Origin of the sequence: Oceanobacillus alkalisoli (genome assembly GCF_021556485.1) — a bacterium.
In the GTDB taxonomy this organism is placed as follows: Bacteria; Bacillota; Bacilli; order Bacillales; family Amphibacillaceae; genus Oceanobacillus; species Oceanobacillus alkalisoli.
The window spans coordinates 57,672-104,955 of record NZ_JAKGBW010000015.1; the positions used below are offsets into that span (position 1 = coordinate 57,672).

General features: G+C 39.9%; 47 protein-coding genes, 1 pseudogene and 3 riboswitches (1 of these 51 running past the window's edge). Of the genes and pseudogenes, 32 read left to right on the forward strand and 16 right to left on the reverse strand.

The features are described 5' to 3' along the window. Positions 1-371 carry the final stretch of a glycerol dehydrogenase gene (locus LZD48_RS13940; RefSeq protein WP_235763334.1) on the forward strand. 721 nt of this gene lie to the left of the window's left edge, so 371 of the gene's 1,092 nt are visible here — the last part of the coding sequence; its start codon lies beyond the left edge, outside the window; it ends in the stop codon at positions 369-371. A 68-nt stretch (positions 372-439) separates the two neighbouring features. Here the strand turns inward: LZD48_RS13940 and LZD48_RS13945 are convergent, their stop codons facing one another. Beyond that, positions 440-1,603, reverse strand: a complete 1,164-nt coding sequence (locus tag LZD48_RS13945; protein ID WP_235763335.1) for a dicarboxylate/amino acid:cation symporter — start codon at positions 1,601-1,603, stop codon at positions 440-442. A gap of 212 nt (positions 1,604-1,815) precedes the next feature. Between LZD48_RS13945 and LZD48_RS13950 the strand changes: the two genes are divergently transcribed. From LZD48_RS13950 to LZD48_RS13960, 3 genes are all read left to right on the forward strand, one after another. Beyond that, positions 1,816-3,063, forward strand: a complete 1,248-nt coding sequence (locus tag LZD48_RS13950) for a hemolysin family protein (RefSeq protein ID WP_235763336.1) — start codon at positions 1,816-1,818, stop codon at positions 3,061-3,063. A gap of 68 nt (positions 3,064-3,131) precedes the next feature. Then, positions 3,132-3,241: riboswitch (TPP riboswitch) on the forward strand. 163 nt (positions 3,242-3,404) lie between these two features. Then, on the forward strand, positions 3,405-4,079 hold the full coding sequence (gene tenA / locus LZD48_RS13955) for a thiaminase II (protein WP_235763337.1): 675 nt from the start codon (positions 3,405-3,407) through the stop codon (positions 4,077-4,079). Between the two features lie 385 nt (positions 4,080-4,464). Further along, positions 4,465-4,641: riboswitch (cobalamin riboswitch) on the forward strand. A gap of 197 nt (positions 4,642-4,838) precedes the next feature. Beyond that, positions 4,839-5,321 (forward strand): acyl-CoA thioesterase, encoded by a 483-nt coding sequence (locus tag LZD48_RS13960; RefSeq protein ID WP_235763338.1) that lies wholly within the window; start codon positions 4,839-4,841, stop codon positions 5,319-5,321. Positions 5,322-5,351: 30 nt separating this feature from the next. On the opposite strand, the gene LZD48_RS13965 is transcribed toward LZD48_RS13960, so the two are convergent. Continuing rightward, positions 5,352-5,609, reverse strand: a complete 258-nt coding sequence (locus tag LZD48_RS13965; RefSeq protein ID WP_235763339.1) for a hypothetical protein — start codon at positions 5,607-5,609, stop codon at positions 5,352-5,354. A 379-nt stretch (positions 5,610-5,988) separates the two neighbouring features. On the opposite strand from LZD48_RS13965, the gene LZD48_RS13970 reads away from it, so the two are divergent. Beyond that, the gene (locus LZD48_RS13970; RefSeq protein WP_235763340.1) at positions 5,989-7,158 is read left to right on the forward strand and encodes a DUF4367 domain-containing protein; all 1,170 of its coding nucleotides are present in this window, start codon (positions 5,989-5,991) and stop codon (positions 7,156-7,158) included. Positions 7,159-7,227: 69 nt separating this feature from the next. On the opposite strand, the gene LZD48_RS13975 is transcribed toward LZD48_RS13970, so the two are convergent. After that, on the reverse strand, positions 7,228-7,563 hold the full coding sequence (locus tag LZD48_RS13975; protein WP_235763341.1) for an SCO family protein: 336 nt from the start codon (positions 7,561-7,563) through the stop codon (positions 7,228-7,230). Positions 7,564-7,903: 340 nt separating this feature from the next. Between LZD48_RS13975 and LZD48_RS13980 the strand changes: the two genes are divergently transcribed. Continuing rightward, positions 7,904-8,086, forward strand: a complete 183-nt coding sequence (locus LZD48_RS13980; RefSeq protein WP_235763342.1) for a hypothetical protein — start codon at positions 7,904-7,906, stop codon at positions 8,084-8,086. A 1-nt stretch (position 8,087) separates the two neighbouring features. Here the strand turns inward: LZD48_RS13980 and LZD48_RS13985 are convergent, their stop codons facing one another. Beyond that, positions 8,088-8,228, reverse strand: a complete 141-nt coding sequence (locus LZD48_RS13985) for a hypothetical protein (RefSeq protein WP_235763343.1) — start codon at positions 8,226-8,228, stop codon at positions 8,088-8,090. Positions 8,229-8,484: 256 nt separating this feature from the next. On the opposite strand from LZD48_RS13985, the gene LZD48_RS13990 reads away from it, so the two are divergent. From LZD48_RS13990 to LZD48_RS14035, 10 genes are all read left to right on the forward strand, one after another. Next, positions 8,485-8,841 (forward strand): hypothetical protein, encoded by a 357-nt coding sequence (locus tag LZD48_RS13990; RefSeq protein ID WP_235763344.1) that lies wholly within the window; start codon positions 8,485-8,487, stop codon positions 8,839-8,841. An 83-nt stretch (positions 8,842-8,924) separates the two neighbouring features. Further along, positions 8,925-9,026: riboswitch (TPP riboswitch) on the forward strand. Positions 9,027-9,126: 100 nt separating this feature from the next. Next, on the forward strand, positions 9,127-9,906 hold the full coding sequence (thiM, locus tag LZD48_RS13995; protein ID WP_235763345.1) for a hydroxyethylthiazole kinase: 780 nt from the start codon (positions 9,127-9,129) through the stop codon (positions 9,904-9,906). Between the two features lies 1 nt (position 9,907). Further along, positions 9,908-10,522, forward strand: a complete 615-nt coding sequence (locus tag LZD48_RS14000) for a cysteine hydrolase family protein (protein WP_235763346.1) — start codon at positions 9,908-9,910, stop codon at positions 10,520-10,522. After that, complete coding sequence (locus LZD48_RS14005; protein WP_235763347.1) at positions 10,523-10,882, forward strand: Lin0512 family protein; 360 nt, start codon at positions 10,523-10,525, stop codon at positions 10,880-10,882. It begins immediately after the preceding gene. Positions 10,883-11,102: 220 nt separating this feature from the next. After that, a complete protein-coding gene (gene larE, locus LZD48_RS14010; RefSeq protein WP_255771062.1) occupies positions 11,103-11,942 on the forward strand; it encodes an ATP-dependent sacrificial sulfur transferase LarE in 840 nt (279 codons plus the stop codon). A gap of 92 nt (positions 11,943-12,034) precedes the next feature. After that, positions 12,035-12,856 carry a nickel pincer cofactor biosynthesis protein LarC gene (larC, locus tag LZD48_RS14015; protein ID WP_235763348.1) on the forward strand — a complete coding sequence of 274 codons (822 nt, stop codon included), beginning with the start codon at positions 12,035-12,037 and terminating at the stop codon, positions 12,854-12,856. 21 nt (positions 12,857-12,877) lie between these two features. After that, entirely contained in the window at positions 12,878-13,657 is a 780-nt protein-coding gene (larB, locus tag LZD48_RS14020) for a nickel pincer cofactor biosynthesis protein LarB (RefSeq protein ID WP_235763349.1), read from the forward strand. Then, positions 13,626-14,102, forward strand: a complete 477-nt coding sequence (gene larC2 / locus LZD48_RS14025) for a nickel pincer cofactor biosynthesis protein LarC2 (RefSeq protein ID WP_235763350.1) — start codon at positions 13,626-13,628, stop codon at positions 14,100-14,102. The genes larB and larC2 overlap by 32 nt, the downstream gene beginning before the upstream one ends. Before the next feature lie 43 nt (positions 14,103-14,145). Further along, the gene (locus tag LZD48_RS14030; RefSeq protein ID WP_235763351.1) at positions 14,146-14,574 is read left to right on the forward strand and encodes a DMT family transporter; all 429 of its coding nucleotides are present in this window, start codon (positions 14,146-14,148) and stop codon (positions 14,572-14,574) included. A 13-nt stretch (positions 14,575-14,587) separates the two neighbouring features. Next, complete coding sequence (locus LZD48_RS14035) at positions 14,588-15,097, forward strand: DMT family transporter (RefSeq protein WP_235763352.1); 510 nt, start codon at positions 14,588-14,590, stop codon at positions 15,095-15,097. A gap of 128 nt (positions 15,098-15,225) precedes the next feature. Here the strand turns inward: LZD48_RS14035 and LZD48_RS14040 are convergent, their stop codons facing one another. The 4 genes from LZD48_RS14040 to LZD48_RS14055 form a co-directional block, all read right to left on the reverse strand. Further along, a complete protein-coding gene (locus LZD48_RS14040) occupies positions 15,226-15,552 on the reverse strand; it encodes a nucleoside triphosphate pyrophosphohydrolase (protein WP_235763353.1) in 327 nt (108 codons plus the stop codon). Between the two features lie 118 nt (positions 15,553-15,670). After that, positions 15,671-16,777: an o-succinylbenzoate synthase gene (menC, locus tag LZD48_RS14045; RefSeq protein WP_235763354.1), complete on the reverse strand. Its 1,107-nt coding sequence runs from the start codon at positions 16,775-16,777 to the stop codon at positions 15,671-15,673. A 99-nt stretch (positions 16,778-16,876) separates the two neighbouring features. After that, positions 16,877-17,659: a GNAT family N-acetyltransferase gene (locus LZD48_RS14050; protein WP_235763355.1), complete on the reverse strand. Its 783-nt coding sequence runs from the start codon at positions 17,657-17,659 to the stop codon at positions 16,877-16,879. 17 nt (positions 17,660-17,676) lie between these two features. Further along, positions 17,677-18,678 carry an aromatic acid exporter family protein gene (locus tag LZD48_RS14055; protein WP_235763356.1) on the reverse strand — a complete coding sequence of 334 codons (1,002 nt, stop codon included), beginning with the start codon at positions 18,676-18,678 and terminating at the stop codon, positions 17,677-17,679. A gap of 151 nt (positions 18,679-18,829) precedes the next feature. On the opposite strand from LZD48_RS14055, the gene LZD48_RS14060 reads away from it, so the two are divergent. Continuing rightward, on the forward strand, positions 18,830-19,672 hold the full coding sequence (locus LZD48_RS14060) for an aldo/keto reductase (RefSeq protein ID WP_235763357.1): 843 nt from the start codon (positions 18,830-18,832) through the stop codon (positions 19,670-19,672). A gap of 24 nt (positions 19,673-19,696) precedes the next feature. Continuing rightward, entirely contained in the window at positions 19,697-20,152 is a 456-nt protein-coding gene (locus LZD48_RS14065; protein WP_438822766.1) for an LURP-one-related/scramblase family protein, read from the forward strand. 91 nt (positions 20,153-20,243) lie between these two features. Here LZD48_RS14065 and LZD48_RS14070 read toward each other — a convergent pair whose 3' ends face one another. Further along, positions 20,244-21,440, reverse strand: coding sequence for a coenzyme F420-0:L-glutamate ligase (locus LZD48_RS14070; protein ID WP_235763358.1), 1,197 nt, complete (start codon positions 21,438-21,440; stop codon positions 20,244-20,246). Positions 21,441-21,625: 185 nt separating this feature from the next. Between LZD48_RS14070 and LZD48_RS14075 the strand changes: the two genes are divergently transcribed. Further along, positions 21,626-22,513, forward strand: a complete 888-nt coding sequence (locus tag LZD48_RS14075) for a LysR family transcriptional regulator (RefSeq protein ID WP_235763359.1) — start codon at positions 21,626-21,628, stop codon at positions 22,511-22,513. A gap of 36 nt (positions 22,514-22,549) precedes the next feature. Here LZD48_RS14075 and LZD48_RS14080 read toward each other — a convergent pair whose 3' ends face one another. Next, a complete protein-coding gene (locus LZD48_RS14080) occupies positions 22,550-23,128 on the reverse strand; it encodes a hypothetical protein (protein ID WP_235763360.1) in 579 nt (192 codons plus the stop codon). A gap of 8 nt (positions 23,129-23,136) precedes the next feature. Continuing rightward, positions 23,137-24,027: a TetR/AcrR family transcriptional regulator gene (locus tag LZD48_RS14085; RefSeq protein WP_235763361.1), complete on the reverse strand. Its 891-nt coding sequence runs from the start codon at positions 24,025-24,027 to the stop codon at positions 23,137-23,139. Between the two features lie 614 nt (positions 24,028-24,641). Here LZD48_RS14085 and LZD48_RS14090 point away from each other — a divergent pair. The 5 genes and pseudogenes from LZD48_RS14090 to nagE all read left to right on the forward strand — a co-directional run bounded on the left by LZD48_RS14090 (position 24,642) and on the right by nagE (position 33,176). Next, a complete protein-coding gene (locus LZD48_RS14090; RefSeq protein WP_235763362.1) occupies positions 24,642-27,803 on the forward strand; it encodes a lantibiotic dehydratase in 3,162 nt (1,053 codons plus the stop codon). After that, positions 27,796-29,625: an ABC transporter ATP-binding protein gene (locus tag LZD48_RS14095; RefSeq protein WP_235763363.1), complete on the forward strand. Its 1,830-nt coding sequence runs from the start codon at positions 27,796-27,798 to the stop codon at positions 29,623-29,625. The genes LZD48_RS14090 and LZD48_RS14095 overlap by 8 nt, the downstream gene beginning before the upstream one ends. 31 nt (positions 29,626-29,656) lie before the next feature. Next, positions 29,657-30,949: a lanthionine synthetase C family protein gene (locus LZD48_RS14100; protein ID WP_235763364.1), complete on the forward strand. Its 1,293-nt coding sequence runs from the start codon at positions 29,657-29,659 to the stop codon at positions 30,947-30,949. 271 nt (positions 30,950-31,220) lie between these two features. Next, a pseudogene (locus LZD48_RS14105) lies at positions 31,221-31,433 on the forward strand (hypothetical protein); the annotation flags it as partial. A gap of 291 nt (positions 31,434-31,724) precedes the next feature. Next, complete coding sequence (gene nagE / locus LZD48_RS14110; RefSeq protein WP_235763366.1) at positions 31,725-33,176, forward strand: N-acetylglucosamine-specific PTS transporter subunit IIBC; 1,452 nt, start codon at positions 31,725-31,727, stop codon at positions 33,174-33,176. Between the two features lie 26 nt (positions 33,177-33,202). Here the strand turns inward: nagE and LZD48_RS14115 are convergent, their stop codons facing one another. Continuing rightward, a complete protein-coding gene (locus tag LZD48_RS14115; protein ID WP_235763367.1) occupies positions 33,203-33,937 on the reverse strand; it encodes a GntR family transcriptional regulator in 735 nt (244 codons plus the stop codon). A 133-nt stretch (positions 33,938-34,070) separates the two neighbouring features. Here LZD48_RS14115 and nagA point away from each other — a divergent pair, with 133 nt between their 5' ends. The 8 genes from nagA to LZD48_RS14155 all read left to right on the forward strand — a co-directional run bounded on the left by nagA (position 34,071) and on the right by LZD48_RS14155 (position 42,649). Further along, positions 34,071-35,234, forward strand: a complete 1,164-nt coding sequence (gene nagA / locus LZD48_RS14120) for an N-acetylglucosamine-6-phosphate deacetylase (RefSeq protein ID WP_235763368.1) — start codon at positions 34,071-34,073, stop codon at positions 35,232-35,234. Between the two features lie 86 nt (positions 35,235-35,320). Next, the gene (gene dhaK / locus LZD48_RS14125) at positions 35,321-36,316 is read left to right on the forward strand and encodes a dihydroxyacetone kinase subunit DhaK (RefSeq protein ID WP_235763369.1); all 996 of its coding nucleotides are present in this window, start codon (positions 35,321-35,323) and stop codon (positions 36,314-36,316) included. Between the two features lie 15 nt (positions 36,317-36,331). Beyond that, the gene (dhaL, locus tag LZD48_RS14130) at positions 36,332-36,952 is read left to right on the forward strand and encodes a dihydroxyacetone kinase subunit DhaL (RefSeq protein ID WP_235763370.1); all 621 of its coding nucleotides are present in this window, start codon (positions 36,332-36,334) and stop codon (positions 36,950-36,952) included. A gap of 6 nt (positions 36,953-36,958) precedes the next feature. After that, positions 36,959-37,336, forward strand: coding sequence for a dihydroxyacetone kinase phosphoryl donor subunit DhaM (gene dhaM / locus LZD48_RS14135; protein ID WP_235763371.1), 378 nt, complete (start codon positions 36,959-36,961; stop codon positions 37,334-37,336). Between the two features lie 55 nt (positions 37,337-37,391). Further along, positions 37,392-37,937, forward strand: coding sequence for a glycerol-3-phosphate responsive antiterminator (locus LZD48_RS14140; RefSeq protein WP_156856177.1), 546 nt, complete (start codon positions 37,392-37,394; stop codon positions 37,935-37,937). Between the two features lie 260 nt (positions 37,938-38,197). Further along, the gene (locus LZD48_RS14145) at positions 38,198-39,025 is read left to right on the forward strand and encodes an MIP/aquaporin family protein (protein WP_235763372.1); all 828 of its coding nucleotides are present in this window, start codon (positions 38,198-38,200) and stop codon (positions 39,023-39,025) included. Between the two features lie 22 nt (positions 39,026-39,047). Further along, complete coding sequence (gene glpK, locus LZD48_RS14150; protein ID WP_235763373.1) at positions 39,048-40,541, forward strand: glycerol kinase GlpK; 1,494 nt, start codon at positions 39,048-39,050, stop codon at positions 40,539-40,541. Between the two features lie 458 nt (positions 40,542-40,999). Further along, entirely contained in the window at positions 41,000-42,649 is a 1,650-nt protein-coding gene (locus LZD48_RS14155; protein ID WP_235763374.1) for a glycerol-3-phosphate dehydrogenase/oxidase, read from the forward strand. 124 nt (positions 42,650-42,773) lie between these two features. Here LZD48_RS14155 and LZD48_RS14160 read toward each other — a convergent pair whose 3' ends face one another. From LZD48_RS14160 to LZD48_RS14175, 4 genes are all read right to left on the reverse strand, one after another. Further along, positions 42,774-44,120 (reverse strand): cyclic 2,3-diphosphoglycerate synthase, encoded by a 1,347-nt coding sequence (locus LZD48_RS14160; protein ID WP_235763375.1) that lies wholly within the window; start codon positions 44,118-44,120, stop codon positions 42,774-42,776. Positions 44,121-44,257: 137 nt separating this feature from the next. Next, positions 44,258-45,031: a helical backbone metal receptor gene (locus LZD48_RS14165; RefSeq protein WP_235763376.1), complete on the reverse strand. Its 774-nt coding sequence runs from the start codon at positions 45,029-45,031 to the stop codon at positions 44,258-44,260. 34 nt (positions 45,032-45,065) lie between these two features. Further along, positions 45,066-46,217: an RNA-guided endonuclease InsQ/TnpB family protein gene (locus tag LZD48_RS14170; RefSeq protein ID WP_235763377.1), complete on the reverse strand. Its 1,152-nt coding sequence runs from the start codon at positions 46,215-46,217 to the stop codon at positions 45,066-45,068. Positions 46,218-46,484: 267 nt separating this feature from the next. After that, positions 46,485-47,000: a DoxX family protein gene (locus tag LZD48_RS14175; RefSeq protein WP_235763378.1), complete on the reverse strand. Its 516-nt coding sequence runs from the start codon at positions 46,998-47,000 to the stop codon at positions 46,485-46,487. Positions 47,001-47,284: the final 284 nt, after the last annotated feature.

Below are 47,284 nucleotides of genomic sequence, written 5' to 3' on the forward strand. Positions count from 1 at the left end.
TATCTGGTTTAGGATTTGAGACTGGAGGGCTTGCAGCAGCGCATGCAATCCATAATGGATTTACTGTTCTTGAAGGTGATATTCATGATTTAACACATGGTGAAAAAGTTGCTTACGGGACGTTAGTTCAGTTAATGCTCGAATTGCATTCCGAAGCGGAATTAAGAAAATACATTCATTTCTACCAGGCGTTGAATTTACCAACTACTTTAAGGGAAATGCATTTGGATAAAGTATCCTTTGAAGATCTTGTAAGAATAGGTGAAGCAGCAACACAAGAAGGCGAAACAATGAAGAATCTATCGCCAGAAATTACTGCAGAAGACGTAGCAAACGCAATTCTTGCAGTTGACCAAATAAACCAGAACTAGGGAGTTTACCCTAAAATTTTGCATGGAAAAAAGGTGCTGGACAATAAATTGTCTGGCACCCTTATTATTTATGCAGCTGGATCTTCCGACTTAGCTCCGATAATCTTGTCAACCATCATTGCAATTGCTCCGTCACCGGTCACGTTTGTTGCGGTTCCGAAGCTATCCTGCGCCATGTATAATGCAATCATTAATCCAAGTGCTGTTTCATCAAATCCGAGCATTGTGCTAAGTAAGCCTAAGGCTGCCATAACGGCACCACCTGGAACACCAGGAGCAGCAATCATAATAATTCCTAACATTAAAATGAAGGGAATCATCATTCCGAAAGTTGGCAGTGACATTCCGTCAGAAAGCACCATAACTGCTACTGAACACATCACAAGTGTAATCGTACTTCCTGCCAAATGAATGGTTGCACACAATGGGACAGCCGAATCAGCTACACCATTACTTACCCCATTGTTTTTGGAAGAGCGAACCGTTATAGGAATTGTAGCAGCACTGGACATTGTTCCGAGTCCAGTAAAATAGGCCGGCAGCATTGTTTTTAACAAGGAAAATGGATTTTTCCCGGTAAGCGAACCCGCGACAATATAAAGGACGACGAGCCATACCCAGTGGATTGCAATTGCCATGACAAGTACGAGCCCGAATGCTTGTAGCGTGTCAAATACCGTTCCATCTGCAGCAAGTTCGGCAAAAATACTTGCAATGTAGAACGGTAAAATTGGAATGATGACTTTCCAGATGAGACGTTCAATAATTTCTTTCCCCTCATCAAAGAAAGATCTTAATGTAGGGCTTTCAACCCGTGTAATCCCAATCCCGAACACAAAAGCGAGAACTAAAGCTGTCATCACACCTGTAATCGGGTCAATCGTAAGTTCAAATATAGGATCAAAACCACTTGCTTCTTCTGCGGAGGCACCACCATTTCCAACGAGCATTGGAATAACAAAAAGAGCAACAATAAATGCTAACGTGCCCGCTAAAATAGTGGAAGCATAAGCAAGTCCACCGGTGACCCCAAGCATTTTCCCGGAATGCTTACCGAAACTCGCAATCCCACTGGCAATATAAAAAATAATGATAAGTGGAATCGTAAATCCGAGGAATTGTCCGAACAGGTCTTTGAATGTTACGACAATCTCCACGATGAATTCTGGGATAACTAATCCGATAAGAATACCGGCGACAATACCGACGAGTAATTTAACGATTAATTTCATTTCTTCACTCCTTCTCCAGTTTTAGATTTCCTTAAATATATCACTGCTCTGATCTTAATACAAGCGCGCTTTCAGGGCTTTCGTGGTGTCATACATGTTCTCAAATTTGTCGAAAAATGTTGTTTCCGAATCGATTAAGGGGATACTAAGAATGCTACTTTTCTAATTTTGTCGTATGATTTTAATAGATGTATTTTAAGTAGGGCAGGTGAATGATGGTGACAGTGTTAATTATCGGTATTATTATTCTTTTTATCGCATCAAGTTATTTTTCAGGCAGCGAAACGGCACTCACGGCAACGAATGAGATGAAGCTTCAGCTGAAAGCAGCAAGCGGGGATAAAAAAGCCGAGCGTTTACTCAAGCTCGTGAACAATCCGGATCTCTTTATTCCGGGTATTTTAATCGCGAATAATGTACCGAATATCGTGCTTCCTTCCCTTGTGACGATTGTCGCTTTAGAGTTTGGCTGGAATATAGGAATCACAACAGCGATACTTACCGTATTAATTATTATCTTTGCGGAAGTGATGCCGAAATCAGTTGCAGCAGCTTTTCCCGAACGGATTTCTTATATCGTCTATTATCCAACGATGCTCATCCTGTTAATCTTAAAGCCTTTTATTTGGCTGCTTAATCTCCTGACAAAAACAACAATCAGATTGCTTGGAAAAGGAGAAGGTGAGGAAATCACCATTTCAAAGGCGGAAATGCGGGCGATGGTCGATATTGCTCATACAGAAGGAACGTTTAAAAATGATGAAATGTATCGCTTGAAATCGATGATGGATTTCCAAACATTAAATGTTTCCGACGTATTGAAAACGCATCGAGTCGAGATGAAAGCCATCCCGACTGATATTGCCTTTGACGAGGCAAAAGAATTTTTGCTGGAAAATCATCATACGCGCTATCCGATATATGAAGGGGACAGCGATAATATTGTTGGTGTCTTCCATTCGAAGTTCATTTTATCCTGGTCGATCAATCCGGGAAAAGGAATTAAAGAATTCTCTGATATGAATCCTTTGTTTATTTACGAGTTCAATTCAATTGACTCGGTGTTTAAAAAGATGATGGACGCAAAAAAACATATCGCAATTGTGCTGGATGAATATGGTGGAACAGAAGGGTTAATTACTCATGAGGATCTAATCGAGACGATGATTGGTCAAGATATTGAAGATGAGATGGATGAAGATGATGCACTGATTCATGAGCAAACGGAAACAGTTATCATTTGTGATGGACGTTTGTCGTTACACCGTTTAAATACTGTCTTCCAGGTTGATCTTCCCGAAGAAGCTGATAATGTAGCAGGTTTTATTTTGAGCCAATACAGCTATTTGCCAGAAGAGGGAGAAATATTTTCGTATGGAAATTTGGAATTTAAGGTATTGGAAGTAAGTGAACGAAGAGTGCACTTAGTGGCAATCAGAAAGCTTCAGGACAATGACTAACATGATTGCTTGACCATTCTCCTTGCTAAAGGCTCATTATTATGCAATAGTAGAATTAATAGAATATTTCTCACCACTAGGGGTGCGTAATTTGCTGAGAGAGTCAGTTGGAAAGCTGTCTCAACCCTTCGAACTTGATCTAGTTGATACTAGCGAAAGAAAGCGGTGTTTGATAGCGATATTGTGCATGCTATATACAGACCGCCTTTTCCATTATATAAAGGAGCGGTCTTTTTTAATGGAATGGGTAAAGAAATAAACAATACTTGATTAAGCTATCAGCAAATCGAGTCGCCCCTTTGTGGTGTGGAGCATTCTTACCAAAAAGGGAGGAATAATTTATGAGTGAACAGTTTACAGATCGTCTATGGAGAAAAGTGCAGCCAATTTGGGAAGCTTACTTGGAGCATCCATTTGTGAAAGGAATCGGGGATGGGACGCTTGATAAGGAAAAGTTCAAGCATTATATGAAGCAGGACTATGTCTATTTAATCGAGTATTCAAGAATCTTTGCGATTGGAAGCTCAAAGTCACCAGATTTACATACGATGACGATGTTTGCGAACCTTTTGCACGGGACGTTGAATATGGAGATGGAATTACACCGGGAATATGCGGCTCGCTTCGGAATTACAAATGAAGAACTTGAGGAAACAGAACCTTCCGCAACGATGACTGCTTATACAAGCTATATGCTGAATGTTTCCCAGCTGGGTGGTGTGGAAAATGCGATTGCATCTGTGCTGGCCTGTGCGTGGAGCTATAACTACATTGGAAAAGAGTTAGCGAAGAATGCCGAGTCGTTAGAGCATGAGTTCTACGGTGATTGGATACAGATGTATTCGTCAGTTGAATTCACGGAGCTCGCTGAAAACTGCCAGAAGTTGATTAACGATTACACAGCAGGCAAGTCTGAAAAAGATTTGCAAGCGCTTGAAGATATTGTTGTAAAAACAAGTAAGTTTGAATATATGTTCTGGGAAATGGCTGAGAATATCGAAATGTGGCCGGTTTAAAGGAATAGAGGGGGGAGTGTTTGTCGCTCCCCAACTTTTTCAAGCTTTTTTTACTTTTTCCCTTATCCTGCGAACGAGGGAGATTCATTCAAGGTCGTTGGTCCCGCGATATGGGGACTGAGATTGTCATCTTTTGTTGAAAAGATGGATGGCGATTCATGAGAACAAGGAATGAGTATTAATCTTTCTGTATGAATTTCCATTTTCCAAATCACTCCAATTTTGATAATAGCTATAATGAATATTTTCAATTCACCTTCATTACGTGCCAAGTTTATTATATGTTTCACTTTTTATAATCTTTAACGAATATTGCGATTTCAATCAATCTATACTATGATGAATGATACAATATTTCGTTTTTTATTGGAATATAACTACATACGATAAGACCCGTAATCATGGTGTCTGTGAAGACTTAATAGGGAATCTGGTGCGAACCCAGAACTGTACCCGCAACTGTAAATGCTGACGAAATAAGTAAATCCACTGTCTTGGACGGGAAGGAATTAGAGTAGGATGAAGCATCAGTCAGGAGACCTGCCATTATTATGAACATTATCTTCTTCGGGAGCTGGGAAGGTATAATAAGGTTGACTCTGACTTTTAACGGTAATTAATTACTGTTTTATTGAAGATGCTATCTTTTTATACCCATCTGCTTTGATGGGTTTTTTCATTGTTTCATAAATTACTCAAAAGACTCTCCCGTAATTTATGTAAGTGAATTCCTATAGCGAACTAAGGAGAGGTTATGGAATGGAAGAAAAACTGCCTGCAACGTTATCAAGAACTATTCAGTCAAAACTTATTTTACCACCGGATACGAATCATATGGGAACGGTGTTTGGAGGAACAGTCTTAGCTTACATTGATGAAATAGCAGCAATTGCAGCCATGAAGCACAGCCGAAGTGTCGTTGTCACGGCTTCGATCGATACGGTGAATTTCCTCTCAACTGCTAAGGCGGGAGACATCTTAACGTTGGAAGCGGTCGTCGTTTCTACTGGGCGAACATCAATGGAGATATATGTGAAAGTAGAATGCCAGCATTTGGATACAGGTGACATAACAACAACTACTACTGCAATTCTGACAATGGTTGCGATTAATAGCGAAGGGATACCGACTCAAGTTAGTGGGGTGATTCCAGAAACCGAAGAAGAGAAGCGTCTTTTCCAAAGTGCGCAAGTAAGAAAAAATCGCCGGATGCAGATTCGGGAGTATTCAGGGGGCAGGTGAGAAAGAATCCTGCCCCTTTCTCAGCTTCATTTAATTATTTCCCTTCCTGCGCCCCGCAAACTTCAATAGAATAAAATAAGCAACAGAAGCAGCAAGCACTGCAGTAAGCAATGACAACCCAAGTGAATTACTGCCTGTAATAACGGTTTCCTGCGATAGATTAGCACTCATGAACCAAGCGGAACTCATATCCGGAATATATATCCATGTCAGAAACATGCCAGACAGTATCTGGAATACAGTGTACATGACAATAAAACTAACGATAAAGACAAGATACTTTTTCATTGCATACCCTCCGATTTATTTATTCCTTAACTTATATACGAATGTCGTGTCATTAGGTTTCATTCTATTGGATTAAAAGGCTTTCTTCCATCTAAAATAACTATCCCCTTTTTCCAAGTATTGGGGTATAATATTCTTGAGTTTTACAAATGGAATTTTCCTATACATGTTTATAGGAGGGAAGGGGAGAAAAGTCAGAGGTCATTTAGATATGATTGTTGTTTTTAAAAATATTACATAAGTTAATGAATTTCATAATACGTATTTAATGTTTCATCATCACCATATTTAGTTGGTTCGTTCCCAACTACATATGGTGATGGAAAAGCCGGCTTTGGTAATTATGAAATTCATTCAAGTAAAAGGGAGAAAATGAGAGATGAAAAAAACTATTGTCTTATTGCTGCTTGCAAGCCTGTTGCTGCTCGCTGCTTGTGGGGAAGATAAAGAACAGCTAAACGTAAGCGAAGTATTGGAGCAGGCAATTCAAGCAAATGCAGACTTGGAAAGCTATTCCACAGATATGAAAATAGATACAGAAGTAATGGAGATGGAAATGACGATTGAGGGATCAGCTGATATTACCCATAATCCGGACACCCTCTATTTGGATATGGCAATGGGGATGGCTGGGATTTCCATGGATATTGAAACATATGTTGTCGGTGAAGAAGTGTATATGAGTATGTTTGGCGAATGGCTCATCATGGATGACGAGGAAATGGGATTAGATAATTTTGACCAGTTGAACCAGGAAGAACTTGATAAACTAGAGTCTTTCGTTGACCAATTTGAAATGACAGAAGAAGATGAGGTCTATGTGCTCAGATTAGCTGGGGAAGGGGAAGAATTTGAGAAACTGATTGAACCATATCTTGATGCTACGATGGGAGATTTGGCGATGGATGTTTCGCTGGAAGAGGAGGATTTCTCAGATTTATCCATCAGCAATTTCGAAACAGAAATGAAGGTTGATAAAGAGACGATGCTCGTTCAATCGCAAACGGTGCAAGCCGAGTTCGAAATGGACGGCGAAGCTTATCAAGTAAATGCAGAAGTAACGATGTCGAATATGAACGAGGTTGAGCCGATTGAAATTCCGGAAGAAGTAAAAGAAAGTGCTGTAACAGAAGCGGATTGGGAAGAAGATCTTGGATTTGTCGAGGAAGAAATGTCACTAGAGGAGATTAAGGAAACGGTGGATTATACGATTCCTGATTTGTCATTCGTACCGGATGGTTATGAACTAACGGAATCCTATTACTATTCGGATGATGAGTCTGAGATGGTTTATCTGATTTATGAAGATGAAGATAGGAATGGAGTTGTCTTTAGCATCTATCCTTCACAGGAAGATTATGGGGAAGTATATGAAGATGAGGAGACGGAAACAGTATCCGTGAATGGCAATGAAGCGGTTCTTGAGGTCATTGATGAAGAGTTCATGTACCTTACATGGGAATATGAAGATGTGTTCCTTGAATTAATCGGGGAAGGAACAGAAATGACGAAGAAATTGCTTCTGCAAATAGCGGAGGGGATTGAATAAGAGTAAATTTGGCCGAATAAAAAAACGACAGGTGAACGGTGGTGACCCCCAAAAGTTAGTTTTTTTACTCTAACTTTTGGGGGGCGGGTCCAACATTAGAATGATCCTGTCGTTTTTTGGATTATTAAACATGCTTACATCGCGGTATTTTCGGAATGCGCAGGAACCCAAGAGGCGGGTATTGGCGATACACGGAATATTACAATCAGTATAGGACATATATGTAATCCACCAGTCGCCTTTCAACTCATCTAAACTAAGCTTTTCTTCGTCTTGTGTGATGAATTCAAAATTGGCCATCGGTTCAGCCATGTTTGTATCTATATTTGAGCCACATGCACTAAGTAAGATGCCGAAAGAAATAAGGAGTAGTGTCAGAGAAAGAAACACCTTCTTTATTTTCATATTGATTATTCCTCGTTTCAGTGTATAAGGAAAACTTAAGTTTATTTCCAATTTCAATTAAATTTAATGAATTTTATAATACGTATTTCATGCATCACCATCACCATATGTAGTTGAGTTGGTTCGTTCTCAACTACATATGGTGATGGAAAAGCCGACTTTGGTAATTATGAAATTCATTCAAATTACTATAAAACTTTTGAACTGTCAAAATATCGGAGGTTAAAAGGAATCCGCAGGTGAAGCCATTGTCCAAAGCTGTTCTTCTTTGAAAAGAGTAAAATATTTTCCTTGCTTGAATACATTAAAGAAGGAAAAGTTATTTGGAGGTGTACTCGTCATGTCATTATCACGAGAGGCAAAATCAACAAACTCAGCAAATGAGACAATATCTTTAGAAGAACTTGCCTTTGTTGCTGCTACTCTTTTTTTTATTGGTTCAATTATTTCTTTTTATATTGCTTATAAAAACCTTAAAGACTCCTCTTCAAGCGGCCAATCAATATTGGAACTTGTGCCATAAATTAGAGATAAATCAAGGATACGAGGTCATTCTTTGAATCACAAAGCCTTGATTCTGCCCAATAATCCTCATTTTCTATGTTGTCTGTGCAACCGAGCAGGATAACAATAGATAAAAAGATAATAAACTGAAGTTTTCTCAAACGCTATTCCCCTCCCTATGCTAACTTACCTTATCCATGTCCTACCACTTACAATTTTTTACGAATCGCCCCTTCAAAACCCGATTAAATTCAATAATTTAACTACGTAGTCACCGGGGAAAAGGATTCATCTCACTATTTCACCCAAAATTCACTCCAAAAATAGGGATTTGCCTAGTGCGGTTTCATCTACTCTGCCATAGGCTGTAGAGAAGGGAAAGGCTAAGTTGAAATTTTCTAGAAAAGGAGCATATACATGCATGAATTTGTAAATAATGCACCAATGTATCATCCGTTACCGCACCATCCGGAAATGCACCGGGTACGTCCGCCTGGTCATGGTCATGGCCCTGGTCCGGGCGGTGGTATTGATCCACTGGCGGCAGGTTTGATTGGAGCTGGGTTAGGATTTTTAGGCGGCGGATTAATTGCTGGTGGACCAGGCTTTGGTTTTGGGCCGGGTCCTGGTTTTGGTCCCGGATTTGGACCAGGTTTCGGACCGGGATTCGGCCCTTGGTTCGGTCCAGGGCCTGGATTTGGCTATGGACCCGGCTTCGGAGCAGGCCCAGGATTCTGGGAGTACGGTCCAGGTTTTGGGCCATACGGATTCTAATAAAAGAAAGGGTTTGGGTGCATGCACCCAAACCCTTTCTTTTATATTGAAAATAAGATAGACTAGTAAGAAATAACAATATACTTTTCCACTAGGGGTGCCTGCAGGCTGAGATAAGACTTTTTCTTAATCCCTTTGAACCTGATCTAGTTCATACTAGCGTAGGAAAGTGGAGTTGGCATGCATACATAAATTGTATCGATAACCACTCCATTTCAGGGGTGGTTTTTTTAAGAACTACCTTGTTATAAATTACTTTTATTCTATAAAAAGGAGGAGTTTTTCATGGATTACATTGGAAGAATTCGAGAAAAGAGTCCATTTATCTATAACATTACGAATGAAGTTGCGACAAATTTTGCGGCAAACGGTCTAATTGCGATTGGTGCATCTCCGGCTATGTCGAACACACCGAAAGAGGCGGAGGAGAATGCGAGTCATGCTGATGCGGTTGTATTAAATCTTGGAACTTTAACCGAGGATCGAGCCGAGGCGATGCTATTAGCCGGGCTTAAAGCGAATGAAAAAGGGACACCGGTCATTCTTGATCCGATCGCAGCAGGTGGAACGAAATTCCGTACGAAAGTGATTAATGAATTACTGGAAAGGGTGAAATTTGCTGCCATCCGGGCGAATGCTGGGGAGATTTCCGTACTTGGCGGAGCGCTTGATATCATGAAAAGCCCTGATTCGACGGTTGAATCGATTGATCCGAAAATTGCTCAAGCAGTCGCAAAAGAATATGACACGGTTGTTATTGCAACTGGGAAAACGGATGTAATTACAGATGGCACGCGCACGACACTTTGTCACAATGGCCATCCGATGCTGCAGAATATTACAGCGAGTGGCTGCTTACTAACTTCCCTCGTTGGACCTTATTTAAGTGTTACGGAAGACCTGTATGAAGCAAGTGTTGAAGTGACTGCCTCATACGGAATAGCGGCGGAACTTGCGATGAAGAAAGCAAAAGGGCCAGGTACATTCATCCCTGCTTTACTGGATCAGCTTTATTTGCTTGATCAAGAGACGGTGAATACGTATAAAAAGTTAGAAGAGATTTAAAATGGATACAACAAACGGTAAAGCAGCTCTTCTATTAGTCGATTTACAAAATGACTTTTGTCACCCGGAAGGTACTGCAGGTAAACGTGGCAAAGATATTCATGCTTTTCATGAACAAATGAAACATATGAAGAATCTGCTAGAAACAGCTAGGAAATTTAAGGTTCCAGTGATCCATGTGATCTCGGAACATAGTGCTTGGACAGAATCACCTTCTGCAATTGAACGATTTGGCAGAACTAACCAGAAACGTAATTTATCTTACTGTGAGCCGGGTAGCTGGGGAGCGGAAATCCACGATGATTTCTCTCCGCTTCCAGGGGAAAAAGTTGTCGTAAAAAATCGATATAGCGCATTTGTCCAGACAAATCTTGAGCTTTTATTACGTTCAAACGGGATTAGACACCTTACGATTATCGGAGCATACACGAATGTGTGTATTGATACAACTGCCCGTGATGCTTTTATGAGAGATTTCTTCGTAACGGTTCCCTCTAATTGTGTCGTCTCGGATAATGAACAATTACATTACGCCGCATTAAAGTTATTGCAAGGAACGTTTGCAAAAGTTGTTCACTCAGTGGAAGTTAAAAAACAATGGAAAGGGGAAAAATAAATGAAAGAAATTATATTTATCGAAGCAGGAATGGGAATTGATCTCCACGGCCAGGACGTAAATGTAGCTGCCGAGCGCGCGATTTTAGATGCCATCCATTACAATTCTATGCCAGGAATAAAGAAGATGCTGCCAAATCAGGACTTGAACAATATGCGGGTGAACGTGAAACTGGCCGTACCAAAAGATGAGGAAAAGCTTAATGAGGAGAAGATTAAAAGTCTGCTTCCTTATGGAACGGTAACGGTAGAAACGGTTGCTGGAGGTATGGCAACAACGAGCGGTATTTTCCTTGAGGACCAAAAGGATGAAAATGATTTAATGTATATTGTGAATGCGGTCGTTGAGGTTGGTTATTAGGGAATGTTCAAAAAGTCCGGTGAAAAGGATATTTCGTGAAATGATATTTAGTTTAGTCGATAAATCAAATAAGTATGATGATGGGATAATAAATGGTACAATAATAATATAGCTGGCACTTCTATTCTTTGCAAAAATGTAAGTGCCTCCATAAAGTCTTAACTACAATTAAGTATTATCTTAATGTTACCCTAAAAAATACTAAAATGAGGTGAATCGATTGGTTAAATTGAATGAAAAGAACGAACATCTTGGCGGTATTTTACGTGATATGGGTCGCGTGATGGTTGCTTTCTCAGGCGGTGTGGACAGCGCGGTTGTATTGAAGCGTGCGAAAGAAGAATTGGGAGATCAGGTGCTTGCTGTTGTTGTAGATTCTGAGCTTTTCCGTGATTCGGAGCGTGATGCAGCTGTTGAACTTGCTAAAAGCTTAGGTGTAGAAGTACATGTTACAGAAATGAAAGAGCTTGAACAGCCGGAAATTGTCGCGAACAATCCAGACAGCTGGTACTATAGTAAGAAGCTTCTTTACACACATCTGAACAAGTTTGCAAAAGAAATGGATTACCCATATGTACTCGATGGCATGATCAAGGATGATGAGGCAGACTTCCGTCCAGGTCTGAAAGCGAGAACGGAAGAAGGTATCCGCAGTGTATTGCAGGAAGCAGATTTTTATAAAACGGATGTACGTGCATTGGCGAAGGAACTGGATCTTCCGGTTTGGAACAAGGTAGCGTCATGCAGCCTAGCTTCTCGTATTCCATACGGTACAGCATTGAATGCGGAAATCATCAATCGGGTGAATAAGGCAGAACTTTATCTGCAATCTCTCGGATTCGACAAAGTGCGAGTTCGTTATCATGATAACGTTGCCCGCATTGAAGTTGCGCCAGAGAAAATTACGGAAGTGCTATTCAAGCGCGAGGAGATTCAGCAGCAATTGAACGTGTTCGGCTTTGATTATGTATCGGTCGACCTTGCTGGATACCGGACAGGAAGCATGAACGAAGTAATCGAGCAAGAACAGTTGAAGTCCAATCAAAAGGCATTTGCTTAAAAAAGTGAGCAGTTTTCATTCGTTACGATTGGAAACTGCTCTTTTTAACGTTGAAGTAGCTTTAACTAGACTGGAAAGAGGGAGTAATAAAGATGAAGACACTGTATTTCGATTGTTTTTCTGGAATAAGCGGAGATATGACAATCGGTGCTTTGCTTGATGCAGGCGGCGATTTTTCTAAACTAGAAACAGAATTGAAGAAATTACATATTGAGGAAGAATATGAACTAAGGGTGAGCACCGTCAATAAAAATGGAATTACAGCGACCAAATTTGATTGTATACTCACCGCGGAAAATCATCACCATCATCATGAGCACGAACACACGCATGATCACGAAGAGCATACCCATCATCACGGTCATGATGGACATCATCATGAACACGGTCATCACCACCAAGATCACCGCTCCTACAAGGATATCGTTGACCTGATTTCAAATTCAGAGTTGACGGAATATGTAAAAGACACATCCCTTCGTATTTTTAAAAAAATCGGAGAAGCAGAAGGAAAAATTCATGGCATGCCGCTGGCTGACGTGCACTTTCATGAAGTTGGAGCAGTGGACTCGATTATTGATATAGTTGGGGCAGCGATTTTATTGGAACAGCTCGGTATTGAAAAAGTTAAATCAGCTCCTGTTCCAACGGGTTCGGGGCAAATTCATATTGATCATGGTATTTACCCGATTCCTGCGCCAGCAACGCTCGAGATTTTAAAAGGTGTTTCTTTAGGGAAAAGTGATTTAAAATCAGAGCTTACAACACCGACTGGAGCGGCTTTTGCAGCGGTGCTCGCAGAAGAATTTATCGCTTTTCCGCCAATGAAGGTCGATTTTATTGGCTACGGAGCAGGAACGAAAAGCTTCCCGAAACATCCGAACGTGTTGCGGGTAGTAATTGGAGAAGAGTAATGACGGAAGTGAAGTGACAACATGGAGAAAATTTTACGGCAAGTTCAAGCAGGAGAATTAACGATAGAAGAAGCAATGAAAAGTTTGGCAACCTATGAAGAGCTAGGGTTTGCCAAGGTCGATCATCACCGGAAGCAACGTCAAGGCTTTCCCGAGGTTATTTTTGGGGAAGGGAAGACGCCGGAGCAGATTGCAGCAATCATTACGGCCATGAAAGAAAATCAGGATGATGTCGTCGTGACAAGGGTTGAGAAAGAAAAGGCGGAAGAAATTCTGAAACGCCACCCGGAGCTTTCTTATCATGACACGGCAAGAATTCTATCATGGAAAGCAAAGGAGACGGTGAAGACACGCACTGGCTATATTGCAGTGCTTTGTGCGGGAACTTCGGATCTGCCGGTTGCTGAGGAAGCAGCGATTATTGCTGAGCTGTTCGGGAGTAATGTGCGTCGTTTTTATGATGTCGGGGTTGCAGGAATTCACCGGCTGCTTGAACATGCGGAGGAAATTCAAGGGGCAACCGTTTCGGTAGTTGTTGCAGGGATGGAAGGAGCATTAGCGAGTGTTGTAGGCGGGCTTGTGTCGCATCCTGTCATCGCTGTTCCAACAAGTATCGGATATGGAGCAAGTTTTAAAGGTGTTTCCGCCTTGCTAACGATGCTAAATTCTTGTGCGAGCGGGGTGAGCGTCGTGAATATCGATAACGGTTTCGGCGGTGCTTACCAGGCTGTCATGATTGACCGAATCGCTAATGGTGAAGAGGGAGTGGATGGATATCGAACACAAGCATCCACCGAATGAAGAACATATTGATGACAACATGTTTAAAATGGAAGTGAACCTAGATGATGTGCCGGGTGAGTGGCTCGGGTATGTGATGGACAGGTTGTTTGCTGCTGGAGCAAATGATTGTATCTATTCACCGATTTATATGAAGAAAAATCGTCCAGGTATTTTGCTTCAGCTGTTGTGTTCTGAAGAAAAGTTAGAGAAAATGAAAGAAATTTTGTTAACGGAGACAACTACCCTCGGTATCCGCTATTATCCTATTACCGTGCACCGAATGGAAAGACAATTTATAAAAGTGGAAACGGAATGGGGACCAATTACGGTGAAACAAGGCTTGCGGAATGGGGAAGTTTTCCAGAGTTCTCCGGAGTATGAGGAATGTAAGGAAATTGCCGAAAAACATCAAATACCACTGAAACATGTATATGCGGCGGTCTGGCAAGCATTAGGTGCCTAGACAAGAAGCGAATTTTAGTCGAATAAGGTGGGGAAACGAAGGAATGCGGTATACAGCTTATCTTTTTGCATTACTGGCGGGAATCCTTGTAAGTTTCCAAGGGGCATTCTACGGACAGCTCGGTAAGTGGATTGGCCAATTGGAAACGAGTTTTTATAACTTTGCAGTTGGTTCCGTCATGCTCGGGTTATTATGGCTTTTTCTCGGGAAAGGCAAGCTTTCCAATGTTGTTACGGTTCCTAAATGGACGCTCTTTGGCGGATTTTTAGGGGTCATTTATTTAACGATGCTTGTCATCAGTGTTCCGTTTGTCGGCGTTGGCATTGCGATGGTCGCATTAATCATCGGGCAGTTGCTGATGAGTACAGTGATTGAACATTTTGGCTGGCTCGGAGCGAGTCAGGTGAAAATCAACCGAGAGAAAATCTTAGCGATTCTGTCCATGCTTATTGCTCTTATTTTGATTCAGTAGGAGGTGACGGGGAATGGGCACACTTGGAATACTTCTTATGATGATGGGTGGACTCTTGGTAAGCAGTCAATCGTCCGTCAATGCCTCATTAGGTAGGAGAATCGGGACAATTGAAGGTGCACTCATCTCTTTCCTTACTGGGACAGGCTTGCTTGCGATTCTTGTGCTTTTCTTTGGCCGGGGAGATTTATTTGCCCTCTTTGAGGCGCCGAAATGGCAGCTTCTTGGTGTGTTTTGCGGCGTGCTCTTTGTTCTTATTAATATTACGGTAGTTCCAAAAATTGGGATGATATCAACAAGTATCCTCGTCATCAGCGGGCAGCTGTCGATGGGACTTATCATCGACCATTTCGGTTGGTTCCACGTTACCGTCATTCCTTTAGATGCGAAACGGGGGCTTGCTATCCTGTTTATGGTGCTTGCACTTTATTTTATCTATAAAGGGAATGTGCGGGCGAAAAAACTCGAACAATCCGGGGATAAGGCATTAAAAAATGAGGCACTTAGGGAAAAATCTAACTAAGTAAATGAATTTCATAATTACCAAAGTCGGCTTTTTCATCACCATATGTAGTTGGGAACGAACCAACTACATATGGTGATGGTGAAGCATTAAATACGTATTATGAAATTCATTAAAGTGCCTCATTATTATTTCTCCTCTACATCGATCAAATAAATCTTCTCTTCAAACCCACCATATTCCTCTGCCTTTTTCACTCGACGTTTTTCTACTTCTTCCATCGATGTGTCGTGAATACCGACAAGGGTCTGCATGACCTCCAAGATATCGGCAAGTTCTTCTAATGCATCTTCATCATTTGCTGCATCCTGATATTCCATTACTTCTTCATTCAATTTCTTCTTCAGTTCCATAATATAGCGATCCTGGTTAAGGGTTTCGGTTTTGAACGCTTGATCGTTTTGTTCCAATATTGCCGGTATACCATCACGGACAAGTTTATTATACGTCGTCATCTGAGAGACACTCCTTCTTATTGTTGTCTGCTACGTGAGAATGCAAAGAATCCTGAATCATCCTTCTTATATTCAATCGTTCCCCAAATACCGACAGAAAAAACGTCCGGAAGTCTATTCATCGATAATGTTTTTTATTGACCGTAAATGCTTCAATTGTTTCCCGGTCGATTTCATAGCCAATCCCGGATTTCTTAGGAACCATAATATAGCCGTCATCCGCGATTACTTCCGGAAAGATGATATCCTTTTCCCAATAGCGGTCGGACCCCGATGTGTCACCTGGCAAAGTAAAATTTGCGAGCGATGTCAGTGCAATATTATGAGCCCGGCCAATTCCAGATTCAAGCATACCGCCGCACCAGACGGGAATGCCTTTTTCTGCACAGTAATCATGAATTCGTTTCGCTTCGGTCAATCCGCCAACACGACCAATTTTCACGTTTATAACTTTTGTGCTTCCGAGTTCCACCGCTTTTCGCGCATCTTCCAACGAATTGATGCTTTCATCTAAGCAAATCGGTGTTTTCAGCTCCTTTTGCAGCTTGGCATGGTCGACGATATCATCGGAGGCAAGTGGTTGTTCAATCATCATGAGGTTAAATTCATCAAGTTGTTTTAACGTATCAAGGTCTTCCCATGAATAAGCGGAATTGGCATCTGCCATAATCGGGAGATCCGGAAAATGTTCGCGTAAAGCACGGATGATTTGCACATCTTTCCCTGGTTTGATTTTCACCTTTATGCGTTTATAGCCCTCTTCCACGTACTGGTGAATAAGTTGGATAAGGTCAGCAGTAGTCCGCTGAATACCTATGCTGATTCCGACTTCAATCCGCCGAGCGCTACCGCCAAGAGCCGCCGCAAGCGATTGATTCGTCTGCTGGGCATAGATATCCCAAATCGCTCCTTCAATCGTGGACTTAGCCATATTGTTTTTACGAATCGGGGAAAAAATATTACTCACTTCATCTGGATGCTCCAATTTTTTATTCAAGATAAGTGGGATGAGGAAGTCTTCGAGCATATGCCAGTTCGTCATCATCGTTTCCTCTGTATACCAAGGAGCACGGAAGGCGACGGATTCTCCCCAGCCAATCGTTCCACTTTTGTCTTTTGCTTCTAGTACTAGAAAGTCCCTATTTTCCAACGTTCCGAAACTTGTTGCAAAAGGGGATTTTAATTTCATTTGTAAATGACGGATGGTGATCTCTGTCAATTTCATGATTCATTTCCTCCAAGATTAATACTGTTTTATACCACGCATTAACGGTCTGTACTACCCCCATCTCTAAAAATGGGGAAAACCCCACGGAGTGAAGTTTCACTTTATAAAAATATAAGCGGCATATTGGTCCATAACTCGCAGCTCTACGGCTGTAAATCCAGCTTGAAACAGACGTTGAAAAGCATATCTCGTCTTCAATCTCCAGTCTAGTGCGCGGTTTTTATTCGTTTGCTTTAAATGTTGGAAATCTTTAGGGACGAGCAGCGAATAGGCTTCTGCTGTGAGATTTCCAATATGATTCGTTTCATAAACAGGTAGTTCATCCTTCGTGAAAGTAATCGAATTAAATGGGATAATTGTTTCTGGAAAGCTAATTTCCCGACCAGTCACATGGGGGCTTTCCAAATGCCAATGCAGCTCAAGCCGGTCGGAAGGAAGTCCTTGATTCAGGCCGTCTTCCATGTCACCGTAGCAATTTTCTATATATGTATGTGTTATTCCGTGTAATTTCGTCAAATTCAAATATGCATTTCGTGTTTCCAGCGGATCAAATGTCCAGTTCATCTTGCGGTAGCCTTTTCGAAGCGCAATCTCCCGCTGTTTCTGTTTCAATTTTTCACCAATCCCGCAGGAACGGTAAGGTTCATCGACCCCAAGCATGTGAGAGCAGAGATAAACTTCTCCATCACGGAAGCCTGGGAAACCGTAGCTGAAGCCGCATAGCTTACCATCTGCATATGCTCCGATCATGATTCCTCCATTCTTCACGTTGGTGATGGTCAGGTGGGGCGGCACAATTTCCGTCGCCCAGATTCTTGTCTCTAAAGCATTTACTTCTTGTAGCTCTTCCGGCGTTGTTAATTCTCGCAGTTCAATCATCGCTTTTTCGCTTCCTTCTATTCTAGTCTTGATTGTTGCACGCTAGCCCGATTGGAAAAAGGTTCGCGCTGCCGCATCACTTTCTTTTTAACCAGCAAATAATTCTTGATTTCAAAAAGCAGGTAAAAGAGATTGGCGCGTACTTCGAATTCTTCTCTTGTCTTTGGCAGCTCATCTTCACGAAAAACTTCTTCGTAAGCTTCCAGTTTTTCAAGAACTGAATCAACGTTCTTCGTGCGGACGTTTTCGCTAATGTTCAAGAATAGGTCGGCAACCATTTCACGTTGTTCCACGTGGATCTCTGAGAGGGAGACGATGCCGATAATCGGGAGCATTTGTCGTAACGTGGCGAGTTGCTCTTCCCGCAATCTGAAATAATGATAATCCGTTCTCTTTTCTTGTAATAGATTGTTTTCAATATCCTGGGTGGCCATCGATTTCGCTTGATTAATAATTTCTTCCGCTTCATTGATCTCTTGTCCGTCCCAATTCCGGTGGTTATCTTTTAAAAAAGCATGGAATTCATAGAGGATCTTTACATATTTTTCTTCAATTTCATATTTATATCGATCGATGTCCTTCTTCATACTTGGCATAATACTGTTTACAAGGAAGGCAATTCCAATCCCTGTGAAAATGATAAATAGTTCATGGTAGAACACTTCAAAACTTGCATTTCCAATCATATAAATATGGGAGAGGACAACCATGCTCGTAATAAACCCGTTTTGAATCCGCGCTTTCATTAAGATAGGTATAAAGAGAAGGATGAAAATCGCAAATACAATCGGGTGATAGCCTAATAATTCAAAGACACCCATTCCGAGCACAAGTGAAAGAAGACAAGCAAAAAATTTATCCTTAATTGTATCAATGGTTCGTTTTTTCGTCCGTTCAATACACATAATGACAAGAATCGCTGCAAAAGTAGCAAATTGGATGTCTACAAGGCTTGCAAACCACATCGCAATTCCTGCACCGACTGCTGTTTTAATCGTTCGGTATCCCATACCAACCATCTGAAAACACCTCTCTTCCCTGATGACGTTCATTATGGTCTATTATAGACTGTCAAAGGAAGAAGTAACAGAAATCAGGTCGGTGAGTGTGTTATACTAAATTTAATTACTCATTTAAATAGAGCAATCAATAGAAAAGGAGAGGTTTTATATGATCAGATCAATTCCTGAAATTACATTAAATGATGGACTAACAATCCCGGCAATTGGGCTGGGGACGTATAAAATGAATGGTAACGTTGGAGTCCAGTCGATTACAAGTGCGATAGATAATGGGTATCGCCTGCTTGATAGCGCTTATAACTATGAAAACGAAGGTACAGTAGGGGAAGCTGTCCGGAAAACCGGGGTGCAGCGTCAAGATTTAATCATCACGTCGAAGCTGCCGGGGAGATACCATCAATACGACTTGGCTGTGCAGACAATTCAAGAGTCCTTGTACCGAGCGAATCTCGATTACTATGATTTGTACCTCATCCACTGGCCGAACCCGAAGCAGGATGTGTATGTCGAAGCTTGGCAGGCGTTAATTGATGCAAAAAGATGGGGCTTGGTTCGTTCAATCGGAACGAGTAATTTCCTGCCGGAGCATATCGAACGACTGGAAAAAGAAACCGGTGTGAAGCCAAGTGTGAACCAGATTGAGTTGCACCCGTTCTTCAATCAGGAGGAGCAGCGGAAATGGCATGAAGAGAATGATGTTCAGACACAATCCTGGAGTCCACTTGCTCGTGTGAATAACGTGCTTGATAATGATATTCTAACGGCAATTGCGTCGCGCCATAATAAGTCCGTATCCCAAGTTATTCTGCGCTGGCATTATCAGCTGGGATCGGTTGCTATTCCAAGATCGACTTCACCTGTTCGTCAGCGGGAAAATCTTGCAATTTTTGATTTTGAACTATCACAGGAAGAAATGAAAAGAATAGCCGAATTGACTCGTCCGGACGGGAGACAGAAAGACCAAGATCCAGCTGTCTATGAAGAGTTTTAATCTGACGAAGTGTGAGGGTATTTTATGAAAGAATTGTATATAAAGCAAAAACTACTCAGTCTGAGTGGCAGATTTACGGTGAAAGATGCGGATGAGCGTGATGTATATATCGTCGAGGGCAGCTTTATGAAAATCCCGAAAGTCTATACGATTAAGGATGAAAGAGAAGCGGAAGTTGCCCGGATTACGAAACGTGTGCTTACCTGGATGCCGAAGTTCACCGTTGCTGTTGCCGGCGAAGAAGTCATCACAATAAAAAAGGAATTTTCATTTTTTAAACCACGTTATACGATTGATGCGCTTGGCTTAGAGGTGACAGGAGATTGGTGGGGCATGGACTTTGAAGTGTATCAGCACGGAGAGTTCATTGGTGATGTGAAAAAGAAATGGTTTACTTGGGGTGATAGTTATCAAGTTAGAGTCAATGATGAATCCCAAGAAAATCTGATAATTTCTCTTGTTGTCGCAATGATTGTGTGAAAGCAGATCAATCAGCGGCTGCCACTTCGGCTGGAAGCTGAATAAAACCGGGGCCACAAGGAAGAATTTTTCCAGTGGCCCGGTTTTAAAATTAGTTTTGGTCAGTATAGTTATCAAAGTACCCTTGAATGTAGACAAAAGGTGTTCCTTTGTCGCCGCTTCCTGACGTGAGGTCAGATAGAGAGCCGATTAAGTCGGTTAGTTTTCGCGGTGTTGTACCTTGTGCCTCCATCGATCCGACAAGGTCATCACCTTTTTTATCAATGAACGCTGCAATTGCTTCGTCCAATTCATCTCCGCGCAGATGGCTGAAGTTATTATCAGCTAAATATTTTAATTTGATTTCGTTCGGTGTGCCTTCCAGACCTGCTGTGTAAGCTGGGGAAACGACAGGGTCTGCTAGCTCCCAGATTTTCCCGGCCGGGTCTTTAAAAGCACCGTCACCGTACACCATTACTTCAACTGTCTTTCCAGTTGCTTGTTTAATTTTTTCTTGAATCCCATCGACTAATTCCTGACATTTATTCGGGAAGAGTTTCACACTTTCTTCCGTCGCTTTATTGGAACCGAGTAGGCCGTATGCTTCGTTATAACCACTGCCATTAATCGGTTCTGTCAAAATATCGTCCAGTCCGTAAACAGTTTCCGCACCGTGTTTCTTTAGGATCCGTTTCGTCCGCTGGCGCGAATGGATATCACAAGTGAGGACATGCTTCGTGTAGTCCAGGATTGATTTCGCGTTATTGGAAAAAATAATTTCGCATTCAATTCCTTCAGCTTCCACAATACTACGGTAATATTCAATATAATCGACTCCAGTGAACGGGTGCTTGCGATCTCCGAATAACTCGCGGAATTCTTTTTCTGTCAAGACATCTGTCCATGGATTGACCCCTTTATCATCCAAGTCATCAATGCTGACTAAATGGTTGCCAACCTCATCGGCCGGGTAGCTCAGCATGAGGACAATTTTCTTAACGCCGCGGGCAATTCCGCTCAAACTGCTGGAAAAGCGATTCCGGCTAAGGATTGGGAAGATGACTCCAACCGTTTTGCCAGCAAATTTTCTTTTAATATCTTCCGCAATCGCTTCGATGCTCGCATAGTTTCCTTGTGCCCGTGCAACAATCGACTCGGTTAATGAGACAATATCACGGTCGCGGATTTGGTACCCTTCGACTTCTGCTGCCTGTAAAACGGTTTCGACGACGATTCCCTCAAGGTCATCGCCTTCATTGATAATTGGTGCTCTGAGTCCACGTGCTGTTGTACCTACTGCTCTTACCAATCTAATCTCTCCTAATCTTTATGAGAATATATTTATCACGCACTAACGGTCTGTCATACCCCACTAAATGAAGTTTCACTTTATGTACGTCCCTGTTAACTTTTGATTTCCCTTCTTTACTATACCTGTAATCCGTGATATAAGTAAAATTAATAATAATAATACCTGTCATTAGGAGAATTTATATGATAGAGAATTTGGATTTATACCGTGTGTTTCAGATTGTCAGTCAAAATAAGAGCTTTTCTCAAGCGGCAACAGAACTATTTATGACCCAGTCTGCTGTGAGTCAAGCAATTTCCCGGCTGGAGAAGGAGCTTGAAGTCAAGCTGTTTTACCGGACCCCAAAAGGTGTTGTGTTAACGACAGAGGGGAAAGTGCTGCAGGAGCACGTGAGCTCCGCGTTAGGGATTCTCGACGTTGCGGAAGATAAAATTCAAGCGTATAAGGGGCTTAGGCGTGGTGAGTTGCGGATTGCAGTTGGGGATACGATTTCCCGTTATTTTTTATTACCTTATTTGGAAGAATTTCATGCGCGTTTTCCTGGAATTAAGCTGAAGGTGTTAAATGGAACTACTCCTGAGATTTTGGGGTTTTTGAAAGCAGGGGAAGCGGATGTCGGGGTATGTAATTTGCCGATAGCTGATGAGCAGTTCGACGTTACGCCATGTATGGAAATTCATGATATTTTCGTTTGCGGGGATAAATATAAACGGATTTCGAAACATCGGATCAGCTATGATCATTTGATGGAACTACCGCTCATCTTTTTTGAAAAAAATACGGTCTCCCGCGATTATGTGGATGCGTTTTTTAAAGAAAGAGGGTATGAACTGTCTCCGGTATTCGAACTTGGTTCTTATGATCTTATTATGGATTTTGCGAAAGGGAACTTAGGCATATCTTGTGTTGTTCGCGAGTTTTCTCGTGAGTATTTAAACCGCGGTATTGTCCATGAAGTATTGCTGGAAGAGGAAATCCCGAGCCGGTATATCGGTATTGTCCATTTAAAAACAGTCCCACTCTCCCGCGCCGCAGCCAAGTTCGTCGATAGCATTAAACCGAGGATTTAAAAATGGGTCATTGAGCCTCTTTGTCCCATTAATATATTATTTTGCGACTTTTTTTCCTTCATTTCCCTTTTGTGTCGACTCTGTACCAAAGGTAATAAAGAATATACTAAATCCTAAATTTAATAGAAGCGTACAAACAATAGCTGATATAGGTAATTCTGATTGCGGTATCAAATATTTATTAACTAGCGTTAAAATTGAAACTGTCAACAAGATATGAATAGCGGATATAACTAAACGACCGAATAAATTGAATTTCTTATAAAGATAGAATAAGGAAAATAATGTTATAAAACAAAAGAACGATATAATCGTGTACCAGATTAAGTTCTCATCCCTAAGCACATTACTTGTATTAATAAAGGAGTGAAAGATCTTGAATATAAACAAGTAAACCCCCATGTAAAACACGAAAATAATAATACTTGTCGCCACTCCTTCGATCATTAATTTCAATAAGTTGATTTTTCCTTTGGATTTGATAACTTCACTTATGATGTGCAGCAAACTAACAGCAATAAGTAAAAAAATGACCGTATAAACCTGTGTAAGCGGTATTTCCCCTTTTACAATTTGTAAAATAATATGAAAGACTTCTATTAATTCACCTAACAAGAGATCACCTACTTAAGATAATTTTGTTGAATGATTGAAGTACAAACGTCCACAGTATACCTTAAATCTTTTATTTGCTGTATATTACGTAATAAACCTAGTATGATTATTAAATCACCACCCTGCGATTTTTCGAGCTCTTTACGTATTAATTTTACCGAGGTACTTACTTCTACGAACTCCTCTCTTGATAATTGAATATTTTTGATAATTAATTCTAAATCCTCCACTTTTCTTTTAAGGACAGAGCACACATCGATTTCATTTTCGTTTTCATTTTCTCTTTCTTCCGAGAAATCATAAGCCTCCAATAAGGGAACGATTTGATTCGAAATAAAACCTTTATAAATACATGTAATAATCTGGCTAATATACTCAACAAGATCGTCCAATTCTAAATCTTTACGGTCATAAATGGCTACCGTACTGTACTCCTCAACTATACTATTTAAAATAATTACCATATCTAGTGAACAATAGTTTAATTCTTTTCCGCCTAGATATTGCAAGATTTCCACAAGTCTTTTGTAAATTTGATTTCTTTTCTCGATAACATAATTCGCCACTTCTGGGTCATTAATATTTTGTTCATTCATTTGCATAATTAAAAACTCTTCATGTTCAAATGGAACACTTAAATAGTTTCTTAATATCTTTTTAAAAGTATGTAGTCTTTGTTCAAACTCACTATGTTCTATTAACTCTAGCTGTAAGCGTTCATATAAGCTATCTAGATAAAACTGATAAACGGAAATAAGGATATGTTTTTTTGACGTAAAATACGAGTATAACGTACTCCTAGATATTTCAGCACAATTAGCGATTTCCTGAACACTGGAAGCGTAATAGCCTTTTTGGGCAAATAATGTTAAAGCTGCTGTTAAAATTCTCTCCCTCAAAACCAATCACCCCTGTCATAATTTTGGAATTAACTTAAAAAACGTAATACGTACTAGTCAGCCCGGTATGTTTTTGCGAAACTTTGATTCGACTTCTGGTAGAAAATAGATTTGAGCCTATGACCTTCAGGAAAGAAAGAAGAATTTCGCAGAATCAAGTAACTATTTCAATAATACATTAATTAAGTTTATGTAAGAACAAAAAAACAAAAACTATAAAATATTATGTTAATCGTAACATTTACGAAATATATGTAACATTCTTGATATATTATATCATTAATGGAAAAAATAGCAATATTGACTTATTTTTGGTGCATTCTATTATGAACATGTGATATCACAAAATAAAAAATATTGGAGGTAGAAATAATTATGCAAAAGGATTTCGAACTAAATGTACAAAAAAATTCAGTATCAGTTAAAGGAGTGGCTACGCCAAACACGGTTTCACCTATTAGAGTGTCACTCCGTGCGTGTCCATCTAGAAGTTGCCCAACATTAGTGTGTATTTCCTTTGGCTGTGGCAATAAATAATTTTTACTAAAATGAGAAGTTCATCTCTAAGTTATATCCGCGAGATGAACTTCTTATTTCAAAAAGGAGCTAGAAACATGAAAAAAAACCATCTAACATCTCGAAAATCAACATCTAACCTTCAAGTTTTGGATCGTTTTATGGTAAGGACACCTTTCGAGAGTATGTCATATTTCTTTAATCATGTCTCTGAAAAGTTTTTAAACAATATGTCAATGGATGAGCAGTTACTGTTTTTTAAGAACCTTGTTTTGGGTAATAAAGCAATAAAGGAAATAATATCCGTATCCAGTCCCTCCTTGTATTTCTCGATTGAAAGAACTAATTTAGAAAGTAGATCCAAAGATAAACGAAATGTTATTAAAGGTGTTTTCCGGTACTTAAACCGTATATCAACTAGAACAACACCGTTTGGCTTATGTGCTTCAGTAGGAATTGGAACGTTTCATCATGAACACACTCCTATTCACGATTCGTTTACTTACCGAAAAAAGGTTCAAGTTGATATGGAATGGGCTCATCAATTAGTGAAGCTATTACAAAGTGATGTGGAGTTGATTTATAGTTTAGATATTAAAGTAAATGGAAGTATCTTAGCCAAAGGGAATCGAGCAAAGCTTGCTTTTAGTTCGAACAGTGTAAAAAATGACGAGTCTGATATTTCATATACAGAAACTACTATAAATTATAATAAGATTATTCAAGACGTAGTTAAGCATACAAAGAACGGTATTCCATTTCTTGAAATGTTACGTATCTTATCGGAGAAAAACCCAGGGGTAGAAGAGGAAATTATTATCAAATTCTTATTTAATTTGATTCAACAAGAGTTTTTAATTACCAACTTAGAATTAACCAATACAATTAGTAATCCTTTGAAAATGATTCTAACGATATTAGAGGAGGTTAATTATGATCATCCCTTAACCCGCGAACTAAAAGAATTGGATTTGTTAATAAATGAGTATGAGGAACTAGAAATTGGAAAAGGTCTAGAATTTTTCCATCAGTTAACGAAAAAGATGAGGAAATTAATACACGTTAAAGATCCTTTGAAAATTGATCTGATTACTGAGGGGAAACCATTTACTCTATCGGATGCTATAAAAGAAAATATAGAAGACGTTACTAATTTGTTGTGTCAGCTTACCGCTTTGAATGGTGGAATTGTGAATCATAATTTACAGAAATACCATAACTTATTTTTAGAACAATACGGATTGGAGAGAGAAGTGCCCCTAATAGAATTGTTAGATAATGATATTGGTATTGGTGCTCCTAATTCCTATACTTACCCTCCAAATCCAAATAATAGTGAGGAGAATAATGCTAAAGATCCACTCGGATTTATAGATAATTTATTTATTCAATGGATTACAGAAACATTTTTAATGAACAAGAATGAACTTGAATTAACAAAAAAACATATTGATGTTATTAGGAATTTGAATAGTCAAGAGTATCGTTCCCCAGATTCCCTTGATATGTTTTTTACGACTATTAAGAAGGGTGATCAAACCAACTTTGTTCTGGGAGCTAATCCATATGCTAACGGAGCTGGATCGACGATAGGGAGGTTTATAAACTATTTTCCTGAAGCAGAAGAATATTGGTCACATATTAATGAGAAAGAAAAAGAATTGCATCCAGATGCATTGTTAGTAGAAGTAACCCCAGCTACTATAGATCCTCGTAATTTAAATGTATGTCAAATTAAAAATAGAAGGGACTATACTTTAAACATCGTAAGCAACTTCTACCATGAAAATCATATTGAGCTTTCAGATGTTGTTGTTGGGAGCACACATGATTCGCTTTACTTAAAATCTAAGAAACTACAGAAAGAAATAATTCCTGTCAGTAGTCATAGATTAAATCCAGATATTTGCTCTAATATTTATCGCTTTTTAATTGAAGTAGGAATGCAGCGAATGGGTACAAATTATCCATATTTTTTTAGTAATATTATTAGTTTAAATCTCCCTGCATTACCAAGAATCACGTATAAGAATATTATTTTGAGCCGTGCAAGATGGACGCTTCATTCCTATATGTTTAAAAAACAAAAAAGTTTTAATGACTTTAGCTTGGAGTTTTCTGAATTAAAAAGAAAATACCAGATACCTAGATTTGTTTATCTTTCTAATTTAGATAATCAAATATTATATGATTTGCACAATAAAGTTCACATGGAGGATCTCTATCGGGAAGTAGCAAAACTAGAGCATGGTACAACATTAACGTTACTCGAATATTTGGATAGTGAAGAAGGATATGCTAGGGAAATAGTATTTTCTTTCATAAATAAAAGTAAATGGGTCGATGAACATAGATTTACTGAGCAAATTAAAAAAAGTCCATTATCGATAATTCCTAATGAAGACCGGATATTTCTGCCTTTTAGTAATTGGATCTATTTAAAAATTTACTGCGCCGAGAATAGAGTAGAAGAATTCTTAGGAGAGCATCTTTATTATTTTATAAAAAATAATAACTGGTATAACCATTTTTTCTTTATGCGCTATAGAGACCCTAAATTTCATATCAGACTTCGATTTAATATACCCAATATTTCCGAGGAGGCAATTGCAACTCTTCGTGATTGGTTAAATTCCATGCTAGAGATAGGTATTATTAATAAATGCACAGTTGATACATATGATCCCGAAATAGAAAGGTATGGCTCTCCTGGTCTTATGAATGTTGCCGAGCAATTATTCTACTCCGATAGTCTTTTATCTTTAGATATTTTGAATAGAAAACAAACTGTAGGATTAACGATGCCTTCAGATCAACTTGCTATTTTAAACATTAGCCATTATATGTCTACTTACGGTTGGTCCTTTGAACAGCAATTAGATTTTTTGAACCGTTCTACTAATTATAAAGCGTATTTAAAGGACTTTCGAGAGAATAGAAGCACTTTCATTCAGTTTTTCAATGATTATTTGAACGGTTTTAACAGCAATTCGGAGGAAGAAAGGTTTATCCTTCACTGTCTCCACCAACGAAACGATGCTCTGGTTTCTTACAAACATGCTATTGAACAGCATAAATTGGAACATCTTTTATATTCTGATGAAACCCATATTCTAGACAGTATGATTCATCTACATATGAATCGGCTTATTGGAATCGATCGGGTATTTGAAAAAAGGGCAATTACTTTATATAGGCATCTACTTTATACACTGATCAATCAGAAAAATGCAGTTAAGGAAGTACAAAATAATGGTTAATGTAGACTCAATAAGTATAAGAAGTATTATATTTACTTTTTCACTATGGCCACGCATCTTTAATATTTTATGGAAAGCAAACCAATTTTATTTTTTTTGTATTTTAGTGCTTAGTATAAGTAGAGGGTTAATGCCTGCCTTAACTTTAATTGCAACACAACAAGTAGTGAATACGATTGTCTTAAACAACCAAACGAGTGAATTTAATATTGTCTTGGTTCCTCTCGCTGTTTTCGTTAGCTTATTCTTTTTAAATGAACTTTTAATGATCTTCCAAATGCACACATCGACCGTCTATCAAACCTATCTTTCTAACCATGTAAAAGTTGAAATTATAAAAAAGGTTGGAAAGATGAGTTTGCCTAACTTTGAAAATTCATTAATTCAGGATCAATTGCAACGGTCGCAGCAAGAAGCTGATTTTAGACCATATGAAATCTTTCAACAAATACTATCTATTATTACTGGCGCGGTAACGCTTGTTTCTTCAGCTGGAATTCTATTAACCTGGAATTGGAAATTGACATTGCTTCTAGGGCTTGTTCCTATACTATTCTTTTTTGCTTATTTAAGTTTAGGAAAAAAAGAATTTCTTATTCATTATCATCGTGTACCAAATCAACGTAAGTCATGGTATCTTTTACAATTACAAACGCGGGATTCCAGCTTTAAAGAAGCGAAGATTTATCGTTTAAGTAATTATCTATTAAAAGAATATAGGAACATCATTAATCAATTTCTTAAAGAAGATAAATTTTTGGCAAATAAACGAACACAATTGTCTATTGTCTCGCAATTATGTGGGAATATTATTGTCGGTATCATCGTTTTTTATGTTGCTTATGCCGGATTTTATGGTGATATAAATATCGGTAATTTAGTTGCCTATTTTTCTGCCATTACTTTGACTTATACTAACTCTCAAACCATTGTTTGGGATATTGTTGATATCTGTAAAAATAATTTATATATACAACAGTTATTTTTCTTTTTAGATTTAAAAGATGGTCACGATGAAGGAGCTTTAACAAAAGATAAACAGACTGTATTCTTTTCCGAAATTGAAACCATTGAGTTTCGCAATGTATATTTTAAATATCCAGCAACAGAAAATTATGTTTTAAAAAACGTTAATTTCAAACTTAGAAGAGGAGAAACACTTGCTTTAGTTGGCCAAAATGGGTCTGGTAAATCTACAATAATTAAGCTGATATGTAAATTGTATAATGATTATGAAGGTGAAATATTAATTAATGGTATTTCCATTCGGGATATACCAACGGAACTATTTTATAAGGAATTAGGCGTAGTCTTTCAAGATTTTGTGAACTACGAGATGAGTCTATGGAAAAATGTCGGGTTCGGAGATATTGACAATCTAAACGATGAAAATAGAGTGAATGATGCTATAGAAAAGTCTGGCCTTACAGCATTTGTTCAAACCTTACCTAAACAGAAGAATACACAGTTAGGAAAGTATTTTCTAGATGGTTATCAACTTTCGGGAGGACAATGGCAACGATTAGCTATTGCTCGAGCTTTTATGCGTGATGCTTCGTTATATATTTTAGATGAACCAAGTGCTGCGTTAGATTCAGTGGCTGAGGCAAATATCTTTAAAAAGTTCGGTGATTTAGTTGAAGGAAGAATAGGAATATTCATTTCCCATCGTTATACCTCTATGCACTTTGCCGATCATATTCTTGTTTTACAGCAAGGGGAAGTGGTAGAAAGAGGCACTCATGAGGAACTTTTGGAGATAGCTGGTGTCTACCCTAGACTATATAGACTGCAAATGAATAATTTAAAAAAGGCAAAATAAATATCTGGTGTTTAGGGAGGGAACCCCACTAATGGAAAAAAATACTGAAATATTTGAAATAAATATGGAAGAGTTTCTACGTCAGTTCAAACACACGTTAATGGAACCTAAGAAGTTAATAAGACTCCTCGAAAAAAGCAAAGTAACAACACCCGATCTTTCCTTGGCAACGGGACTATCTGGAGTTCTTATGTTAAGCGCACAACTTCAGGAACAAGAAAAGCAATGGGAAGAAGTAGGAGCTAATATGCTGCAATATATTAACACAAACTTACAACCAATGCATTTATCGTTATGGGCAGGATTAACTGGTATCGCAGCTTCTACTTATTTGCTTTCAAATAATGGAAAGTATTATAGTAACTTTCTTCACCAAATCAACGAACTTATAGTTAATAGTACAGAAGATTTTTTAAATCAAGCCAAAAAGAATATACAATCTGGTAACGTCCAAAGTTTTGATTTCGAAACGATCTATGGTTTGGCAGGAATTGGGAGATATTTATTGTTTTTTTCAAAGGAAGAAGAAGTAAACCAACTAATAAATAAAATGATTGATTACTTTGTTCTTTTAGACAATCAGCAGGAAGTGAACGGATTTTTACTCTCCCATTACTTTATAACATTTGATAATCAATTTGAAGATGATAGGAATAGATATCAAAATGGTCATCTCGACTTAGGAATATCTCATGGAATATGCGGGCCTTTAGCATTTTTATCACTTGCTTATGAACAAGGATTTAATTATCCAAAACAGGTTGAGGTGATTCATCATTTAAGCAGCATTTTAATAGACTTTGCTCAAGAAGATGGGGAAATGGTCTGGTGGCCATCTAAGATTAGCTTTGAAGAATTCACAAATAAGAAGTTGCAGTCATATAATAAGTATTCTTTCGCTTGGTGTTATGGAGCCCCTGGTGTCGCACGTACATTATGGTTAAGTGGAAGAGTCACTAATAATCAACTATATAAAGAGTTGGCTAAACACGCTTATTCTTCATTATCAAAATTAAATCTGAATCAACTTGGGCTTGTATCGCCAACTTATTGTCACGGATATGCAGGTTTATTACATCAAACTTTATTAATGTATTTAGAAACTAGAGATGAAAATTTATATTACTTTATGGAAACAATTAAAGACGAATTACTAACTTTCTTTAATAAAAATAATCCACTAGGGTTCTATGATATAGATTATAACGGCAACAAAAAAACATGTGTAGGAGGATTAGAGGGTATTTCTGGTATTTGGTCAACGATTGATGCTGTGGATAAGTTAAAGAAGCCGAATTGGTCGTTTTTGTTTTTATTAGATTAATCAAGTTTTTACTCTAAGAAACTTAAGCAAGGGACAGGTGTATGCCTGTCTTTGTTATTCTTTCATATGCTAACGAACCTTTACAGCAATCCCTTTAATTCACTATTTGCTCGATGACTTTGAGGTTAAATGTCCAACTTATGTATAGACAGGCAATATTGGATGCTAAACTGTGATTGTAAATTTTTCACTTATAAAGTCGGAGGTGGAAAGAGTATGATATTGAAGAAACTCTTTAAGAAAGCGCAAGAGGAAATGATTTATGTACTGCGACCTTCATATCGACAATCATGTCCCGTTTGGAGATGCACTCTTGGAGCATGATAACGTTGCGGTTCCGTTTGCTCCAAGCTCGACGATTATAAGAGCCGCGATTATAAATAGTGTTATCGCACTAGCTATCGCCTCACTGGCAGAGAAAGGGATTACTCCGCCTGTTTTCCTTAGTGGGAATGTGGATGGAGCTGATGAGCATAATGAGTAATTAATGAAAAAGCATAAAGAGCTGTTTTCTTAGGTATAATGATGGATTTGCATACGTATAGTTGTATAGACAACCATACTGTATTTTGATAAAATAAATATGAATAAATCTTTTTTTACGTGCTACCAATCAGTTTGAAGATGGAAGGGAGGGCAGTAGCAAAAGTTAAATTTTCCTTTTAAATGACAGCGCTATCATATTGCGTTTTTTATTAATCCAACATGAAAGATGAAAGGAAAATGACCAAGAACAAGCTTTATCATCATTAAATTCTAGAAGAGGATGATTATTATGATGAAGTATTTACAAAACCTTGGTAAATCGCTCATGCTCCCTGTAGCTGTACTGCCGGCTGCCGCGATTTTGATGGGGATTGGTTACGGAATTGACCCAGACGGATGGGGCGAGGCGAATAAAGTAGCTGCTTTCCTTATCAGTGCTGGTAGTGCTATTTTAGATTTCCTCCCTGTATTATTCGCGGTTGGTGTCGCGGTCGGTATGGCGAAGGAAAAGGATGGATCTGCAGCGCTTAGTGGTTTAGTAGGGTATTTGATTGTTACTACAGTGCTTTCTGTTGATAATGTGGCTCTGCTTCAAGGGATTGAAACGGATAGTGTGAATGCATCTTTTGCTAATATTGAGAACGTCTTTGTTGGTATTATTTCAGGTCTTATTGCTGCCGCAATGTATAACCGTTTTAGTAAGACGAAACTTCCTGATGCGCTTGCCTTCTTTAGTGGAAAACGGCTTGTTCCGATAATGACAGCTGGTACGATGCTTCTTTTGTCTTTACTCTTTTTGTTGATCTGGCCAATTGCTTATTCCGGATTAGTCGCATTCGGTACCGCAATCAGTAATTTAGGTTCTGTTGGTGCTGGGCTTTATGGCTTCTTTAATCGCCTGTTAATTCCAACCGGCCTGCATCACGCGCTAAACTCGGTATTTTGGTTTGACGTGGCTGGTATTAATGATATTGCTAATTTCTGGTCCAGTGAAGGGGAAAAAGGGGTAACGGGAATGTATCAGGCCGGATTTTTCCCGATTATGATGTTTGGTTTGCCAGCAGCAGCATTGGCAATGTATCGTACGGCTAAAACGAAAAGCAGAAAACAGGCTGCTTCTCTACTGATGGCCGCGGCTTTTGCAGCTTTCCTGACAGGGGTAACCGAACCAATTGAATTTTCTTTTATGTTCTTAGCACCATTTCTTTATGTAGTGCATGCTGCTTTAACAGGGTTATCTTTATTTATTGCCTCGGCCTTTGGCTGGACGGCAGGTTTCAGTTTCAGTGCTGGAGCAATCGACTTTTTCTTGAGTTCGCGGTTGCCGCTCGCCAATCAACCATGGATGCTTATTGTGCAGGGACTTGCGTTTGCGGTAATTTATTATTTCTTATTCCGTTTCTTGATCGTTAAATTCGACATGAAAACGCCGGGCCGGGAAGATGATGAAGTTGTGGAAGCGGCGACTGAATCAGCCTCTGGTGTAGGTGATCGCTTTGCAGTGATGGCTCGTGAAATTTACGCAGGTCTTGGTGGGGATGAAAATGTTCTCTCCGTTGATAATTGTGCGACGCGGCTCAGACTGGAAGTTAAAGACGCACAACAGGTAGATCAGCCAAGAATTAAAGCAACTGGTGTGCCGGGCGTCCAAATTGTTGGGAAAAACAATGTTCAGGTTATCGTTGGTACCCAGGTGCAAGCAGTGGCAGATGAGGTAAGGAGCATCCGAAATAAAAAATAGCGGAAAAAAGATGGAACGGGGATACCTTAGGATTCCCGTTTCATCTGTAAATGGAAGATATATTTATCTGCACGGTAAGCGGACTTCACGTATTCAACAGGGGTTTCTAAGTCTTCTTGTAAATAACTTGTCCGTTTCATGAGTAATATCGGATTCCCCTCTTTGATGCGTAAATGGTTGATTTCATTATCTGTGGCAAGTACAGCCTCGATGCTCTGGGTGCCGTACCCTATTTGCAATTGAAGCTTGTTTTCCAAATAGTGATAGAATGAGGTTGTGACATCTTGTTTCGTCATTTCCCCGACAAGTTTTTTGGGAGTATACACTGTCTCAAGGGCAACGGGTTCATCGTTTGCAAGGCGGATTCGTTTGATTTCGTAAATGGTATCCGCTGCATTTAATTTTAAAATAGAGGCAAGCTCGGTGTTTCCTGAAATAGTTTTAAAACTGATCAGTTTATTCGATGGGATGAGTCCGCGGCTTTTCATATCTTCACTGAAACTAGTTAAACCGGAAAGATCTTGTTCGAACTTATTCTCCGCGACAAAGGTGCCTTTTCCTTTTTGACGGTATAAAAGTCCTTCGCTTGCAAGATTGTTGATCGCTTGTCTTACAGTCATCCGACTAATATTATATTTTTCTGTGAACTCTCGCTCAGATGGCAATAGATCACCAGGTTTTAGCTCGTTCGTTTCAATTAATTGCCTGATTAGTACTTCTAATTGATAATAAATTGGGATTGGTGAATCTTTATCAATCATACTAAAAACCCCCTACTTATCTTCACTAATTGTATCAAAAAGACGACAACATGTATAATTGTAAGGATGTATAGACCACTTGTATAGGAAGAACGGGACATCGGGGTCAGAGCAGCAGGAAGGAGAGCTACAAATGATTGTTGTTAAGAATGCACAAGTGTATACGGAAAGTGAGATCATCCCTGAGGCGAGGGTAGTTATCCGGGATGGCTTGATTGAGCAGATTGTTGCAGAGGATGGTTTGGCTGAGGATATTCCGCCGCAAGCACAAGTTATTGATGCTAAGCATGAATATCTTATTCCGGGTTTCATCGATACTCATATTCACGGAGCAGCAGGGGCAGATGTGATGGACGCGATGCCTGATGCACTTCAGATAATGGCTGAATTTTTGCCTAAGGAGGGTACAACTGCTTTCCTTGCGACAACAATTACGCAAGCAACTGAAAAAATCGGGCAAGCACTTCGAAATATCGCAAATTTTAAAAGCAAACCAGGAAAATCGGAAGTAATCGGTGTGCATCTGGAAGGTCCTTTTGTAGAAAAAACGAAAGCTGGTGCTCAGCCGGTAGAATATATACAGAAACCAGACGTGGGACTTTTCAATAGATGGCAAGAGCTTGCGGGGAATAAGATTAAAATGATAACTCTTGCGCCTGAACATGATCCAGAGGGAAATTTCATTCGATATTTAAATGAAACAGGTGTTACGGTTTCAGCAGGACATACGGATGCAGGTTTTTCAGAGCTTAAAAGAGCTGTCCGACAAGGGGTACGGCAATTGACGCATTTATGTAATGCGATGAACGGAATTCATCATCGGGACATTGGAGCGGTCGGTGCAGCTTTATTACTGGAAGAATTACATGCGGAACTGATTGCGGATGGTATCCATGTTTCGGATGAAATGCTTCAATTGGTATACCATAATATGGGGAGCGGACGACTGACATTGATTACGGATGCGATGCGTGCGAAGGGGCTCCCTCCAGGGGATTATGAACTAGGTGGTCAGCCGGTAAAAGTGACTGAGGACCGTGCAGTGCTTGCGGATGGTACGCTAGCTGGGAGTATTCTTTCGATGCAAGAGGCAGTCAAGAAAATGTTTAAGCTTCTTGTTGGGGTTGGAATACGGGATATTATTCAAATGGCTTCCGTCAACCCTGCAAAACAAGCCGGTGTGTATGACCGTAAAGGAAGTATTACTGTGGGGAAAGATGCGGACTTATTGATTGTGGATACTGAATTAAATATAAAATATACGATTTGCCGTGGGATTATTGCCCATATTGGGTAAAAGTTTTGTACTGGGACATTTACACTGACCCCGTGTCCCGCTCTACAATGGGGTTAGTTATTATTTTTGAATAGGAGGTAGTGGTTGTGAAGAAGATAATTAATGATCCGAATTTGGTTGTAAGGGATATGTTGGATGGGTTTGTTGCTGCTTACCCAAGGGAAGTTAGATTATTGCCCGGGACAACAGTTATTGCAAGGGTTGATGCCCCGGCTGCAAATAAGGTTGGCTTAGTTAGTGGTGGCGGGAGCGGTCACGAGCCGGCCCATGCTGGTTACGTCGGTGAGGGGATGCTTGACGCTGCAGTTGCTGGAGAAGTGTTTACTTCACCTACCCCAGATCAGGTGCTGGAAGGGATCAAAGCAGTTGACGCTGGTGAGGGTGTGTTGCTTGTGATTAAAAACTATACGGGTGACGTGATGAACTTTGACATGGCAGCTGAACTGGCTGAAGCGGAAGGAATTCGTGTAGAGCAGGTTATTGTAAATGACGATGTTGCGGTAGAGGATAGTTCATTTACGACCGGTCGTAGGGGGATTGCAGGGACGGTTTTCGTCCATAAGCTAGCCGGAGCAAAAGCTGAAGCAGGTGGAACGCTTGCGGAAGTGAAAGCAGTTGCAGAGAAGACAATCAAAAATGTGCGTTCCATCGGGATGGCGATTACCCCGTGTACCGTACCAGCTGCCGGGACACCGAGCTTTACTTTGGAAGAAAATGAAATGGAAATTGGAATTGGTATTCACGGGGAACCAGGTATTGAACGGAAAGCTATTACGAGTGCTGAAGATATTGCTGGGGAACTTACGGAAAAGGTGCTGGATGACCTCAAGCTTGAAAGCGAATCAGAAGTTGCGGTTATGGTGAATGGCTTAGGAGGTACGCCAGAAATGGAACTATACATCGTTAATAAAAAAGTGAATGAAATTTTAACAAATAGGGGTATCCGTATCTATGACACATTTGTCGGGGAGTACATGACATCTTTAGAAATGGCAGGTATTTCCGTAACTTTATTAAAGCTTGACGACGAGCTAAAGGAACTGTTGGATGCTAAGTCGAAGGCACCGGCGTTCCGGCGCTGAAATGGAGGCAAAGAAATGGTGTTAAATGTAGCTAATACAGTAAAATGGATGACTTTGGTAAATGAAAAAATCCAGGAAAATAAAGAATATTTAACTGAATTGGATCAGGCAATTGGTGATGGTGACCATGGAATCAATATGGCACGAGGTTTTCAGGAAGTAGAGGTGAAAATTACTGCCACTGATTATGATAATGTTTCTGATTTATTGAAAGATGTCTCCATGACTTTACTATCGAAAGTTGGCGGTGCGGCTGGTCCGCTATATGGTACAGCCTTTTTAAAACTATCAATGGAAGTAAAAGGCAGTGAAACGCTAGATTTTCCGAAGTTCAAGAGCGGGTTGCAAGAGGCGCTTGCAGGAATAAAACAGCGAGGTAAAGCAGAAAAAAACGAGAAAACACTCGTTGACGTCTGGGAGCCGCTTGTGGATTACTTGAACAGCCAGGATAGCTTTAATGCAGCAGACTTTGAATCAGCAGCGAAAGAAGCGATGGAAGCGACGAAAGACCTTGAAGCGACGAAAGGCAGAGCGGCCTACTTGCGAGAACGCTCGATTGGTCATTTGGATCCTGGCTCGGTTTCATCGTTCTATATTTTCTCAAGTCTTGCTGAAGTGTTGAAAGAAGGTGACTAATAAAAATTGGCAAATGTAAGTATTGTGCTCGTTTCCCACAGCTCGAAAGTTGTGGAAGGGATTCGGGATATCATCAAGCAAATGGTACCAGCTGTGTCGATTGGGATAGCAGGTGGAACAGAAGAAGGAGAAATCGGTACGAGCATTGATAAAATAACAAAAGCGATAGAAGAGGTTCATAGTGTAGGAGGAGTTCTCGTATTCTATGATATTGGCAGTGCTAAAATGAATGCCGAACTAGCAGTCGAGCTGAATGAATATGAAAATGTTCATATCGCAGAGGCACCGATTCTTGAAGGGGCTTTCGTTGCAGCAGTAGAAGCAGGGATGGGAAAGTCACTAGAAGAAGTGCAAGTGGCTGCTGAAAAAAATGATAGGCGTTAGGAAACTTATTTAGCGGATAGGGTTAACAAATAAAAATCGATCCAGAGGGGTTTTCATGTTGTTTAAAGACAAAGTTATACCAGCAATTCGAAAGATCAAAGATTTTGAAAAAGTCCTAGAGAGCGGCCACGAGACTATTATTTTATTAGAAAGTCGTGTCTCCCAATTGCAAAATTTAGTTAAATATGCTCATCAATATGGAAAAAAGATATATGTGCATGCGGATCTGATTAGTGGATTAAAAGCAGATAAATATGGGATAGAATTTTTAACGAATAATGTAAAAGTAGATGGAATCATTTCGACAAGAGGAGAAGTAATTTCCCTTGTCAAAAAGCAACGTATTGTTGCTATTCAACGTTTATTTGCTTTAGATAGTCATGCACTTGATCACAATTTGCAAATATGTAAGCGGGTGAATCCTGATTATATTGAAATATTACCGGCAATTCTACCCGGAATCATTAAAGAAGTACAAGAAGAAACGGGCATACCCATTATTGCCGGGGGATTAATCAGAACAGAGCAGGATGTTAAGGAAACTATTAAAAATGGTGCCGTAGCTGTAACAACCTCGAGTAACCTACTTTGGGAGCTTTAGCAGTTAGAAACTAAGACCACATCTTTGCTTGTTGCCTTCAAGCTGAAAGACGCAAATAAAAACCTGAAATATTTTTGTTGACAACGCTTTCACGGCGATGTAGAATGCTAGTTACAAGTTAAGCGAAGTGCTGGAGATGAGAGAATCACACTGCACCCCATATTTCTTTGAACGGGAAATATTATGGGGTGAGGTGTGATTTTTTTTAAGGCTTGTCATAACTTGTTGTAAGGGGTTTAATATTTAAAGGGGGTTAAGGGATGTCAGCGTTTCTAGCAGAGGTCATTGGTACGATGGTTCTCATTATTTTTGGCGGCGGTGTGGTAGCAAGCAATATTTTGAACAAGTCAAAAGGTGCTGGCGGTGGCTGGGTGCTAATAACACTCGGATGGGGACTTGCGGTAACTTTAGGGGTGTACGCCGCAGGAAACTTTTCTGGAGCCCATCTGAATCCAGCTGTTACTTTAGGGTTTGCTGCTATTGGAGAATTTCCTTGGGAAAATGTATTAACGTATATTTCAGGACAAATGGTTGGTGCTATAATTGGAGCCACCATCGTTTTCTTTGCTTATTTACCTCATTGGAGAGAGACAAGGGAGACGGACCTGAAGTTAGCCGTATTCGCAACAGGACCGGCAATCCGGAGTCCATTATCAAACCTTGTTACTGAAATGATTGGTACGTTCGCTCTGCTTCTAGGTCTACTCTTTATTGGTGCCAATCAATTTACGGAAGGGTTAAACCCGCTTGTTGTGGGTGCGTTAATTGTTGCGATCGGTATGTCTTTAGGAGGACCTACAGGTTACGCGATTAACCCGGCACGTGATTTAGGACCAAGGATTGCACATGCCCTGCTTCCAATACCCGGTAAAGGAAGCTCTGATTGGGGATACGCGTGGGTTCCGGTGATTGGTCCTATTATCGGCGGGGTTTATGGGGCCTTGTTTTATCAAGCTTTCTTTACAGGTGCTTATACCACGATGTTTTGGATAGCGAGTGTGGTGGTAGCTATCATATTTGTGGCCGCTGCAAGCATCGAATTAAAAAAAGCACCGAATAGACCGATAGCTAATAAAAAAGTATCTTAAGCAAAATGGGAGGGGAAAACAGATGAAAAAATTTATTTTATCTATTGATCAAGGAACAACCAGCTCGCGGGCTATCTTATTTAACGAAAAGGGAGAGATTGTGGAAGTATCACAACGGGAATTTGAGCAATTTTTTCCACATCCCGGTTGGGTTGAGCATGATGCCAATGAAATTTGGACATCTGTTCTAGCTTGTATTGCGGATGTGTTAAGAAAGGCTGATATCGGTCCGGATCAAGTGGCAGGTATCGGTATTTCCAACCAAAGGGAAACGACTGTTGTCTGGGATAGAAAAACTGGAAAGCCTATTTATAGAGCGGTCGTCTGGCAATCAAGGCAAACGGAAGAGATTGTGCAAACCTTGCGCGAAAAAGGCTATAATGACTTGTTTAAAGAAAAGACAGGCTTGTTGCTTGATCCGTACTTTTCTGGGACAAAGGTAAAATGGATTTTAGATCATGTGGACGGAGCAAGGGAAAAAGCGGAAAACGGAGAACTGCAATTCGGTACGATTGACAGCTGGCTTGTATATAAATTATCAGGTCATAAAGTTCATGTCACGGACTACTCCAATGCTTCCAGGACCTTGATGTACAATATTTATGATTTAAAATGGGATGATGAGCTGCTCGACATTTTAACGGTACCAAAGAGTATGCTTCCTGAGGTGAAACAGTCTTCAGAAGTATATGCCCATACCGTAAGTTATCATTTCTTCGGGGAAGAAGTTCCCATCGCTGGGATTGCAGGTGATCAGCAAGCAGCTTTATTCGGTCAAGCGTGTTTTGACAAAGGAATGGTTAAAAATACGTATGGTACAGGCGGATTCTTATTAATGAACACGGGAGAACAAGGTGTCGGATCTGAAAATGGTTTACTGACGACGATTGCTTGGGGAGTAGACGGAAAAGTTGAATATGCTCTTGAAGGCAGCGTGTTTGTGTCAGGATCCGCGATTCAATGGCTCCGCGATGGATTGGAATTATTGGAAAGCGCCCCAGATAGTGAGCAATTAGCTACGAATGTGGCATCGACAGACGGTGTGTATGTCGTTCCTGCATTTGTTGGATTAGGTACACCATATTGGGATAGTGAAGCGCGGGGAGCAGTGTTCGGGCTGACGCGTGGCACGACAAAAGAGCATCTTGTTCGGGCTACACTGGAATCGATTGCTTATCAGTCAAAAGATGTTGTAGATATCATGGCTGCCGACTCGGGTATTGATGTGAAATCATTACGTGTTGACGGTGGAGCGGTTAAAAATAATTTCCTCATGCAGTTCCAGAGCGATCTTTTGAATGTTCAAGTCGATAGGCCTGTGATTAACGAAACAACAGCTTTAGGAGCGGCGTATTTAGCTGGTTTGGCAATCGGTTATTGGAAGGACAGAGAAGAAATAGCAAAACAATGGCAAATTGAGCGCAGCTTTACGCCTGAATCTGCAGAAGAAAAACGCAACGAGCTTTATAATGGTTGGAAGAAAGCTGTGGAGGCAACGAGAGTATTCAAGATATAAGAAGCTCAAATTTAAGCTTTTTTCCAAGTGACGCACTGTTATAGAGGTGAAATACTTTACCAGCGGACAGAATAGGTGTTATACTATCATTAAGTTAATATATTGGACGGAGATTCCCGAGAGACCACATGACCTCTAATCTTTAGAGTGTTTTGTGGTCTCTTTTTGTTTATGTGAGAAACGAGGGATCATTATTAATGAGGTTATCATATTGTTTAGGTAATGATTGGTCTCATAACATAAATCCGTCTCAAATTATAAAGTGAAACTTCACTCATTGGGGAATTCCTTATCTCCCCCGATGAATGTTAGTTGAACAGAATCAGGGATTTACGGACTGTTTATCCTCCTCCTTACATTTAGGATTTCTCTCATGTGTATGGAAGCAGGATTACAGATCGTTAATGCGTGATAAACTACAAATATACGGTATTCATTAAAAAAAGGAGCGGGTTCACATGTTTTCAAGTTTACATCGCGAAGAAATAAAAAGGAACATGCAGGAAAATCTTGATTTAATCGTAATAGGTGGGGGTATTACAGGAGCTGGAATTGCTCTTGACGCGGCAACAAGAGAGATGAAGGTAGCTGTATTCGAAATGCAGGATTTCTCAGCGGGTACTTCCAGTCGCTCCACGAAACTTATCCATGGTGGATTGCGGTATTTGAAACAGTTTGAAATAGGCGTGGTTACGGAAACCGGCAGGGAGCGGGCAATTGTTTATGAAAATGGCCCCCATGTGACCACACCGGAATGGATGATGCTTCCGTTTTATAAAGGAGGGACGTTCGGGCCGTTCACAACGAATATTGGCTTGCGGGTCTATGATATTCTTGCCGGGGTGGAAAAAGAGGAAAGAAGAAAAATGTTTAAGCCGGAAGAGGCGTTAAGCCGAGAACCGTTGCTAAATGCAGCAGACCTGAAAGGAGCGGGTTACTATGTGGAGTATAAGACAGATGACGCCCGCTTAACGATTGAGGTGATGAAAAAAGCTGTAGAAAATGGTGCGCTTGCTCTAAATTATATGAAAATCACGAACTTAATTTATGAAAATAATAAAGTAATTGGTGTGGAGGCCAGGGATCAAATAGATGGCACAACCCAGAAATATTATGCAAAAAAAGTTGTAAATGCTGCTGGACCATGGGTAGATACGTTACGTGAATTAGACAACTCTAAAAAAGGAAAGCATTTGAGATTGACGAAAGGAATCCATCTCGTATTTGATGGTGGACGATTTCCGTTAAAACAAGCTATTTATTTTGATACTCCAGATGGAAGGATGATATTCGCTATTCCGCGGGAGGGCAAAACTTATGTAGGTACTACAGATACCGTGTATGAAGGCGATATTGCCAATCCGAAAATGACCATAGCAGACCAGGAATATGTGTTAAAAGCAATTGATTATATGTTCCCTCAAGTCGGTATTAAAGCAGAAGATGTGGAGTCGAGCTGGGCCGGCTTACGTCCGCTTATCCATGAAGAGGGGAAAGACCCCTCAGAGGTTTCCCGGAAAGATGAAATTTTTATCTCTGATACAGGTTTTATTTCCATAGCTGGCGGAAAGTTAACCGGGTACCGTAAGATGGCAGAAAGCATTGTGGATTTAGTCGGGAAGCAATTAGCTGAAGAAGAGGGCCGGACATTCCCTGATACGCAAACGAAAGAATTACGTATCTCTGGCGGATCTGTAGGAGGATCAGCAGGTTTTCCTGATTTTATAAAAGAAAAGGTAGAGATTGGATTGCAAATTGGCTTAAAAGAAGAAATAGCGAAGGAGCTTGTGCAACGATATGGCTCTAATGTAGAAATTATATATGATATTTATCAGCATGAATCCCAAGCCGAAGACGGGACAATAGATCCGGTGGTGCTTACGATGCTGCGTTATTCCATTGACTATGAATCAACATATAAGCCGACAGACTTTTTTATTAGACGTACAGGCGCGTTATTTTTCAATATTTCCTGGGTACACGAACATAAAAATGAAGTGGTTCAATATATGGCGAAAATTCTTGATTGGACTAATGAACAGAAACAAGAATATGAAAAAGAATTGGAACAAGCCTTACATGACGCAACTCACCCCACCCGGGACTGATAACTTGCCGGGACACGGGGTCAGAGCATCTGTCCCGCTCGCAAAAAACGGCGGGACATTGGGGTCGGAGGCATTGTCCCATAAAAAAATCGGGGCAACGGCTCTGACCCCGTGTCCCGATTTTTTATGCTAATTGCAGCTGGTGTTTTTTGATGAAGTTTTCAAGGATGTTGTCCAAGTTCGGTCCTTCTACTTCGTCTAAGTCATAGAAGACGCGAGTGGTTGGTTTATTGATGTTGATAACTCGTGTTAAATCGATTGGCGTTCCGATAATAACCGCGTCACAATCTGTATTATTAATTGTTTCCTCTAAATCCTTCAACTGTTTTTCACCATATCCCATCGCAGGAAGTACGTTTTCCAGATGTGGATAAGTTGCAAATGTTTCTTTTAGTGAACCTACTAAATATGGAGTGGGATCAATTACTTCTGTTGCTCCGTTTCGCTCTGCAGCAACAGTTCCAGCGCCAATTTTCATTTCGCCGTGGGTAAGTGTCGGCCCGTCTTCCACAACTAAAACACGTTTCCCTTTAATGAGCTCCGGCTTATCCACAGATATAGTGGATTCGGCTTTGATAATTTCACTATTCGGGCTTGCTGTTTTAATATTATTTTCCACAATGTCAATCGCTTCTTGCGGTGCGCTGTCCACTTTGTTGATAATCGAGACATCGGTCGTTCTTAAACATACCTCGCCAGGATAATACTTCAGCTCGTGACCAGGACGATGCGGATCAAGTACGGTTACTGCCAGGTCCGGTTCAATGAATGAGAAATCATTATTTCCACCGTCCCAAAGAATCACGTCACAGCCATCCGGATCATTTTCCGCAGCCTCTAAAATATCTGCATAATCTACTCCGGCATAGACAATATTTCCTCTTATTACATGTGGTTCATACTCTTCCATTTCCTCAATGGTACATTCATGCTTTTTTAAGTCGTCAACAGTTGCAAAACGCTGTACTCGCTGAGCGTTGAGGTCACCGTAAGGCATTGGATGACGGATTGCTACAACTTTTAAATTATTGTTAAGTAGTGTTTCGATAATCTTACGGGATGTTTGGCTTTTCCCTGTTCCAGTACGTACTGCCGTTACGGAAATAACCGGCTTCTTACTTTTCAGCATCGTACTGTTTGGTCCAAGCAATTTAAAGTCGGCACCAGCAGCGTTCACAACGGCGCTGATTCCCATGACATCTTCATAGCTTAAATCACTGAAGGCAAAAACACACTCATCGACTTCAAGTTCTTTGATTAGTTTCGGCAGTTCATCTTGGGAATAAATAGGAATACCTTCTGGATATAGTTCTCCCGCAAGTTCACTCGGATATTTCCGTCCATCAATATCAGGAATTTGCGCTGCAGTAAACGCAACAACATTATATGCATTATTATCACGATAATACGTGTTAAAGTTATGAAAGTCTCTTCCGGCCGCACCAATTATAATTACATTTTTAGTTTTCATTGTATTCGCTCCTATGTGTGTAAAGAATTGATTATAATTATACTATTTAATGTATATTTATTCAATAGGTTAAATAAAAAAAGTGGATTCATCTGAAAAAAGCTTGATGAATCCGCCTATTTATTTAAAGAAATCTATTATTCTTCCCGAAAAGTCTTGAAATAAGCGGCCGCTTCTACCATTTTCGCGCCGTACCAGAACATTTCTCCATCTACAATCCTTACCTTCGTATGCGGCAACATCTTCTCGAACACGTCGAGGTGTTTTTCCCGAAAAGGAAAAGGCTCCGTCGCAAGGAAAACTTCATCGAGTTTTGCTTTCTTGAAATCCTTTTCATTCACCAATGGATAGCGTCCTTCCGCTTCTGTAAAAGGATTGCTGAATCCCATTTCTTCAAGCAACGAATTGATATATGTATCTTTTCCCACTACCATATAGGGCTTTTGCCAAATGACATAGGCAACTCGATTATTCTTCCCATGTGGCAGGACTTGAAATGCGTTTTTGATTTGTTGCATAAGTTGTATTGCAGCTTTTTCTCTATCTGTTAGTCGACCAATATCTTCAATCATGGGGAAGACATCCTTGAAATGTTGCACTTCAAAGACAAAAACTGGATAATGTTTTTCTAGCGTCTCCACCATTTCCTTCGTGTTTTCTTCTTTTTCAGCAATGATTAGATCTGGCTTTAATTCATGGATACGATCCAGTTTCATATCTTTTGTGCCACCAATATTAACGGCATGCTGGACTTTATCTTCCGGAAATTTGCAAAACCTGGTTCGCCCGACGATTTTTTTATCTAATCCTAAATGATACATTGTCTCGGTTATCGCCGGAACAAACGAAATAATCCGCTCCGGTTTACGAACAAGCGGAACCAACCGACCGAGATGATCACGAACACTCACACAAATAACCTCCTTAATTGGCGGAACAGTGGGGTCAGAGTTTTAGTGCTGTATTTTTATGACCGCAAGCTGAACATAATTGGGTAGATGCAAATATTTTCGGTGCTTTGACAAAGTATTTCCCCCGTTGCTCCAATTTGTATTTTAAATAGAGGCGAAAATTACCGAAACCATTATCTTGCTGATTTTTGGCATAATACTTGTTTTGTCCAATCGCACGAAGATTTACGTTCTCTACTACAATCATGTCATAATGGTTCGCAAGCGTATAAGCCTTCTTGTGAAGCCAATCTTTTCGTTGGTTTGCGACTTTGGTTTCCAATCTCGAAACGAAAAGCCGTTGTTTTTCCCAACGATTGGAACCTTTTACTCTGCGCGATAGCACGCGTCGTTCTTTCGCCAAACGTTCTTTCATTTCCCTGTAGTATTGAGGATAATTGGCTTTCTTACCCTCATTGTCAACGAAAAAATGAGATTGAGAATAATCTAGTCCTAGAATACGATTAGGCGTACCAATGCTGGCAATTTCTATTGAAAATTCAACACAAATAGACACGTCATATTGTCCTTTCGTGTTCATCGTAACCGTAACATGTTTAATGTTACTGCCCTGCGGTAAGGGCCGATGTTTGTTCAGCCTTAACCCGACTACTTTCACAGGAGACTTTTGTGCAGACGGGAGATATAATATGTCGTCTTTAATGTAGATAGTTCCATTTTGGTTGAATGTCGTATAGCTGGCTGTGCTGCCTTTACGGGATTTGAACTTCGGCATTCCTTTTAAATCACGGAATGTCGGTTCTATCCCGAGTGTTTTCTGACGTTTTAAAGTGGATTTTTTGTATTGTTTCTTATAAGCAATTTTGTTGAAGGCTGTTATCGCCTTGTTGAAGTGCTGTTTTGCTTCGTTGGAGGCGAATGCGTCTACAAGATAGAAGTAAGCCACATCATCTTCATTTAAACATTGTTTTTTGAATTGAGAAACAGTCGACATCCCCATCTTTTTTAATGAAGGTAAGGCATCACCTGGTTGATAGTTACTTTTTTCCAAATAATCATAGAGGTGGGCAACATGGAGGTTATACATCTTTCTCTTTGCACCGAAACATTGTCGGAAATACGTTTCTGCATCTTGAGAAATGGGGGTCGCACGATACACATAGCCACGGTTCACGAATTCCAGCATGGATTCCACCACCTGTCATTTTTGTTTTTATAGATGGTATTGAAGTGGGTAAACGTATCCTCCACCGTGAATAACATTTGACACAGTTATCACCCTATCCCTATTATACTACGAAATATATCACAGATATAGGGATGATAGAGAGCAAAATGATAATATAACTAATGAAATCCGCTGATAATAATAAATTGATAAATTTATAAAAAATATCAAACACACTGACCCCATGTCCTGATCGGGACACGGGGTCAGTGTATTTGTCCCAGTTTATGCTGGGAAATTAACTGTTTTATCTGTTGGTTTGGTTTGTACCTTTTTATGGAAACGAGCCTTGATATATGGAGCGATGAAACGGTCGACACCGTAGTGATAACTAGCCGCACCTGTGAATAATAACACAATCGCAACCGTGTAAAAGATCGGATTTGTACTCAATGTTCCTGCAAGTAAGAAATTAAGATTCATGAATGCACCAGCAATTAAAGCAGGAATAGTAGCTGCACCAAGGATTAAACCGATACCTACCAAGAGCTCTCCCCAAGGGATCAAAATATTTATTAAACCGACATTTGGAATCGCGAAGCCTTCGATAAAAGTTGCGTACCATGCTTGTACCGTAGGGGCTTCACCCGTTGCGTTGGCAAGTACACCTTGCAGATATCCGCTAGCATCAAAGCCTCCAACTACTTTACCCCAACCCGCAGTCAACCATTGTACACCTAGCCAAATACGCAATATTGTCCAAATAATCGCCATCTGAGGTCCTTTAAGAAAGTTTTTCATTTGTTTATCTCCTCACATATTTTATTGTGAAACATTTCACTAACTCTTACAATTTAAATATACTGTATTCAACGTGAAAATGCAATATACTTCACCGCTTTGTAACAATTAAATAGCGGGCTCAGAGCATTTGTCCCAAAATTCCTGGGACAAATGCTCTGTGATATGCTCCCTTTATAGTAGACAGAGAAATAATAAAAGATCTCTACTACTATAAAGGGAGTTTTTATTATGTCTGAGAAAGTAATGAAACACACATTGGATGAAAGGGTTCAAGCTGTATT

Coding starts and splice junctions, on each gene's coding strand:
- thiM (WP_235763345.1), top strand. CDS start 9,127: ATGGATTACATTGGAAGAATTCGAGAAAAGAGTCCATTTATCTATAAC.
- LZD48_RS14000 (WP_235763346.1), top strand. CDS start 9,908: ATGGATACAACAAACGGTAAAGCAGCTCTTCTATTAGTCGATTTACAA.
- LZD48_RS14005 (WP_235763347.1), top strand. CDS start 10,523: ATGAAAGAAATTATATTTATCGAAGCAGGAATGGGAATTGATCTCCAC.
- LZD48_RS13975 (WP_235763341.1), bottom strand. CDS start 7,563: ATGAAAATAAAGAAGGTGTTTCTTTCTCTGACACTACTCCTTATTTCT.
- LZD48_RS13970 (WP_235763340.1), top strand. CDS start 5,989: ATGAAAAAAACTATTGTCTTATTGCTGCTTGCAAGCCTGTTGCTGCTC.
- LZD48_RS14065 (WP_438822766.1), top strand. CDS start 19,697: ATGAAAGAATTGTATATAAAGCAAAAACTACTCAGTCTGAGTGGCAGA.
- LZD48_RS14100 (WP_235763364.1), top strand. CDS start 29,657: ATGGAAAAAAATACTGAAATATTTGAAATAAATATGGAAGAGTTTCTA.
- LZD48_RS13980 (WP_235763342.1), top strand. CDS start 7,904: ATGTCATTATCACGAGAGGCAAAATCAACAAACTCAGCAAATGAGACA.
- LZD48_RS14140 (WP_156856177.1), top strand. CDS start 37,392: ATGTTGTTTAAAGACAAAGTTATACCAGCAATTCGAAAGATCAAAGAT.
- LZD48_RS13960 (WP_235763338.1), top strand. CDS start 4,839: ATGGAAGAAAAACTGCCTGCAACGTTATCAAGAACTATTCAGTCAAAA.
- LZD48_RS14155 (WP_235763374.1), top strand. CDS start 41,000: ATGTTTTCAAGTTTACATCGCGAAGAAATAAAAAGGAACATGCAGGAA.
- LZD48_RS14115 (WP_235763367.1), bottom strand. CDS start 33,937: ATGATTGATAAAGATTCACCAATCCCAATTTATTATCAATTAGAAGTA.
- glpK (WP_235763373.1), top strand. CDS start 39,048: ATGAAAAAATTTATTTTATCTATTGATCAAGGAACAACCAGCTCGCGG.
- LZD48_RS14060 (WP_235763357.1), top strand. CDS start 18,830: ATGATCAGATCAATTCCTGAAATTACATTAAATGATGGACTAACAATC.
- LZD48_RS14145 (WP_235763372.1), top strand. CDS start 38,198: ATGTCAGCGTTTCTAGCAGAGGTCATTGGTACGATGGTTCTCATTATT.
- nagE (WP_235763366.1), top strand. CDS start 31,725: ATGATGAAGTATTTACAAAACCTTGGTAAATCGCTCATGCTCCCTGTA.
- LZD48_RS14030 (WP_235763351.1), top strand. CDS start 14,146: ATGCGGTATACAGCTTATCTTTTTGCATTACTGGCGGGAATCCTTGTA.
- LZD48_RS13950 (WP_235763336.1), top strand. CDS start 1,816: ATGATGGTGACAGTGTTAATTATCGGTATTATTATTCTTTTTATCGCA.
- LZD48_RS14055 (WP_235763356.1), bottom strand. CDS start 18,678: ATGGTTGGTATGGGATACCGAACGATTAAAACAGCAGTCGGTGCAGGA.
- larC2 (WP_235763350.1), top strand. CDS start 13,626: ATGGATATCGAACACAAGCATCCACCGAATGAAGAACATATTGATGAC.
- LZD48_RS13965 (WP_235763339.1), bottom strand. CDS start 5,609: ATGAAAAAGTATCTTGTCTTTATCGTTAGTTTTATTGTCATGTACACT.
- tenA (WP_235763337.1), top strand. CDS start 3,405: ATGAGTGAACAGTTTACAGATCGTCTATGGAGAAAAGTGCAGCCAATT.
- LZD48_RS14175 (WP_235763378.1), bottom strand. CDS start 47,000: ATGAAAAACTTTCTTAAAGGACCTCAGATGGCGATTATTTGGACAATA.
- LZD48_RS14050 (WP_235763355.1), bottom strand. CDS start 17,659: ATGATTGAACTGCGAGAATTAACAACGCCGGAAGAGCTACAAGAAGTA.
- larC (WP_235763348.1), top strand. CDS start 12,035: ATGAAGACACTGTATTTCGATTGTTTTTCTGGAATAAGCGGAGATATG.
- LZD48_RS14090 (WP_235763362.1), top strand. CDS start 24,642: ATGAAAAAAAACCATCTAACATCTCGAAAATCAACATCTAACCTTCAA.
- LZD48_RS14160 (WP_235763375.1), bottom strand. CDS start 44,120: ATGAAAACTAAAAATGTAATTATAATTGGTGCGGCCGGAAGAGACTTT.
- LZD48_RS14095 (WP_235763363.1), top strand. CDS start 27,796: ATGGTTAATGTAGACTCAATAAGTATAAGAAGTATTATATTTACTTTT.
- LZD48_RS13990 (WP_235763344.1), top strand. CDS start 8,485: ATGCATGAATTTGTAAATAATGCACCAATGTATCATCCGTTACCGCAC.
- menC (WP_235763354.1), bottom strand. CDS start 16,777: ATGAAATTGACAGAGATCACCATCCGTCATTTACAAATGAAATTAAAA.
- LZD48_RS14170 (WP_235763377.1), bottom strand. CDS start 46,217: ATGCTGGAATTCGTGAACCGTGGCTATGTGTATCGTGCGACCCCCATT.
- larB (WP_235763349.1), top strand. CDS start 12,878: ATGGAGAAAATTTTACGGCAAGTTCAAGCAGGAGAATTAACGATAGAA.
- nagA (WP_235763368.1), top strand. CDS start 34,071: ATGATTGTTGTTAAGAATGCACAAGTGTATACGGAAAGTGAGATCATC.
- LZD48_RS14040 (WP_235763353.1), bottom strand. CDS start 15,552: ATGACGACGTATAATAAACTTGTCCGTGATGGTATACCGGCAATATTG.
- LZD48_RS14075 (WP_235763359.1), top strand. CDS start 21,626: ATGATAGAGAATTTGGATTTATACCGTGTGTTTCAGATTGTCAGTCAA.
- LZD48_RS14035 (WP_235763352.1), top strand. CDS start 14,588: ATGGGCACACTTGGAATACTTCTTATGATGATGGGTGGACTCTTGGTA.
- dhaL (WP_235763370.1), top strand. CDS start 36,332: ATGGTGTTAAATGTAGCTAATACAGTAAAATGGATGACTTTGGTAAAT.
- LZD48_RS13945 (WP_235763335.1), bottom strand. CDS start 1,603: ATGAAATTAATCGTTAAATTACTCGTCGGTATTGTCGCCGGTATTCTT.